This window comes from Microbacterium testaceum StLB037 (assembly GCF_008763945.1).
Classification (GTDB): domain Bacteria; phylum Actinomycetota; class Actinomycetes; order Actinomycetales; family Microbacteriaceae; genus Microbacterium; species Microbacterium testaceum_G.
Genome location: NZ_VTQH01000001.1, coordinates 1,798,640 through 1,856,310 on the forward strand (window position 1 = coordinate 1,798,640; position 57,671 = coordinate 1,856,310).

At 69.5% G+C, this 57,671-nt stretch carries 46 protein-coding genes and 2 tRNA genes (2 of these 48 running past the window's edge); 27 read left to right on the forward strand and 21 right to left on the reverse strand.

What is annotated here, in order from left to right:
• The 4 genes from F9B98_RS08360 to F9B98_RS08375 all read right to left on the reverse strand — a co-directional run.
• On the reverse strand, nucleotides 1-1,211 hold the 5' portion of the coding sequence (locus F9B98_RS08360) for an ABC transporter substrate-binding protein (RefSeq protein ID WP_150955523.1). Its footprint begins 124 nt before the window's first position; only the first 1,211 of its 1,335 coding nucleotides appear in the window; it begins with the start codon at nucleotides 1,209-1,211; its stop codon lies beyond the left edge, outside the window.
• A gap of 72 nt (nucleotides 1,212-1,283) precedes the next feature.
• A complete protein-coding gene (locus tag F9B98_RS08365) occupies nucleotides 1,284-2,204 on the reverse strand; it encodes a carbohydrate ABC transporter permease (RefSeq protein ID WP_150955526.1) in 921 nt (306 codons plus the stop codon).
• On the reverse strand, nucleotides 2,201-3,139 hold the full coding sequence (locus F9B98_RS08370; protein WP_150955530.1) for a carbohydrate ABC transporter permease: 939 nt from the start codon (nucleotides 3,137-3,139) through the stop codon (nucleotides 2,201-2,203). Before F9B98_RS08370 ends, F9B98_RS08365 begins: the two co-directional genes overlap by 4 nt.
• Nucleotides 3,136-5,199, reverse strand: coding sequence for a beta-galactosidase (locus tag F9B98_RS08375; RefSeq protein ID WP_150955534.1), 2,064 nt, complete (start codon nucleotides 5,197-5,199; stop codon nucleotides 3,136-3,138). Before F9B98_RS08375 ends, F9B98_RS08370 begins: the two co-directional genes overlap by 4 nt.
• A 140-nt stretch (nucleotides 5,200-5,339) precedes the next feature.
• Between F9B98_RS08375 and F9B98_RS08380 the strand changes: the two genes are divergently transcribed.
• Nucleotides 5,340-6,356 (forward strand): LacI family DNA-binding transcriptional regulator, encoded by a 1,017-nt coding sequence (locus F9B98_RS08380; RefSeq protein WP_150955536.1) that lies wholly within the window; start codon nucleotides 5,340-5,342, stop codon nucleotides 6,354-6,356.
• Between the two features lie 115 nt (nucleotides 6,357-6,471).
• On the opposite strand, the gene F9B98_RS15930 is transcribed toward F9B98_RS08380, so the two are convergent.
• The 6 genes from F9B98_RS15930 to F9B98_RS08405 all read right to left on the reverse strand — a co-directional run bounded on the left by F9B98_RS15930 (nucleotide 6,472) and on the right by F9B98_RS08405 (nucleotide 13,524).
• Nucleotides 6,472-6,609 carry a hypothetical protein gene (locus F9B98_RS15930; protein ID WP_191966715.1) on the reverse strand — a complete coding sequence of 46 codons (138 nt, stop codon included), beginning with the start codon at nucleotides 6,607-6,609 and terminating at the stop codon, nucleotides 6,472-6,474.
• A 245-nt stretch (nucleotides 6,610-6,854) separates the two neighbouring features.
• Nucleotides 6,855-8,576, reverse strand: a complete 1,722-nt coding sequence (locus tag F9B98_RS08385) for a glycoside hydrolase family 35 protein (RefSeq protein ID WP_150955539.1) — start codon at nucleotides 8,574-8,576, stop codon at nucleotides 6,855-6,857.
• A 13-nt stretch (nucleotides 8,577-8,589) separates the two neighbouring features.
• Entirely contained in the window at nucleotides 8,590-10,110 is a 1,521-nt protein-coding gene (locus tag F9B98_RS08390) for an alpha-N-arabinofuranosidase (RefSeq protein WP_150955542.1), read from the reverse strand.
• Between the two features lie 76 nt (nucleotides 10,111-10,186).
• Nucleotides 10,187-11,527 (reverse strand): ABC transporter substrate-binding protein, encoded by a 1,341-nt coding sequence (locus tag F9B98_RS08395; RefSeq protein WP_150955545.1) that lies wholly within the window; start codon nucleotides 11,525-11,527, stop codon nucleotides 10,187-10,189.
• Between the two features lie 141 nt (nucleotides 11,528-11,668).
• A complete protein-coding gene (locus tag F9B98_RS08400) occupies nucleotides 11,669-12,604 on the reverse strand; it encodes a carbohydrate ABC transporter permease (protein ID WP_412177028.1) in 936 nt (311 codons plus the stop codon).
• Entirely contained in the window at nucleotides 12,601-13,524 is a 924-nt protein-coding gene (locus F9B98_RS08405; protein WP_150955548.1) for a carbohydrate ABC transporter permease, read from the reverse strand. The genes F9B98_RS08400 and F9B98_RS08405 overlap by 4 nt, the downstream gene beginning before the upstream one ends.
• A 110-nt stretch (nucleotides 13,525-13,634) precedes the next feature.
• On the opposite strand from F9B98_RS08405, the gene F9B98_RS08410 reads away from it, so the two are divergent.
• The 3 genes from F9B98_RS08410 to F9B98_RS08420 all read left to right on the forward strand — a co-directional run bounded on the left by F9B98_RS08410 (nucleotide 13,635) and on the right by F9B98_RS08420 (nucleotide 19,961).
• A complete protein-coding gene (locus F9B98_RS08410) occupies nucleotides 13,635-14,681 on the forward strand; it encodes a LacI family DNA-binding transcriptional regulator (protein WP_191966716.1) in 1,047 nt (348 codons plus the stop codon).
• 173 nt (nucleotides 14,682-14,854) lie between these two features.
• Nucleotides 14,855-18,733, forward strand: a complete 3,879-nt coding sequence (locus F9B98_RS08415; RefSeq protein ID WP_225310266.1) for an RICIN domain-containing protein — start codon at nucleotides 14,855-14,857, stop codon at nucleotides 18,731-18,733.
• A gap of 181 nt (nucleotides 18,734-18,914) precedes the next feature.
• Nucleotides 18,915-19,961 (forward strand): NAD(P)-dependent alcohol dehydrogenase, encoded by a 1,047-nt coding sequence (locus tag F9B98_RS08420; protein ID WP_150955551.1) that lies wholly within the window; start codon nucleotides 18,915-18,917, stop codon nucleotides 19,959-19,961.
• Between the two features lie 375 nt (nucleotides 19,962-20,336).
• On the opposite strand, the gene pgm is transcribed toward F9B98_RS08420, so the two are convergent.
• Entirely contained in the window at nucleotides 20,337-21,980 is a 1,644-nt protein-coding gene (gene pgm, locus F9B98_RS08425) for a phosphoglucomutase (alpha-D-glucose-1,6-bisphosphate-dependent) (protein WP_150955554.1), read from the reverse strand.
• Between the two features lie 164 nt (nucleotides 21,981-22,144).
• On the opposite strand from pgm, the gene pheA reads away from it, so the two are divergent.
• On the forward strand, nucleotides 22,145-23,107 hold the full coding sequence (pheA, locus tag F9B98_RS08430) for a prephenate dehydratase (RefSeq protein ID WP_150955557.1): 963 nt from the start codon (nucleotides 22,145-22,147) through the stop codon (nucleotides 23,105-23,107).
• A gap of 170 nt (nucleotides 23,108-23,277) precedes the next feature.
• On the opposite strand, the gene F9B98_RS08435 is transcribed toward pheA, so the two are convergent.
• Nucleotides 23,278-24,327, reverse strand: coding sequence for an LLM class flavin-dependent oxidoreductase (locus F9B98_RS08435; protein WP_150955560.1), 1,050 nt, complete (start codon nucleotides 24,325-24,327; stop codon nucleotides 23,278-23,280).
• Between the two features lie 96 nt (nucleotides 24,328-24,423).
• On the opposite strand from F9B98_RS08435, the gene F9B98_RS08440 reads away from it, so the two are divergent.
• Nucleotides 24,424-24,702, forward strand: coding sequence for a hypothetical protein (locus F9B98_RS08440; protein WP_150955563.1), 279 nt, complete (start codon nucleotides 24,424-24,426; stop codon nucleotides 24,700-24,702).
• Between the two features lie 108 nt (nucleotides 24,703-24,810).
• Nucleotides 24,811-25,233 (forward strand): Asp23/Gls24 family envelope stress response protein, encoded by a 423-nt coding sequence (locus F9B98_RS08445; protein ID WP_150955566.1) that lies wholly within the window; start codon nucleotides 24,811-24,813, stop codon nucleotides 25,231-25,233.
• Between the two features lie 81 nt (nucleotides 25,234-25,314).
• Here F9B98_RS08445 and F9B98_RS08450 read toward each other — a convergent pair whose 3' ends face one another.
• On the reverse strand, nucleotides 25,315-26,685 hold the full coding sequence (locus F9B98_RS08450) for a cryptochrome/photolyase family protein (protein ID WP_150955569.1): 1,371 nt from the start codon (nucleotides 26,683-26,685) through the stop codon (nucleotides 25,315-25,317).
• Nucleotides 26,686-26,918: 233 nt separating this feature from the next.
• Complete coding sequence (locus F9B98_RS08455) at nucleotides 26,919-28,208, reverse strand: diacylglycerol kinase family protein (protein ID WP_225310267.1); 1,290 nt, start codon at nucleotides 28,206-28,208, stop codon at nucleotides 26,919-26,921.
• A 177-nt stretch (nucleotides 28,209-28,385) separates the two neighbouring features.
• Between F9B98_RS08455 and serS the strand changes: the two genes are divergently transcribed.
• Together serS and F9B98_RS08465 are read left to right on the forward strand one after the other, a co-directional pair.
• The gene (gene serS / locus F9B98_RS08460; RefSeq protein WP_150955572.1) at nucleotides 28,386-29,651 is read left to right on the forward strand and encodes a serine--tRNA ligase; all 1,266 of its coding nucleotides are present in this window, start codon (nucleotides 28,386-28,388) and stop codon (nucleotides 29,649-29,651) included.
• Nucleotides 29,648-30,547, forward strand: coding sequence for an HAD family hydrolase (locus tag F9B98_RS08465; RefSeq protein ID WP_191966718.1), 900 nt, complete (start codon nucleotides 29,648-29,650; stop codon nucleotides 30,545-30,547). The genes serS and F9B98_RS08465 overlap by 4 nt, the downstream gene beginning before the upstream one ends.
• Before the next feature lie 43 nt (nucleotides 30,548-30,590).
• Here the strand turns inward: F9B98_RS08465 and F9B98_RS08470 are convergent, their stop codons facing one another.
• Together F9B98_RS08470 and F9B98_RS08475 are read right to left on the reverse strand one after the other, a co-directional pair.
• On the reverse strand, nucleotides 30,591-30,881 hold the full coding sequence (locus tag F9B98_RS08470) for a PLDc N-terminal domain-containing protein (RefSeq protein ID WP_150955576.1): 291 nt from the start codon (nucleotides 30,879-30,881) through the stop codon (nucleotides 30,591-30,593).
• A gap of 129 nt (nucleotides 30,882-31,010) precedes the next feature.
• Nucleotides 31,011-32,270, reverse strand: coding sequence for a DUF2254 domain-containing protein (locus tag F9B98_RS08475; protein WP_150955579.1), 1,260 nt, complete (start codon nucleotides 32,268-32,270; stop codon nucleotides 31,011-31,013).
• 230 nt (nucleotides 32,271-32,500) lie between these two features.
• On the opposite strand from F9B98_RS08475, the gene F9B98_RS08480 reads away from it, so the two are divergent.
• From F9B98_RS08480 to F9B98_RS08515, 8 genes are all read left to right on the forward strand, one after another.
• Complete coding sequence (locus F9B98_RS08480; protein WP_150955582.1) at nucleotides 32,501-33,247, forward strand: cohesin domain-containing protein; 747 nt, start codon at nucleotides 32,501-32,503, stop codon at nucleotides 33,245-33,247.
• Nucleotides 33,248-33,288: 41 nt separating this feature from the next.
• Nucleotides 33,289-35,112: an amidase family protein gene (locus tag F9B98_RS08485; protein ID WP_150955585.1), complete on the forward strand. Its 1,824-nt coding sequence runs from the start codon at nucleotides 33,289-33,291 to the stop codon at nucleotides 35,110-35,112.
• A 103-nt stretch (nucleotides 35,113-35,215) separates the two neighbouring features.
• Nucleotides 35,216-35,300, forward strand: a tRNA-Ser gene (locus F9B98_RS08490).
• Between the two features lie 176 nt (nucleotides 35,301-35,476).
• Nucleotides 35,477-35,956 carry a hypothetical protein gene (locus F9B98_RS08495; protein WP_150955588.1) on the forward strand — a complete coding sequence of 160 codons (480 nt, stop codon included), beginning with the start codon at nucleotides 35,477-35,479 and terminating at the stop codon, nucleotides 35,954-35,956.
• Nucleotides 35,957-36,008: 52 nt separating this feature from the next.
• Entirely contained in the window at nucleotides 36,009-36,293 is a 285-nt protein-coding gene (locus tag F9B98_RS08500) for a type II toxin-antitoxin system Phd/YefM family antitoxin (RefSeq protein WP_191966719.1), read from the forward strand.
• Nucleotides 36,290-36,562 carry a type II toxin-antitoxin system RelE family toxin gene (locus F9B98_RS08505; protein ID WP_150955595.1) on the forward strand — a complete coding sequence of 91 codons (273 nt, stop codon included), beginning with the start codon at nucleotides 36,290-36,292 and terminating at the stop codon, nucleotides 36,560-36,562. The genes F9B98_RS08500 and F9B98_RS08505 overlap by 4 nt, the downstream gene beginning before the upstream one ends.
• Nucleotides 36,563-36,688: 126 nt before the next feature.
• The gene (locus F9B98_RS08510) at nucleotides 36,689-37,996 is read left to right on the forward strand and encodes an LCP family protein (protein WP_150955599.1); all 1,308 of its coding nucleotides are present in this window, start codon (nucleotides 36,689-36,691) and stop codon (nucleotides 37,994-37,996) included.
• A 94-nt stretch (nucleotides 37,997-38,090) separates the two neighbouring features.
• Nucleotides 38,091-38,179: transfer RNA gene (locus F9B98_RS08515), tRNA-Ser, on the forward strand.
• 43 nt (nucleotides 38,180-38,222) lie between these two features.
• Here F9B98_RS08515 and F9B98_RS08520 read toward each other — a convergent pair.
• Genes F9B98_RS08520 through F9B98_RS08530 form a run of 3 tightly spaced genes read right to left on the reverse strand, consistent with a single transcriptional unit; the run spans nucleotide 38,223 to nucleotide 39,804 of the window.
• Nucleotides 38,223-38,486: a DUF6510 family protein gene (locus F9B98_RS08520; protein WP_150955602.1), complete on the reverse strand. Its 264-nt coding sequence runs from the start codon at nucleotides 38,484-38,486 to the stop codon at nucleotides 38,223-38,225.
• Nucleotides 38,486-39,217, reverse strand: a complete 732-nt coding sequence (locus tag F9B98_RS08525) for an FAD-binding oxidoreductase (RefSeq protein ID WP_150955604.1) — start codon at nucleotides 39,215-39,217, stop codon at nucleotides 38,486-38,488. Before F9B98_RS08525 ends, F9B98_RS08520 begins: the two co-directional genes overlap by 1 nt.
• Nucleotides 39,214-39,804 carry a molybdopterin-dependent oxidoreductase gene (locus F9B98_RS08530; RefSeq protein ID WP_150955607.1) on the reverse strand — a complete coding sequence of 197 codons (591 nt, stop codon included), beginning with the start codon at nucleotides 39,802-39,804 and terminating at the stop codon, nucleotides 39,214-39,216. Before F9B98_RS08530 ends, F9B98_RS08525 begins: the two co-directional genes overlap by 4 nt.
• Before the next feature lie 239 nt (nucleotides 39,805-40,043).
• Between F9B98_RS08530 and F9B98_RS08535 the strand changes: the two genes are divergently transcribed.
• On the forward strand, nucleotides 40,044-40,931 hold the full coding sequence (locus F9B98_RS08535) for a DUF808 domain-containing protein (protein WP_150955611.1): 888 nt from the start codon (nucleotides 40,044-40,046) through the stop codon (nucleotides 40,929-40,931).
• A 75-nt stretch (nucleotides 40,932-41,006) separates the two neighbouring features.
• Here F9B98_RS08535 and F9B98_RS08540 read toward each other — a convergent pair whose 3' ends face one another.
• A complete protein-coding gene (locus F9B98_RS08540) occupies nucleotides 41,007-41,567 on the reverse strand; it encodes a flavin reductase family protein (RefSeq protein WP_150955614.1) in 561 nt (186 codons plus the stop codon).
• Between the two features lie 247 nt (nucleotides 41,568-41,814).
• On the opposite strand from F9B98_RS08540, the gene F9B98_RS08545 reads away from it, so the two are divergent.
• The 8 genes from F9B98_RS08545 (at nucleotide 41,815) to F9B98_RS08580 (ending at nucleotide 54,294) form a co-directional block, all read left to right on the forward strand.
• The gene (locus F9B98_RS08545) at nucleotides 41,815-42,798 is read left to right on the forward strand and encodes an ABC transporter substrate-binding protein (RefSeq protein ID WP_150955617.1); all 984 of its coding nucleotides are present in this window, start codon (nucleotides 41,815-41,817) and stop codon (nucleotides 42,796-42,798) included.
• 123 nt (nucleotides 42,799-42,921) lie between these two features.
• Complete coding sequence (locus tag F9B98_RS08550; RefSeq protein WP_150955620.1) at nucleotides 42,922-44,508, forward strand: sugar ABC transporter ATP-binding protein; 1,587 nt, start codon at nucleotides 42,922-42,924, stop codon at nucleotides 44,506-44,508.
• Nucleotides 44,505-45,548, forward strand: a complete 1,044-nt coding sequence (locus F9B98_RS08555; RefSeq protein WP_150955622.1) for an ABC transporter permease — start codon at nucleotides 44,505-44,507, stop codon at nucleotides 45,546-45,548. Before F9B98_RS08550 ends, F9B98_RS08555 begins: the two co-directional genes overlap by 4 nt.
• A complete protein-coding gene (locus tag F9B98_RS08560; RefSeq protein WP_150955625.1) occupies nucleotides 45,548-46,567 on the forward strand; it encodes an ABC transporter permease subunit in 1,020 nt (339 codons plus the stop codon). Before F9B98_RS08555 ends, F9B98_RS08560 begins: the two co-directional genes overlap by 1 nt.
• A gap of 66 nt (nucleotides 46,568-46,633) precedes the next feature.
• A complete protein-coding gene (locus F9B98_RS08565) occupies nucleotides 46,634-48,181 on the forward strand; it encodes a sugar ABC transporter ATP-binding protein (protein WP_191966720.1) in 1,548 nt (515 codons plus the stop codon).
• On the forward strand, nucleotides 48,174-49,211 hold the full coding sequence (locus F9B98_RS08570) for a LacI family DNA-binding transcriptional regulator (RefSeq protein ID WP_150955628.1): 1,038 nt from the start codon (nucleotides 48,174-48,176) through the stop codon (nucleotides 49,209-49,211). The genes F9B98_RS08565 and F9B98_RS08570 overlap by 8 nt, the downstream gene beginning before the upstream one ends.
• A 210-nt stretch (nucleotides 49,212-49,421) precedes the next feature.
• A complete protein-coding gene (locus F9B98_RS08575) occupies nucleotides 49,422-53,786 on the forward strand; it encodes a family 43 glycosylhydrolase (RefSeq protein ID WP_150955631.1) in 4,365 nt (1,454 codons plus the stop codon).
• A 163-nt stretch (nucleotides 53,787-53,949) separates the two neighbouring features.
• Nucleotides 53,950-54,294, forward strand: coding sequence for a TIM-barrel domain-containing protein (locus F9B98_RS08580; RefSeq protein WP_150955634.1), 345 nt, complete (start codon nucleotides 53,950-53,952; stop codon nucleotides 54,292-54,294).
• Between the two features lie 117 nt (nucleotides 54,295-54,411).
• On the opposite strand, the gene F9B98_RS08585 is transcribed toward F9B98_RS08580, so the two are convergent.
• Complete coding sequence (locus F9B98_RS08585; RefSeq protein ID WP_150955637.1) at nucleotides 54,412-55,938, reverse strand: CitMHS family transporter; 1,527 nt, start codon at nucleotides 55,936-55,938, stop codon at nucleotides 54,412-54,414.
• 165 nt (nucleotides 55,939-56,103) lie between these two features.
• Here F9B98_RS08585 and F9B98_RS08590 point away from each other — a divergent pair, with 165 nt between their 5' ends.
• A protein-coding gene (locus F9B98_RS08590) for a sensor histidine kinase (RefSeq protein ID WP_191966721.1) crosses the window boundary here: on the forward strand, nucleotides 56,104-57,671 show its 5' portion. Its footprint extends 64 nt past the window's final position; 1,568 of the gene's 1,632 nt are visible here — the first part of the coding sequence; its start codon is at nucleotides 56,104-56,106; the stop codon falls past the right edge of the window.

The window sequence follows — 57,671 nt, forward strand, 5'->3', positions numbered from 1 at the left end:
GCGTAGGTCTTGGTCATGGTCGGGCCCCATGTGAAGTCGGGGGTGACCTCGGTAGCCGCCTTCGCGAAGACGTCGTAGATCTTCTGGCCGCCGTAGAAGTCGACGCCCTTCGCGAGCGAGGGGAGCTTGAGGCCCTCGGTCGTGGCCGGGTAGATGTTGGCCTCTTCGTTCAGGGCGGTCAGGGCCTCCTGCGAGGTGTTCAGCCACAGGGCGAACTTCGTGGCTTCGTACGGGTGCTCGCTGCCCTTGAGGACGGCGATCGACGAGCCGCCCCAGTTACCCGAGACGGCGTCTCCGGCCTTCCACTGGGGCAGGTCGGCGACGGCCCACCCGCCGGTGGTGTCGGGAGCGCCGCTCGAGATCGAGTTGGCGCCCCAGACGGCGGAGTTCCACGTCCAGACCTTGCTGGAGTTGTAGGCGTTGTTCCACTCATCGGTCCAGGCCGGGTAGGTCGAGACGAGGTCCTGGTCGATGAGCGACTGCCAGTAGTCGGCGACCTTCTTCGAGGCGTCGTCGGTCAGCGAGACCGTCCAGCCCTCGGAGTCGTTGCCGAACCACTGTCCGCCGGCCTGCCAGACGAAGCCCGCGAACTGGTTGATGTCGGACTGCGAGAAGTTCGTGATGTACCCGCCGAGCGCGCGGATCTTCTTGGCCGCCTCGGTGTACTCGTCCCACGTCGTGGGGATCGCGATGCCGTTCTTCTCGAACAGGTCCTTGCGGTAGAACAGCGCCATCGGGCCGATGTCCTGGGGGATGCCGTAGAGGGCGTTCTCCTGGCCGAGGGTGGCCTGGTTCCAGGCCCAGCCGACGAACTGGTCCTTGGCGGCCATCACGTCGGCGCAGCCCGCGATGTTCTCGACGCCGTCCTGCACGAGGAAGTTGGGTAGGGCGTCGTACTCGATCTGACCGAGGTCGGGGGCGTTGCCGGCCGCGATCTGGTTGAAGAAGTTCTGGTAGGTGCCGTTGTTGCCGTTGGGGCCGGTCTGGACCTTGACCTGGATGTCGGGGTTCTCCGCGTTCCACATCTCGACGACCTTCTCGATGCCCGGGATCCACGAGGTGAACTCGAGCGTGACGGGGCCGTCGGAAGGGGCGCAGTCGGCGGCGGCCGCGGCTCCGGCGCTGTCGCCGGTTCCTCCGCCCGCGCAGCCGGCCAGCAGGAGAGCCGACAGGGCGACGCCCGCGGTCGCCGTGAGGATTCTGTTCTTCATGGAATGCCTTTCTCTGGGTGCCCGGGTGGGCCATTCCGCCCGGGGTGAGGGCGACCGGGGTCGCCGGAGGGTTTACTTCAGGGCGCCGGTGCCGAGACCGTTGCGCCAGAAGCGCTGGAGGAGCAGGAAGATGACGATGAGGGGGATGACCGACAGCAGCGCGCCGATCAGCACGAGCCCGCGGAGCTCCGGGATCTGGTTGAGCTGGTTGTTCCAGCCGTAGAGGCCGAACACGACGGGGAACAGCTCTTCGCTGCGCAGCATGATCAGCGGCAGGAAGAAGTTGTTCCAGATCGCGACGAACTGGAAGAGGAACATCGTCACCAGGGCGGGGCTCATCAAGCGCAGGCTCACGGTGAAGAAGGTGCGGATCTCGCCCGCGCCGTCCAGGCGGCTGGCCTCGAGCAGTTCGTCGGGCACCGACGACGCCGCGAAGATGCGCGCGAGATAGACGCCGAACGGGCTGACCAACGAGGGTAGGAACACCGCCCAGAAGGTGTTAGTGAGCTGCACCTGGCTGAAGATGAGGAAGAGCGGCAGGGCCAGGGCCGTGGCGGGCACCAGTACGCCGCCGAGGACCACGTCGAAGATGAGCTCCCGGCCGGGGAAGCGGTACTTGGCCAGCGCGTATCCCGCCATCGCGGCCAGGAGCGTCGCGACGGCGCCGCCGAGGCCGGCGTACAGCAGCGAGTTGCCGAGCCAGCGCAGGAAGATCCCGTCGCGATAGGCGAACAGGTCGCCGATGTTCGAGAAGAGGCGCATGTCGGCGAACCACAGCGGGTTCGTCGTGAGGATGTCGCCGGTGCTCTTGCTCGAGGCCACCAGCAGCCACCACAGCGGCAGCAGGAAGTACACCGTGAACACGGCCATCACGAGCATGGCCGAGGTGCGCGAGACCAGCGGTTCGCGGATGGCGCGCGAGCGGGTCGCGGCCGGGAGCGTCGAGCCCGAACGGGGGCTGCGAGCGGGGCGGGAGGTGGTGACGGCGCTCATGCGTTGCCCTTCTTCTGCATCCACTTCATGAAGCCGAAGGACAGCACGAAGGTGGTCACGGCGAGCACCACGGAGAAGGCCGCGGCGAGATTCGAGTTGGGGATGGATGCCGTGGCGTACACGGTCATGTTCGGGGTGAACGTGCTGGTGACCGCCGAGCTGAACGAGCGGAACACCTGGGGCTCGGCGAGCAGCTGGAGCGTGCCGATGATCGAGAAGATCGCGGTCATCACGATCGCGGGCCGCACGAGGGGGATCTTGATCGACCAGGCGATGCGGAACTGCCCGGCGCCGTCGAGGCGGGCCGCCTCGTAGATCTCGCTGGGGATCGACAGCAGCGACGAGTAGATGATCAGCATGTTGTAGCCGACGTAGACCCAGGTGACCACGTTGGCGATGGCCCACAGCACGAGGTCGGCGCCGAGGAAGTCGACGTTCTGGGTCAGAGCGGTGAACGGCGAGAGGTTCGGCGAGAAGAGCGAGCCCCACATGATCGCGGCGATGACGCCCGGAACGGCGTAGGGGACGAAGAAGGCGAGCCGGAAGAAGCGCTTGCCCTTGAGCAGCGGCGAGTCCAGCAGCAGAGCGAACAGCAGCGCGAGGCCCAGCATGATCGGCACCTGCACCACGCCGAAGGCGAGCATGCGCAGCATCGAGGTCCAGAACGCCTCGTTCTGGAACACGAGCGCGTACTGCGAGAGGCCGCCGAAGACGAGCTCGGCCTTGCCGAACGTCCCCTCGCGGCGCACGACGAGCAACGACTGCCCGATCGCGAAGACAATCGGCAGCACGTAGAAGAGCGCGAACAGGATGCCGAAGGGCGCGAGCAGGATCGCGATGGAGCCCTTGTGCAGCACACGCGAACGCCGAAGACGCGGAGCGTGCGGAGCCGTGGCGTGCGTGGTGCCCGACGGGGCGGGGGCGGTGGTGGTCACGAGGCCTCCTCGATGATGCGGACGGCACCGCCGGCGACGGCGACGGAGCCGTCGACGGGCTCGCCGCTGATCGCGTCGCGCCCATGCGCCGCGATCTCGACCGTGTCGGTGGTGTGGTTGATGACGAACAGGTACGAGCGCTCGTCGCCCGCGCGGCGGACGACCTCGACGCCGGGGAGGGCGTCGACGGTGCGGATGCCGGCACCCCGGGCGACCCGCGCGAGCAGGTCGCGGTAGGCCTCGGCGGCGGGGAGGGTGGCGAGGTACCAGGCGGATCCCGCGCCCACCGCGCGGCGGGTGCGGGCGGGAAGGCCCGCGGCGGGACCGTCGACGAAGCGGGCGTCGGTCTCGGCGTCGACCGTGCGCAGACGCTCCGACCACACGGTGCCCGTCGAGCCGTCGTCGAGGGTGACCGACTGACCCGGGCCGAGGGGCGCGAACTCCTCCGACACGATGCCGAGCAGGTCGCGGAAGGCCCCCGGGTACCCGCCGAGGCGCACGCGGTCGTCCTGATCGACGATGCCGCTGGCGAAGGTGATGACGGCCGTTCCGCCGTTCTCGACGAAGCGCTCCAGGGCCGCAGCGTCCTCGTCGCGCACCAGGTGCAGTGCCGGCACGACGACCAGGCGGTAGGCCGAGAGGTCGTCGCGGGCCGAGACCACGTCGGTCGAGACGCCGGCGGCGGCCAGGGCGGCGTGGGCGGCGTGCACCTGGTCGAGGTAGCGGAGGTCTTCGCTGGGACGACCCTCGTTCTCGAGCGACCACCAGCTCTCCCAGTCGAAGAGCACGGCGGCGTCCGAGGCCACCCGTGACCCCGCGATCGGCTGGAGCCGGCGCAGCGTACGGCCCACCTCGAGCACGCTGCGCCACTGCGCGGTGTCGGTTCCCGCGTGGGGGAGGAGCGCCGAGTGGAACTTCTCGGCGCCCTGGGTCGAGGCGCGCCACTGGAAGAAGCAGATGCCGTCGGCGCCGCGAGACACGTGGGAGACGACGTTGCGCAGCAGTTCGCCCTCGCCCTTGGCGAGGTTGTGCGGCTGCCAGTTGACCGCGCCGGTGGAGGTCTCCATGAGCAGCCAGGGTTTGCCGCCCGCGAGGCCGCGGGTGAGGTCCGCCGCGAACGAGAGCTCGGCGAGCGGCTCGGGGAGGCGCCGGTCGAGGTAGTGGTCGTTCGCGACGACGTCCATCTCGCTCGCCCACGAGAAGTAGTCGAGGGCGCGGATGTGGGCGGTGACCATGAAGTTCGTCGTCACCGGCGCCGTGCTCCGCTCGCGGATGACGCGAGCCTCGGCCCGATACAGCTCGAGCTGCTGGTCGGAGCTGAAGCGCTGGAAGTCGAGCAGCTGCGCGGGGTTGCGCAGCGACAGCGCGGCCATCGGCGGGAGGATCTGATCCCACGCGCTGTAGCGCTGGCTCCAGAACGAGGTGCCCCACGCGGTGTTCAGGGCGGCGACCGTGCCGTAGCGGGCCTCGAGCCACTCGCGGAACGCCGCGGCGCTGGCGTCGCAGTAGCAGAGGGCGTTGTGGCATCCGAGCTCGTTCGAGACGTGCCACATCGCCAGGGCCGGGTGGTCGGCGTAGCGCTCGACGACGCGACGGCTGACCTCGGCGGCGTACGCGCGGAACACCGGGGAGCTGGGGCAGTACGCCTGGCGCCCGCCCGGGAACCGGCGCGTTCCGTCCTCGGCGACGGGGAGGATCTCCGGATGCCGCGTGGTCACCCACGGCGCGGGCGAGGCCGTCGCGGTACCGAGGTTGACGCGGATGCCGTGCGCGTGGGCGAGGTCCATGACCTCGTCGAGCTCGTCGAAGGCCCAGACGCCGTGCGCGGGGTTGATCCACGACCAGCCGAAGATGTTGATCGCGACGAGGCCGACCCCGGCTTCGACCATGAGGCGCATGTCCTCGTCCCACACGGCGCGGTCCCACTGCTCGGGGTTGTAGTCGCAGCCGAAGACGAGACCCTCGCGAGTCAGGGCCGCCAGGGCGTCGCCCGTGGGGGTCGGATCGGCCGGTCGATCGCTCGAGCGATTCAGCGGGGCCAGATGGTCGACGGCAAGCATCCGGTGGGCGCTCCTTTGCGGGGTTCTGTGAACGTGCACACATTCAGCCGCCGAAATCGGGGTGCAGAATGTGTGAACGTGCACATACTGACACGGCCATGTGAGATCGTCAACTTCCGCGGGCCGATAGGGTGAGGGGCATGACGCCTCCTCCGCCCGGGCGCCGGCGCAGTACCGTGCACGATGTCGCCAAGGCCGCGGGGGTGTCTCGGGGGACCGTCAGCCGCGTTCTGAACGGCGGATACGTGTCCGAGCACGCGCGCGAGGCCATCCAGTCCGCGATCCGCGAGGTCGGCTACGTGCCCAACAACGCGGCCCGCACGCTCGTCCGCCAGCGCACGCAGGCCGTCGGCTTCATCGTGCACGAGCCGCACTCGCTCTTCCTCGAAGACCCCAACATCGGCGGCATCATGCTCGGGGCCAACACCGCCCTGTCGAACGCCGACTATCAGATGGTGTGCGTCGTGGTCGACACCGATCGCGACACCGACCGGGTCGCGCGCTACCTCAGCGGCGGCTTCGTCGACGGCGCGGTCATCGTCTCCGCGCGTCACCACGACCCGATCACCGACGTGGTCGAGCGCCTCGGACTCCCCGTCGCCTACGTTGGTCACCCTCCCGGCATCCGTCGCCCCTGGGTCGGCATCGACAACCTCGGCGCTGCGCGGGCGATCACCGCGCGCGTGCGCGAATCCGGGCGCCGTCGCATCGGCATGATCGCCGCGGCCCTCGATCGCGATTCGGGCAGCGACCGGCTCGCGGGCTTCCGCGAGGCGCTCGGCGAAGACTTCGACGAGTCCCTCGTCGAGCCCGTGCCGCTTTACGCCTTCGCCGACGGAGAGGCTGGCATGCGCCGCCTGCTCGAGCGCGCCCCCGACATCGACGCCGTCTTCGGAGCGTCGGATGCCGTTGCCGCCGGCGCCGTGCAGGCTCTGCGGGCCGCCGGTCGACGCGTGCCCGACGACGTCGGCGTGGTCGGCTTCGACGACAGCGCGTGGGCGGTGCGCACCGACCCCCCGCTCACCACGATCGACCAACCCGCCGAGGGGCTGGGCGCCGCCGCGGCCGAGGCCGTGCTGCTGCAGCTCTCGGGCGGGGTGGCCGATGCCGGCGGCATCCTGCTCGACGCCCCCATCGTCTGGCGCGCCTCGGTCTAGTCGCGGTCGCCGGCGGTCGCCGTCGTCAGGTTCGGGGCGCGATTGTCCGTTCGGGGCGCGGAATTCTCTGCCCCAAATGGAAGATCCCGCCCCAAACCGCCCTCCGGGCCCGGCGTCAGCCCGGGGCGCGACCGCCGGCATCGGCACGATGGTCGGCCCTGCCCTCGGCGGCACCCTCGCCGCGATCGGCATCCGGGATCGGGGGAGTCCCCGTGAGGGAGGGAATCGACCGGAGCCACGCAGCCATGGTCATGTCCCCGTCCTGCTCCTCCGACGGCCCTCCGCGTCCCGCGTGAGGCGCCAGGAATTGTCGCCTACGGGTGCCGCCAAGCGACACAATTTGGCGCCTCACGCGCGGGGAGGGCGGGGCGCGGGCGGGGTGAGGCCGGCGGGATGAGGCGGGCGCGCGGGGTCACCAGAACAGGGGATGCCACGAGAACAGGCCGATCCGCGCGGGACCGGCCTGTTCTCGGCGCACGCGCCTGTTCTCGTGACGCGTTACTCCTCGAGCTGCCCCAGCGACGGCTCGGCGACGAAGCGGGCCACGGGCTCGACCGCGTGCTCCAGCTCGAGCACCACGATCTCGTTCGCCCCCACGCGCGTCGCGGGGCCCGGGACGTACAGCGTGGTCTGCGGCACGTTGTTCCAGTACCGGCCGAGGAAGAACCCGTTGACGAAGGCGAAGCCCTTGCCCCACGACGCGGTGTCGAGGAACAGGTCGGCGGGTGCGTCGAGGTCGAACGACCCGCGCAGCAGCGAACGCCCGATCGAGCCGGTCCCCGTTCCCTCCGCGGCCTCGAGGGCGACGGGGGTCGCGGTCCAGCCGGTCAGGGGCTCGCCGTTCAGCGTCACCGCGCCCACCAGGCCCTTCGCCTCGCCGAGGCGATCGGCGTAATTCACCCGGCCCTGATCCTCCACGAGGACGGTCAAGCGCGAGCCGGCGGGAACCGTCAGGGCCCGCTCGTGCAGCGAGCGCGACAGCCGCCCCACCGGGGTGCCGTCCACGTGCACCCACGCCAGGTCCCGCACCTCGCCGAAGACCAGTGCGGCCGGGCCCGAGAAGGCGGGCAGCTCCACGTCGTACCGCACGAGGGGGCCGAGGTGGGCAATCTGCTCGAAGCTCGGCGGGTCATCGGCGATCGCGGCGGGCCGGGGTGCCGGCATCCAATCGCCCTCTCCCGACAGGGCCACCTCGAAAACGGGCGCGTCCGGGCGAGGGCCGGGGACGACGTCGGGCACGGGCGCGTACTTCGCGATGACCTCGCGGAACGCGTGGAACTTCGCCGTCGGATGCCCCGACTCGTCGATGGGTGCGTCGTAGTCGTACGAGGTCACGATGGGGTCGAAGCGGCCCTTGTCGTTCGCCCCGTTCGTCGTGCCGAAGTTCGTCCCGCCGTGCACCATGTAGATGTTCACCGAGGCGCCGGCGGCGAGCAGCACGTCGAGATCGTGGGCGGATGCCGCGGGGTCGGTCGTGTGGTGGATGCTGCCCCACCAGTCGAACCACCCGTCCCAGAACTCGCTGCACATGAGCGGTCCCGTGCTCTGGTGCTCGCGGAGGGTGGCGAGGCGCTCCTCGGACCGCGAGCCGAACGAGCCGGTGAGGTGGAGTTCGGGCAGGCTTCCGGCCTCGAGCATCCACGGCATCGGTTGATCGACGGTGGTCAGCGGCACGGTGATGCCGGCGTCCTTCGTCACCCGCACGAGCTCGCGCAAGTACTCCTTGTCGGAGCCGTAGGCGCCGTACTCGTTCTCGATCTGCACGAGCACCACGTTGCCGCCGCGGTCGATCTGCCGGGGCGCCACGATCTCGTAGACCCGGCGCAGGTACTCCGACACCGCGTCCACGAACTGCGGTTCCGATCGACGGATGCCGATGCCCGGCGTCGAGGTCAGCCACACGGGCAGTCCGCCGTTGTGCCATTCCGCGCAGATGTAGGGGCCGGGTCGAACGATCGCGTGCAGACCCTCGTCGGCGATGAGGTCGAGGAAGCGGCCGAGGTCGTTCCACCCCGTGGCATCCCACTCTCCGCGCACCGGCTCGTGGGCGTTCCACGCGACGTAGGTCTCGATGGTGTTCAGGCCCATGGCCTTGGCCGTGCGGATGCGGTCGGCCCAGTGCTCGGGGTGGATGCGGAAGTAGTGCAGGGTTCCGGAGATGACCTGGTGGGGTTTCCCGTCGAGCAGGAAGTCGGTCTCGCCGATGGAGAAGGTCGTCACGATGTCTTTCGGGTCAGTCGGTGAGGCGCGCGGTCAGGCGCACCCAGGCGAGGGCGGGAAGGGTGAAGCGCAGGATGCCGTCGGCCCCCACCTCGACGGGCAGGTCGACGGGGGCGACGGGCTCGCCGTCGGCGGAGTTGGTGGTGTGGCGGTCGCCACCCTCGGGAATCGTGATCACCACGGCCTCCACCTCGCTCACGCGGCCGAGGTCGAGCTCGACCGGGGTCGAGGTCTCGAGGTCGCGGTGCGCGAGGAACACCGACACGCTGTCGCCGTCGAGGGTGGCGACCGCGTCGACGGCGTCCACCGTTCCGAGGCGCGGGGTGTCGATGGTGGCACCGTCGACGCTCGGGAGCACCACGCGACCGGATGCCGCTTTCGCGGTGAGGGCGAAGGGATGGAAGGTGGTCTGCCGCCAGGCCGCCCCGCCGCCGGGCTCGGTGCGGATCGGGGCGATGACGTTCACGAGCTGCGCGAGGTTCGCCATCGACACGCGGTCGGAGCGGCGGATGAGCGTGATCAGCAGGGAGCCGACGACGACCGCGTCGGTGACGGTGTAATCGTCTTCGATGAGGCGCGGCGCGATCGGCCAGTCGCCCGTGAAGACGCGCGGCTTGTCGACCTCGTTCCAGCGAGTCTGATTCCACACGTTCCACTCGTCGACGCTGATGCCGATCGGCCGGCCGTCGGGGGTGGTCGCTCCGACCTCGTCGATGATGTCGGCGACCTCGCCGATGTAGCGGTCGAGGGCGACGCCGCTGGCGAGGAAGCTCGCAGGATCCGAGGGGTCCTCCTCGTAGTAGGCGTGCACGGAGATGTGGTCGATCAGGCCCGCGGTGTGGCGCAGCACGGTGCGCTCCCACTCGCCGAAGGTCGGCATCTCGTGGTTCGAGCTGCCCGCGGCCACCAGCTCGACCGTCGGGTCGATGAAGCGCATCATGCGCGCGGTCTCGGCCGACAGGCGGCCGTACTCGTCGGCGGTCTTGTGCCCGATCTGCCAGGGACCGTCCATCTCGTTGCCCAGGCACCACAGGCGGATGCCGAAGGGGTCTACCCGACCGTTCTCGCGGCGGCGGTCGCTCAGCGCGGTGCCGGACGGGTGGTTGGCGTACTCCAGCAGGTCGGCGGCTTCGGCCACGCCCCGGGTGCCGAGGTTCACCGCCTCCATGACCTCCAGGCCCGCGGCATCGGCCCACTCGGCGAACTCGTGCAGGCCCACCTGATTGGTCTCGGTGCTGTGCCACGCGGCATCCAGTCGAACCGGACGCTCCGCCCGGGGACCCACGCCGTCCTCCCAGCGGTAGCCCGAGACGAAGTTGCCCCCGGGGTAGCGCACGACCGTGGCGCCCAGCTCGCGCACGAGCTCGAGCACGTCGGCCCGGAAACCCTGGGCATCGGCGGTGTCGTGGCCGGGGGAGTGGATGCCGTCGTACACGCAACGGCCCATGTGCTCGACGAACGAGCCGAAGAGGCGGCGCGGCACGTCGGCTCCGAGAGCGGTGCGGTCGACGACGATGCGGGTGAGGGAGGTCATTCGGGTCTCTCCTGGCGGGGGAATGGGGAGGGGCGGGCCGCATGCGTGCACGCGGACCCGCCCCCCGGGGAACTGCTTACTTGTTGACCGAGAAGCCCTGGTCGTTGCCGTACTGGACCAGCTGGTCCTGCCACGTGGTGAGGCCGGCGTTCAGGTCGCTCTTGTTCGCGTAGGCCTGGCCCACGGTGTCGCTGTAGATGCTGTTCGCGTACACCTGGAAGGGCAGGTAGCTCCAACCCTCGCGCACCTCGCTCGAGGCCTGCGTGAGGATCTGGTTGATCTGCTGGCCGCCGAAGTAGTCCGACTTCTTGTCGACGAAGGCGGGGTCGCTCAGCTGAGCGGTGGTGGAGGGGAAGCCGCCCGACTCGGCGAAGATCTTCAGGCTCTCGTCGTCGTTGTTGAGCCACTTGAGGAACCCCGCCGCCAGAGCGGGGTTCTTGCTCTGCTTGGTCACGGCCTGGCCACCGCCGCCGTTCTCGGCCGTCACGGCCTTGCCGTCGTAGGTGGGGATGGGGGCCACGGCCCACTTGCCCGAGCCGTCCTTGACCGAGGACTCCAGCACGCCGGGCATCCACGCGCCGATGACGAGCGAGGCGATCGAGCCGTCACCGAGGCCCTTGAACCACTCGTCGCTCCAGCTCGGGGTGTCCGAGAGCAGGCCGCCCTCGATGAGGCGGTTCCAGTTGTCGGCGAACTTCTTCGAACCGCTGTCCTGGAGGTCGATGGTGACGTCGGTGCCCGAGGTCTTGAACGGGGTGCCGCCGGCCTGCCAGATCATGCTGGTGGTGAAGCCGGAGTCGCCGGTGTCGGCGGTGATGTACTTGGTCGGGTCTGCGGCGTGCAGCTTCTCGGCCGCGGCGACGTACTCGTCCCACGTGGTGGGGACGGCGATGCCGAACTGGTCGAAGACCGACTTGTTGTAGAACAGGGCCATGGGGCCCGAGTCCTGCGGCAGGCCGTAGAGCTTGCCGTCGAAGTTGACCGAGCCCCACGGGCCGGTGGCGTAGTCGTCCTTGAGGTCGGCGAAGCCGTACGACGACAGGTCGAGCAGCGAGTCCGAGAGCGCGAACTGCGGGAAGGCGTAGTACTCGATCTGAACGACGTCGGGGGCGCCCGAGCCCGCCTTGATGGCGTTCTGGAGCTTGGTGTACTCCTCGGTGTTGGTGCCCGCGTTGACGTAGTTGACCTTGACCTTGGGGTACTTCGCCTCGAACGCCTTGACCTGCGCCTCGGCCGAGGGGGTCCAGGACCAGTACGTGATCTCGCCGCCGGCCTCGAGGGCCTTCTCGATGTCGTCGGCCGACCCGCCGGCGGCACCGCCGGCGTTACCGCCCGAGCACGCGGTCAGCGCGCCGACCGTCAGGGCGGTGGCGGCGACGGCGAAGACGGCCCGCCGAGCGGCGGTGCTCTTGCGCATGAATGTCATCGGTTCCTTCACTTCGTTGTTGTGGAGTCGGGGCGGACCCCGGGTTGTTGTGGCTTCCGGGGCAGGACGCTCCGGCGGTGTGGTGTTGCGGGTTTCCGGGGCGATGCCCCGGTCAGGGGGAGCTCGGGCGGATCACTCCTTGACGCTGCCGGCGGTCAGACCCGACTGCCAGAAGCGCTGGAGCAGCAGGAAGGCGGCGACGATCGGGATGATCGAGAGCAGCGATCCGGTGATCACGAGGTTGTAGATGGGCTGCGCGGCGACGCCGGTCGCCTGAGCGTTCCACTGGTTGAGGCCGACCGTGAGCGGGTACCAGGTGGGGTCGCTCAGCATGATCAGCGGGAGGAAGTAGTTGTTCCAGGTCGCCACGACCGCGAACAGCAGCACGGTGACGATGCCCGGGGTCAGCAGACGGATCGAGATGGTGAAGAAGGTGCGGAACTCCCCCGCCCCGTCCATGCGGGCGGCCTCGAGCAGCTCGGTGGGGATGGCATCCGTCGCGTAGACCCAGATCAGGTACAGGCCGAAGGGGCTGATGAGCGAGGGGATGATGATCGCCCAGGGGGTGTTGGTGATGCCGAGCTGGCTGAACAGCAGGAACGTCGGAACCGCGAGGGCGGTACCCGGAACGGCGATCGCGCCGAGCACGACGGCGAAGACCGCCTTGCGACCGCGGAAGTTGTACTTCGCCAGGCCGTAACCGGCGAGGGTGGCGAGCAGGGTGGCCCCGCCGGCGCCGACGACGACGTACAGCAGGGTGTTGCCGAGCCAGCGCAGGAAGATCCCGTCGCGGTAGGTCAGGGTCTCGACGATGTTGTCGAACAGGGCGAAGCTAGTGCCCGGCCCCAGGCCGAAGGTGGTGAACAGGTCGGGCTGCGTCTTGGTGGCGTTGATGACCAGCCACGCCAGCGGTACGAGCGTGTACAGCAGGTACAGCGCCATGACGATGGTGAGGACCACCGACTTCTTGCTGTGCGTGGGGGAGGTGCGCGCGAGACGGCGGCGTGCGCCCGGTCGCTCGGTGGTCACGGCGACGGTGTCGGTACGGGGTGCGGTCGCGGTGGTCATCGCGCCTCCTGACGGGAGCCGCGCAGCTGCACGACGTATGCGATGACGGCGGTGATGACGCCCATGATGATGGCGATCGTGGCCGCGTAGTTGTACTGCTGGCCGGCGAACGAGAGGTTGTAGGCGTACATGTTCGGCGTGAAGAACGTCGAGATCACGTTGGGTGCCAGGGGCTTGAGGATGTTCGGCTCGTTGAAGAGCTGGAAGCTGCCGATGATCGAGAAGATCGTGGCGATCACGACGGCGCCGCGAACGGCGGGGATCTTGATCGAGAAGATGGTGCGCCAGGCTCCCGCTCCGTCGATGGATGCCGCTTCGTAGAGCTCGTTCGGGATCGTCTTCAACGAGGAGTAGAAGATGAGCATGTTGTAGCCGACGAACTGCCACGTGACGATGTTGCCGATCGACACCAGCATCCACTCCGGCAGGAACGGCTGCACGACCTGGCCGCCCAGCAGATCGTTCAGATTGCGGGTCAGGCCGAACTGGTCGCCGTAGATGTAGCCCCACATGAGCACGGCCACGACCGCGGGAACGGCGTAGGGGAGAAAGATCACCATGCGGTAGAAGCCGGCGGCGTGCAGCCGCGCACTGTCGATGGCGAGCGCCGCGCCGAGCGCCAGCAGCAGCATGATCGGCACCTGCACGACGAGGAAGAGCAGGACGCGTCCGAAGCCGTCCCAGAACTTCGAGTCGCCGAACGCCGCGACGTAGTTGTCGAGACCGACGAAAGCGTTGCCGCCGATGAGCTGGTCACGGAACAGGCTGAGGTACACCGAGTACGCCAGCGGCGCGAGGAAGACGAGCGCGAAGACGAGAGCGAACGGGAGGACGAACAGCCAACCGCGGTCGTCGATTCGGGCGCGCCGTTTGCGCCGGGGGGTGCGCAGGGCGGGCGGGGGTGCCGCGGTGGTCGTCATCGTCCAGAGCCTCTTCGTTGGTGCGCATTTCGGTCGGGTGGCCGAGATGTTGACGTAAACATAACTCGACCCCGCTAGTGTGTCAACGTCAACATCCCGAGGGGGCATGCATGAGCGAGACGACGACGACGTCGGCCGCGATCCCGACGCGCGAGCGGCGGCGCGAGGTGTCGATGGCCGACGTGGCCGCGGCCGCGGGGGTGTCGGGACAGACCGTCTCCCGCGTCGCCAATGGTCGCACGAACGTCGACCCCGACACGCGTCAACGGGTGCTCGACGCGATGTCGACGCTCGGGTATAGGCCGAACAGTGCCGCTCGTGCCCTTCGTTCGGGACGCTTCCGCAGCATCGGCGTGATCATGTTCTCGCTGAGCTCCTACGGCAACACGCGCACCCTCGATGCCCTCGCGTCGATGGCTGCGGCATCCGGATACTCCATCACCCTCATCACCGTGCAGTCGGCCTCGCAGTCCGACGTGTCGGGGGCGTTCCTTCGTCTGCGCGAGCACGCGGTCGACGGCATCGTCATCCTCATCGAGACCCACCGGCTCGGCGAGAACGAGCTCTCCCTGCCGACGGGCCTGCCGGTCGTGGTCGTCGATTCGAGTGCCGACTACCCCTACGCCGTCGTCGACAACGACCAGGCGCAGGGCGCGCGGCTGGCGACCGAGCACCTGCTCGACCTCGGGCACGAGACCGTGTGGCATGTGTCGGGTCCGCCGGAGTCCTTCGCCGCGGAGCGCCGACGCAACGCGTGGCGGTCGGCCCTCGAGGACCGCGGATGCCGAGTGCCCGAGGTGCAGATCGGTGACTGGACGGCCGACTCGGGGCACCGGATCGGGCAGGCGCTCGCCGAGGACCCGGGCGTCACCGCCGTCTTCGCCGCGAACGACCAGATGGCGCTGGGTGTGATTCGCGCCCTCCATGAGGCGGGGCGCGCGGTGCCGGGCGAGGTCAGCGTGGTCGGCTTCGACGACATGCCCGAGTCGGCGAACTTCTGGCCGCCCCTGACGACGGTGCGTCAGCGTTTCGAGCGCGTCGGCGAAGAGGCGATGAGCGCCCTGATCGCCGACATCGAGGGCGACGGGGGAGAGCACGCACGCACCCTCGTGCCCACCTCGCTGGTGGTGCGCGCCAGCTCGGGCCCGCGTCCCTGACGCCCCCGCGCCGGCCCGTCGAAGCCGACATTCCGGGCAACCGTTGCGGTGATCCATAGCGCTCCCTTAGGCTCGGTGTTGACGTCAACATGTTGACGTCAACATCCCCCATCCTCAGGTCGCACCGTTGCGGCCAGATCGGAATGACGATGAAGTCAGCTCGACTGTTGTCGATGACCTGTGCCGTGGCGCTGGCCGCCGGCGCGATCACCGCCACGGCCGCCGTGGCACCCCCGCCCGCCGAGGCGGCGGGCACCGCCGCGCCCGTGCGCATCACCCCCAACCCCGCCACCGCCTCTGAGAAGCCGTTCGAGGGCTGGGGCACGAGCTTGGTGTGGTTCGCCAACGCGACCGGCAACTACCCGGCCGACGTGCGCCAGAAGCTGTTCGACGCCGTCTTCGGTGACGACGGGCTGAACCTCAACATCGCGCGCTACAACATCGGCGGCGGCAACGCCTCCGACGTGCCGCCGTACCTGCGTCCCGGTGGCGCGGTGCCGGGATTCTGGAACCCCGACCTGAAGGCGACCGACGCGAACGGCGCCATCACCTCGAACTACGCTGACCGTGCCCGTTACAAGGCAGCCTGGAACCCCGACGACCCGAACGCGTACGACTTCTCACAGGACTCCGCTCAGCAGTGGTGGCTCGACGCCCTGAAGGGCAAGGTCACCCACTGGGAGGCCTTCAGCAACTCCCCGCCCTACTTCCTCACCCAGAGCGGATACGCCTCGGGCGGCATCAACAACGCCACGAGCGAGCAGCTCGCCCCCGCCGACATGGACAAGTTCGCCGGCTACCTCGTGAACGTCGTCGACGAGCTCGAGAAGAAGCACGGCATCACCTTCGACACCATCGACCCGTTCAACGAGCCGAACACCAACTACTGGCAGACCCAGATCCCCGGCGGGGCGACCTGGCCGACCGGCGGGCGCCAGGAGGGCGCCCACATCGGACCTCAGGCGCAGGATGCCATGGTCAAGGCGCTCGCGTCCCGCCTCGGGCAGTCGAGCACCACCACCGACGCCGTCATCTCGGCGATGGACGAGACCAACCCCGGCATCTTCGCGACCAACTGGAACACCTGGTCGGCCGAGTCCAAGAGCATGGTCGACCAGCTCAACGTGCACACCTACGGCACCGGCGGACGACAGGTCGTGCGCGACATCGCGAAGGCCGCCGACAAGCCGCTGTGGATGAGCGAGGTCGAGGGCAACTGGACCGATCAGAGCAAGGGCTTCGTGACCGACGACATCGAGAACGGTCTCGGCATGGCCCAGCACATCGTGGGCGATCTGCGCGAGCTCGAACCCGACGCCTGGGTGTTCTGGCAGCCGGTCGAGGACCTGTACAACATGGAGAAGGTCGAAAAGCTCAACTGGGGCAGCGTCTTCATCGACTTCGACTGCAACGCGCAGGGACAGTCCGAACGGCGCCTCAAGGACGGCGACGCCGACCCCTCATGCCAGGTGCTGACGAACGAGAAGTTCAACACCGTCCGCAACTTCACTCACTTCATCGCGCCCGGTGATCACCTCATGGCCACCGACAACGCGCAGTCGACCGCGGCGATCGACGCCGACGGACAGGGCGCGACCATCGTCCACGTCAACGCCGAGGCGGCAGAGCGCACCGTGCAGATCGACCTGCGCGATTTCGGTACCGTCGCGCCGGGTGCGACCGTGACCCCCATCGTCACGACCCAGTCGACGGCCGAGGCGCCGACGCTCAACGCGCTGAAGAAGGGGCAGCCGGTCGCGGTCGATGCGGCCTCCCGCACCGCGACGCTCACCATCCCGGCCAAGTCGGTCGTCACGTTCGAGATCGACGGGGTCTCGGGGGTCTCTCCCGACGCCGCCGCGTTCCGCGACGGACAGACGGTGCAGCTGACCGGTCTGCAGAGCGGGCTCGACCTCGACGGCGGCTCGACACTCGCCGTGCGCACCCCCGCGACCACCACCGACGCCGCTCGGGCGCAGTCGTGGACCGTGCGCACGATCGACGGAGCGGGCACCAACCGTCACCGTTTCACCCTCCAGAACGGGTCGGGCACCTTCCTCGCATCGAGCGGCACCAACACCGCCCTGGTGGATGCCGACCCGGCCGCGGCCGCGTCGAACCCGGCGCTGCAGTGGATGGCGTCGACGACCGACGGCACCTACTACTCCGTGCTGAACGTCGCCACCGAGCGCGTGCTCGACGTCAACAGCGGCAGCACGACCCCCGGTGCCGCCGTGGGGCTCTGGACCTCGAACGGGGGCGGTAACCAGCAGTGGCGCATCTCCGGCACCGCGGTCGTCGGTGCCGAGCCGGTGACGGTCGCGACGGCGGTGGGCGTGACCCCGACGATGCCGGGGACCGTCGCCCTCCGCTACGCCGGGCGCACGCTGCGCAGCGCCGCGGTGAATTGGCAGCTCGACGGGGTCGACTTCTCGCGCCTGGGCACCGTCCAGGTCCGCGGGACCGGTACCGATTTGTTCGGTGCGTCCTTCGAGGTCACCGCGACGGTCGAGGTCGGCCCGTACACCGCCACCCGTCCGGCATCCGTCACCGTTCCCGCCGGCAGTGCGCTCGACGTGGTCAAGGGCCAGGCCGACGGCAGCGTGCAGGCCGAGCTGAGCCCCTCGGGCTCGGGCTTCTGGGTGCCGGTCCAGTGGAGCTGGGACGGTCTGACCGACGCGGCGTTCGCCAAGACGGGAACCGTCACGGTGACGGGTATCGCCACCGGACCCAGCGGCGAGAAGCTCGACGCACGTCTGACGGTCATCGTCACCGCGGCGTCGGAGCGCAACGTCGCCCCGCAGAGCCGGCCGTCGGCGACCTTCACCGAGAGTTCGCAGTACGGCGTGGCCAACACCATCAATGGCAGCACGACCGACAAAGGCTGGTCGAACTGGAAGTCCGGCACGAAGAACGATCAGGACACGCTGAGCTACGTCCTGAGCCAGCGCGAGACGCTCACGCGCGTCGGCGTGCAGTTCTACCGCGACGGCAACACCCAGAGCTGGCCCGTGACCCTGCGCGTGGACCGTCGCGTCAGCGGTGGGGAGTGGATCCAGGGCGACCTGGTGACCGTGCCCACGCCCGCGACCGGCGCTCCGCGGGTCGACGTCCCCGTCACCGGGGCCGCCGACGAGGTCCGTGTCGTGATGAACGCCCGTTCGCAGACGCACATGATCGTCTCCGAGGTCGAGATCTTCGCGGCGGCACCGGCACCCGCGGGCGTCGCCGACCTCGCCCGGCTGACCGTCGGCGACCAGCCCGTCGAGGGATTCGCTCCCGACACGCTCGCCTACACGGTCTCGTCGACGGGCTCGACCTGGCCGACGCTGCACGCCTTGGCCGTCGATGAGGACGCGAGCGTCGTCATCACCCAGCCCGGTGCGTCCGAGTCGAACGACTCGGCACGGGTGGCCGCGCTCGCCGCCGCAGGCAACGTCGGAACCGTGCAGGTCACCGCCCCCGACGGCACCTCGCGCACCTACACGGTGACCGTGAACCGGGCCGTCGGCGTCACCAGCGTCGCGGTGACCGGCGAGCCCCGCGTGGGATCGGTCGTACGGGCAGCGGTCGTGACCGACCCGGCCGACGCGACCGCGGCCTATGTGTGGATGCGCGACGGCGTCGCCATCGCCGGTGCCACCGCCGACGACTACACGCTGACGGCGGCCGACGAGGGACGACAGATCACCGTCGAGGTGACCGCGACGGCGGCCGGCTTCGCGGCGGGCACCGCCCGCTCGGCGGCGGTCGTGCCCACGGCTGCGGTGTCCGACCCGGGAACCGGCGGCGGCACGGGCGGCGGCACCGGCTCGGGGACCCCGGGCACCGGTTCGGGCTCCGGCTCGACCGGATCGGGTGCCGGGGTGGGCAGCAGCTCGCCCGCGGGCTCCGTCCAGACCGGTGCCGGCTCCTCCGCGGCGAACGGTCGCGACCTGGCCACCACCGGTCAGAACACCGAAGGGGTGCTCGTCCTGAGCATCGGCGCGCTCGTCCTGCTCCTGCTCGGCGCCGGCGCGATCGTGCTGCGGCGTCGCCGCTCTCGCGCGTGACTCTCTGAACCCGAAGGCCGTGCCGATCGCGTCCCCGCGACCGGCACGGCCTTCGGCGTTCCGGTGGGGAAGGGATGCCAGCATCCCTTCCCCTTCCCGCACATCCGTGCAACCCCAGGCGTGCAGCGCGCGACCCGGGGGAGGATGGATGCATCCGCATCGACCCCCACTGAGGAGAACCATGCACGTCAACGCCTACGCGGCGTCGTCCGCGACCTCACCCCTCGAGCCCACGACCATCGAGCGTCGTGACGTCGGCCCGAAGGACGTCCTGATCGACATCGCCTACGCCGGCATCTGCCACTCCGACATCCACACCATCCGCGGCGAGTGGGGCGACGTGCCCTACCCCCTGACCGTCGGCCACGAGATCGTCGGCACGGTCGCCGAGGTCGGCTCCGAGGTCACCAGCCACAAGGTCGGCGACCGCGTCGGCGTCGGCTGCATGGTCAACTCGTGCCGCGAGTGCGAGAACTGCCTCGCCGGCGAGGAGCAGTACTGCGAGAAGGGCAACATCGGCACGTACGGCGCGAAGGACGTCGACGGCACGATCACCCAGGGCGGGTACAGCGAGAAGATCGTCGTCGACGAGCACTTCGTGCTGCGCGTTCCGGAGTCGATCCCCTACGACAAGGCCGCGCCGCTGCTGTGCGCCGGCATCACGACGTACTCGCCGCTGAACCACTGGAACGCCGGCCCCGGCAAGAAGGTCGCCGTCGTCGGTCTCGGCGGACTCGGCCACATGGCCGTCAAGATCGCCCACGCGATGGGCGCCGAGGTCACCGTGCTTTCGCAGACGCTCAGCAAGAAGGACGACGGCCTGAAGATGGGCGCCGACCACTATTACGCGACGAAGGACGAGGAGACGTTCGAGAAGCTCAAGAAGAGCTTCGACCTCATCATCAACACCGTCAGCGCTCCGCTCGAACTCAAGCAGTACCTGGGCCTGCTCGCCCTGAACGGCACGATGGTCAACGTCGGCGCCCCGCCGGAGCCCCTGCCCATCCAGGTCTTCACGCTGTTCACCAACCGCCGTTCCTTCGCGGGTTCGTCGATCGGTGGCATCCGCGAGACGCAGGAGATGCTCGACTTCTGCGCCGAGAAGGGCATCGCGCCCGAGACCGAGCTCATCTCGGCCGACCAGATCAACGAGGCGTACGAGCGCGTGCTGAAGAGCGACGTGCGCTACCGCTTCGTCATCGACGCGAAGACCTTCGCCCCCGCCTGATCCCGGCTCCGGATGCCACGGCCCCGACGTTCTCTCGAGCGTCGGGGCCGCGGCGTCCCACGCCCAGCCCGCTCGTGCGCCGTGGGGGTCACCCCCGCCGGTAATTGCTGTCCCACGTGAGAAACGCCGTGCGCCGTCGTGTCCCCCGCGGCAGGGCGTTTACTCCTGCGTTCCCGCCCTCCTCCGGTGCGGGACCCCGCGGCATCCCCCGCCCCCGTGATAAACGCTCGCTGCACGGATAAACGCTCGCAGAGGACGTTTCCCGGTGCAGCGAGCGTTTATCAGCGCTCGGGCGCCCCGGGGAGCGGGGCTGCGCCCGCCCCGCCCACGCGAAAGCGGCGCCGCCCCGAAGGACGACGCCGCTTCCGGTGGGTCTTACTGGCCGAGCGCGGCCGAGACGACCGCGCGGGCCTCTTCCTGCACCTCGCGCAGGTGGTCCTCGCCGCGCAGCGACTCGGCGTACAGCTTGTAGACGTCCTCGGTGCCCGAGGGGCGCGCGGCGAACCAGGCCGACTCGGTCTGCACCTTCAGCCCGCCGATCGCCGCACCGTTGCCCGGCGCGTGCGACAGCTTCGCGGTGATGGGCTCACCCGCGAGCTCCATCGCCGATACGGCATCCGGAGACAGCTTCGACAGCGCCGATTTCTGCGCGGGCGTGGCGGGGGCATCGACGCGCTGGTAGGCCGACGAGCCGAACTGCTGCTCGAGCTCGGCGTACCGCTGCGAGGGCGTCTTGCCCGTCACGGCGAGAATCTCGGCGGCGAGCAGACAGAGCAGGATGCCGTCCTTGTCGGTCGTCCACACGGTGCCGTCCTTGCGCAGGAACGACGCTCCGGCCGACTCCTCACCGCCGAACGCGACGGAGCCGTCGAGGAGCCCCGGGACGAACCACTTGAACCCGACGGGCACCTCGAGCAGCGTCTTGCCGAGGGCGTCGGCGACGCGGTCGATGATCATCGACGACACGAGCGTCTTGCCCACGGCAGCGTCGGCCGGCCAGTTCGGGCGGTGCGAGAACAGGTAGTCGATCGCGACGGCGAGGTAGTGGTTGGGGTTCATCAACCCCGCGTCGGGCGTGACGACGCCGTGGCGGTCGGCGTCGGCGTCGTTACCGGTGAGGATGTCGTACTCGTCGCGCGCCGCGACCAGCGAGGCCATGGCCGAGGGCGAGGAGGGATCCATGCGGATCTTCTCGTCCCAGTCGAGCGTCATGAACTTCCACGTCGGGTCGACCTCGGGGTTCACCACGGTCAGGTCGAGTCCGTAGACCTCGGCGATGAGTGCCCAGTACTCCACCGACGCCCCGCCCAGCGGGTCGGCGCCGATGCGGACACCGGCGTTCTTGATGGCGTCGATGTCGATGATGGATGCCAGGTCCCGCACGTACGCGTCGCGGAAGTCGTACTGGCCGAGGCCGTCCAGGTCGATGTCGGCGTGGCGGGTGCGCTTCACGCCTTCGAGTCCGGCCGTGATGAGCTCGTTCGCGCGGTCGGCGATCCAGCCCGTGGCGTCGGTGTCGGCGGGTCCGCCGTGCGGGGGGTTGTACTTGAAGCCGCCGTCGCGCGGCGGGTTGTGCGAGGGCGTCACGACGATGCCGTCGGCGCGGCCCGGATCGTCGGCCGCCAGGTCGCGGTTGTAGGTGAGGATCGCGTGGCTGAGCGCGGGGGTCGGCACCCACGCGTCGCGGGAATCCACCCGCACGTCGACGCCGTTGGCGACCAGCACCTCGATGGCGCTGCGCTCGGCCGGAAGCGACAGCCCGTGGGTGTCGCGGCCCAGGAACAGCGGACCGGTGATCCCCTGCGCGGCGCGGTAGTCGACGATCGCCTGGGTCGTGGCGAGGATGTGGTCCTCGTTGAAGCTCGTGCTCAGCGACGAACCGCGGTGACCGCTGGTGCCGAAGGCGACGCGCTGCTCGGGCACCGCGGCATCCGGCTTGCGGTCGTAATACGCGGCGATCAGTTCGTCGATGTCGATGAGATCGGATGCCTCTGCGGGCTGCCCTGCGCGACTGCTCATGCGCCCAGTCTGCCCGCTCCCTCCGACATGCGCACACGCTGTGACGCATTCTGGGACAATCCGTCATCGCGCCGTACGTGATCGCCCGGAGTCGGGGCCCCGCCGCTCCCCGGGGCCGGGGTCCGCGGCATCCGGAATCATCCCCCCGGTCTAGGCTGGACGCCGTGCTGCCCGACACAGAGACCGTGCCCGCCCGTCGTACCTACAGCTACCTGGGGCCCGCCGGCACGTTCACCGAGGCGGCCCTCGCGCAGGTGCCCGAGGCGCGCGATCAGACCTGGCGGCCGGTCCGCAACGTCGCCGAAGCGCTCGCCGACGTCGTGGAGGGGCGATCGGATGCCGCGATGATCGCGATCGAGAACTCGGTCGACGGCGGCGTCTCGACCGCGCAGGATGCTCTGGCCACGGTGCCCGGACTTCGCATCGTGGGCGAATACCTCGTCCCGGTGAACTTCGTGCTCGTCGGGCGTCCGGGAGCGACCCTCGCCGACGTCTCGCTCATCGCCGCCCACCCGGTCGCGTACGGACAGTGCCTCAAGTGGTTGAGTCGGAACGTTCCCGCGCACGCGCACCTGCCGGCCGAGAGCAACGTCGCGAGTGCGCTGGGCGTCCTCGACGGCACGAGCTCGGCCGACGCTGCGATCGCTGCCCCCGGCATCGTCGCCCACCACGACCTGACGGTGCTGGCCGAGAGCATCGGCGACAACCCCAATGCCGTGACGCGCTTCGTGCTGGTGAGCCGCACGGTCGCGCCCGCTCCGCCGACGGGGGCCGACAAGACCTCGCTCATCGTCGAGCTGCCCGAGGATCACCCCGGTGCCCTGCTCGAGCTGCTCGAGCAGTTCGCCACGCGCGGCATCAACCTGAGCCTGTTGGCATCCCGCCCCATCGGCGACGCGCTCGGCCGCTACCGATTCGTCATCGACGCCGACGGACACGTTCACGACGAGCGCATGGCCGACGCCCTCCTCGGGCTGCGGCGGTTCAGCCCCAAGGTCATCTTCCTCGGGTCGTACGCCCGCGCCGACCGTGCGATCGTGCGATATCCGCAGCGCTACAGCGACGACGTGTTCGTCGAGGCGCGCGATTGGCTGCGCGGCCTGCTGAGCGGCGAGCCCGAGGCCTGAGTGACGGGGTGGGGTTCCCCTTCGTCACGCGAGACGGCATCTCGCTGACGTAACCGCTGCATGTCGCTACAGACTCGTCAGCGAGTTGACCTCTCGCCACCCCGGCCCGCGACCAGCGACCCCGCGCCCGGGGACCCGCGCAACCCAGCCCCGCGAACCCGGCCGAGGCGTTAGGCCGCGATCGCCGCCGGCGCCGCGATCAGCTCCAGGGTCTGGATCCGACCCTCCGCCCCCTCGCCCTCGTACGCCCCGGCCACCGGCGAGACCATGATCTCGTCGACGCCGTGCTGAGCGGCGAACGCGGCGAGCTGCCCCTGCACCTCGGCGCCCGTGCCGACGAACCACTTCTGACGGCTCGAGGCCATGATCGACTGGGCCATCGCGTCGAACGGTTCGGCCTTGGCCTGCTCGATCGTCTCGAGCGGCACCATGGGGCGGTTCGTGCGCAGCCGCGCCATCATGCGCAGCTGCGGCAGGGCGCGCTCCTCCGCCTCTTCGGCGGTCGGAGCAGCGACGACGTTCGCGGTGACGAAGGTCCGCGGGCCCTCGCCCGACTCGTTGGGAACGAACTGGTCGCGGTAGACGCCCAGCGCGTGCGTGAGTCCTTCGCCCGAGAAGTGGTTGGCGAAGACGTAGGGCAGACCGAAGCTGGCCGCGAGTTGCGCCGAGTAGTCGCTGGAGCCCAACAGCCACACCTGGGGGGGTCCGGATGCCGCGGGCGTCGCCTTCACCTGATACTCGCTGCCCGAGGTGAACCGCACCGTCGCCCCGTCGGGCGAGGTGAGCGCCATGATGTCGGTCACGTGGTCGGGGAAGCGCGAGACGTCGCTCGTCGTGCCCGAGCGGTTCAGCAGCTGGGTAATGACCGGGTCGCTGCCCGGGGCGCGGCCGATGCCGAGGTCGATGCGGCCGGGAGCCAGTGCCTCGAGGGCGGCGAACTGCTCGGCGACGATCAGCGGGGAGTGGTTCGGCAGCATGACGCCGCCCGAGCCGACGCGGATGCGCGAGGTGCGCGCCGCCGCCGCAGCGATCAGGACCGGGGGAGTGGTCGACGCCACCGACGGCATGTTGTGATGCTCGGCGAACCAGTAGCGACGATATCCGAGGCGGTCCGCCCGCTCGACGAGGTCGAGGGCCGCGCTCACCGCCTGCGCGCTGTCCTGCCCGTGGCGTACGGGAACGAGATCGAGGACGGAGAGGGAGGGGATGACGTCGTTCACCCCTTCCACAACCGGCGAGGATGCGCGACTATTCCTCGATGCTCGCGGGCGCAACCCCCAGTCGCGACGCCGCGGGATCGCCCTAGCGTGCCGCGCATGAGCGACCCGCAGACCATGGTGCGCACCGAGATTGCCATCGACGACGCCTCGTACTACCTGGCGCAAGGGCAGGACATCGGCGACCTCGAGCACCGGATCCAAGACGCCGTCCGGACGGGAGGCCGGTTCGAAGCCTTCCTCGTCGTCGGCAACCGGGAGATACGCGTGCTCTTCACCGCGCGCTCCCGCGTCGTCTTCTCGGTCGAGACGGTGCAGCACGACGAGCGCGACACCGGCGACGGCGACGAGCCCCTCGGTGGCTTCTTCGACGCGTGAGACACCCAGCGTCCTCTCAGGAAGAATCCGTGACGAATCGCGCGCGGCCTCCGTCTTACCTATGACATCGCGGGACACACGGTCCCGGAACGACGGAAGGAAGCGAACATGGCCGAGAACACCACCACCGCCACGACCACCCCCGCCACGAAGGACGGCGGCTCGACCGTCATCGTCGACGCCGTCGTCGCCAAGGTCGCCGGCATCGCCGCAGCCGAGGTCCCCGGCGTCCACGCCCTCGGTGGCGGCGCCGCGCGTGTCATCGGCAACATCCGCCAGGCGGTCGGCGCGAAGGACCACGCCCAGGGCGTGAGCGTCGAGGTCGGCGAGACCGAGGTCGCCGCCGACATCTCGATCCAGGTCGACTACCCCGAGCAGCTTCAGCGCGTGGCCTCGAACGTCCGCTCTGCCGTGCACCAGGCCATCACCGAGCTCGTGGGCATGAAGGTCGCCGAGATCAACGTGACCGTGGTCGACGTCTTCATCCCCGGAGATGACGACGACGACGCCGACGAGCAGCGCGTCAACTGACATCCGTCGAGAGGGGCGTCACCGCGAGGTGGCGCCCCTTTCGCGTACCCGGATGCCGGAGACTTCACAACCCCCGCCGGCTCAGCCCCCGTGGCGCACGTGGGAGTACGCGTCGAGCGCGCGCTTGCGCGTCTCGCCGAGGTCGACCATCGGCTCGGGCGGGTTCTCATCGAGGTACTCCGGCGCCCACTCCTTGATGTAGGCGTCGTGCGGGTCGAACTTCTTGCGCTGCGTGTCGGGGTTGAACACGCGGAAGTAGGGGGCGGCATCCGCGCCCGACCCCGCCACCCACTGCCAGTTGAAGGGGTTGCTCGCGGCATCCGCGTCGACGAGGCAATCCCAGAACCACTGCTCGCCGTGGCGCCAGTCGATCAGCAGATTCTTGATGAGGAAGGATGCCGTGACCATCCGCACCCGGTTGTGCATGACGCCGGTGCGCCAGAGCTGTCGCATGCCGGCGTCGACCACGGCCACGCCCGTCTTGCCCTGCTGCCAGGTCTCGAGGTGTGATCGATTCAGCTTCGGCCACGGGAACGCGTCGAAGTTCCGGCGCCAGTTCACCGTGGCGATGTCGGGGGAGTGATAGGTCACGTGCCACGCGAATTCGCGCCAGACGAGCTCGGAGAGGAACCCGCCGGCGCTCTTCGCATGCTCTCCCGACCCCTTGTGCTCGAGGGTGTCGTGCCACACCTGGTACGGGCTCAGCTCGCCCCAGCGCAGGCGGGGCGACAGGTTCGAGGTGGCGCCGCCGGCGAATTCGTCGCGGTACTTCGAGTAGTCGCCGAGGTCGTCGTCGAGGAATTCCTTCAGCCGCGCCTTCGCCGCGGGTTCTCCGGGCTCCCACGTCTCGCGCAGACCCCCGGCCCAGTCGGGTTTCGTGGGCAGCAGGCTCCACGCGCCCAGGTCGTCGCCGTCGACGCGACCGTCGAGCCCGGGGATCTTTCGCGCCTCCGGCATCGGCGGACGCGGGGCCGCGAGCTTCTGTACCGCGCGCGAGAACGGGCTGTACACGCCGTAGGGCTTGTCCGACTGCGTACGCACCGTCCACGGTTCGTACAGCAGGTTGGCAGCGAAAGAAGCGACGGTCACGCCGTCGTCGCGCAACTTCTCCTTGATGCCCGCGTCGATCTCGCGCTCCACGCCCCCGTAGCGGCGGTTCCAGAACACCGCGCCCGCTCCGAGCTCGTCGACCACGGCCGGAACCACCTCGGCCGCCTTCCCCCGGCGCAGCACGAGTGACGAGCCCCGTTCCTCGAGGCGCTCGCCGAGGGATGCCAACGACCCGTGCAACCACCAGCGCGCCGCCCCGCCGATCTCGCGCACGCCGTCGGATTCCTCGTCCAGCACGTACAGCGCCACGATCGGCTCTTCGCGGTCGAGCGCCGCACGGAGGGCCGGGTTGTCCGTCAGGCGCAGGTCGTCGCGGAACCACACGATAGAGGGCGTTGCCATCCCCCGACGCTATCCACCGCGGCATCGGGCGCTCCGGGCTTGACACCCGCGCGCTCCCGCCCGCCGCAGGTTCGCCGAGATCACGCTGGCGCGCCGCGCCCGACGGGCCCGCCGAGATCACGTGACGTGGCCGACCCCGCACGACATGGCGTGGGCGCTCGCCCAGATCACGTAATCTGGCGCGCCCCGACCGACGGGCCCGCCGAAACCACGTGCTCCGGCACGCCCGGGCGTCAGAGTGTGGAGACGTCGTGGCCCTTCGGCAGCGCGACCGAGAGCCCGCCCGACACGATGCGGGTGTAGATGCGTGTGGCTTCGCCGAACTCGTCGCCGTCCAGCTCGATGGGCTGCGCGGGGCTCGTGGCCAGCTCGATGCCCGTGCCCCGGAGGTAGCGCACCGAGGTGTCCTTGCGGCGTTCGAGCACGCGGCGACCGGCGCGGAACTTACGCAGCACCGAGTTATCCCACACGATGCTGCGCCACACGCCCAGCCAGCCCAGCACTCCGCTCGGCTGGAGGACGGCCACATCGAGCCGCCCGTCCGTGATGGAGGCGTCGGGGACCAGTGCCACGCCGGCCTGCAGAGCGCCGCAGTTCGCGAAGAGCACGCTGTGCACTTTCGCCGAGTGCAGGCGGTGTCCGTTCAGCTGGTACATGACGCGGAAGGGTTTGGCCGAGACGAGCGATCGCGCGGCTCCGTCGACGTAGGCGACCCAGCCGACCTGCTTCTTCAGATCGTCACGCGTGTTCTGGATCATCGCGGCGTCCAGGCCCATGCCGGCCATGACCGAGAACCCGTGCTCTTCGACGTCGCCGTCGGCGCGCCGGATGCGCGCGATCCCGGTGTCGATGGAGAGGACGTCGCCCTCGAAGGTCGCGCGGATCATCGCGTCGGTGTCGGCCAGGGGAAGGTTGAGGTTGCGCGCGAGGAGGTTGCCCGTCCCGCTCGGCACGATCGTGAGGGGGACGCCCGTCGAAGTCAGCGCCTCGGCCACCGCGCGCACGGTGCCGTCACCGCCGGCCGCGAGGACGGCATCCACCTCTTCTTCCAGTGCGGCGCGCGTGGCGTCGTCGCCGAGGTCGTCGACGGTCGTCTCGTAGAAGAGGGGCTCGGCCCACCCCGCCGCGGCGGCGAGCTCGGCAACGCGGGCGCGCAGCTGCTCGGGCTCGACCTTGATGGGGTTGTAGATGAGAGCGGCCCGCTTCTTCGCGGTGGGCTCCGCGTCGAGGGGCGCCTCCTCCCCGTCCGCCGAAACGCGCTGCGTCTCCCCGGAGTTCTGTTCCGAGGTGTCCGCGGGAACGTCCTCGGGCTGGTGGATGACGTCGTCGGGCTCGGCCGCGTCCTTCGGATGGGGGACGTCCTTGCGCGGGTGGTCGGCGACGTCGTCACCGAGACGTGCGGAGTGGAAGTGTTCGCCCGACCCCTCGGCCGCAGCGGCGTCCGCCTTCACCTCGGAGGGGGCATCGGCGGGGACGTTCTCGGGGGACTCCGCGTCGTCACGCGGCTCGTCAGGGGCGGCCATGGCATCCACCATAGATCCGGGGCATGCCCCGTAACGCGGCGGACGGACGGGGTTGACGGAGGGATGCCGATGACCCATGCGCCGCGGGGACGAGCCCGTCGTTCCGCGGCCCGACGCGCGTCCGACGACTCGGCCACCTCGCGGGATCCGCCCCGGCGACGACCATAGGATGGACGCGTGATCGACCTGACCCTGCTGCGTGAAGATCCCGAGCTTGTGAAGCGCTCCCAGATCGCCCGCGGGGAGTCACCGGATTCGGTGGACGACGCCCTCGCCGCCGACCGCGACCGGCGCGCCGCCATCACCGCCTTCGAGGAGCTGCGCGCCGCGCAGAACGCCCACGGCAAGCGCGTCGCCCAGGCGCTCAAAGACGAGAAGGCCGCGCTCGTCGCCGAGGCGAAAGAGCTGAGCGAGAAGGTCAAGGCCGCCCAGCACGCCGTCGCCGAGGCCGAGGCTGCCGCCGACGCCGCTCTCGGTGTCATCGAGAACATCGTGCTCGAGGGCGTGCCCTCCGGCGGCGAAGAGAACTTCGTCACCCTCCGCACGCACGGCGAAATCCCCGAGTACGACTTCGAGCCCCTCGACCACCTCGCGCTGGGCGAGAAGCTCGGAGCGATCGACATGGAGCGCGGCACGAAGGTGTCGGGCAGCCGCTTCTACTTCCTCACCGGCATCGGCGCGCGCCTCGAGCTCGCGCTCATGACTCTGGCGCTGGACCGGGCGCTGCAGGCCGGCTTCACCCCGATGATCCCCCCGACGCTGGTGCGCCCCGAGGTCATGCGCGGCACCGGGTTCCTCGGTCAGCACGCCGACGAGGTGTACCACCTCGACAAGGAGGACCTCTACCTCGTGGGAACGAGCGAGGTCCCGCTCGCCGGCTACCACATGGACGAGATCCTCGACCTCGAGCGCGGCGCCAAGCGCTACGCCGGATGGTCGACCTGCTACCGCAGCGAGGCGGGCTCGTACGGCAAGGACACCCGCGGCATCATCCGCGTGCACCAATTCAACAAGCTGGAGATGTTCGTCTACACCGACCCGGCCGACGCCGAGGCCGAGCACGAGCGTCTGGTCGCGATGCAGGAGGGCATGCTGAAGGACCTCGGTCTGGCCTACCGCCTGATCGACGTGGCCGCGGGCGATCTGGGCTCGAGCGCCGCCCGCAAGTTCGACATCGAAGCCTGGGTTCCCACGCAGGGCGCCTATCGCGAGCTCACGAGCACGTCGAACTGCACCACCTACCAGGCGCGGCGCCTCGACACGCGCTTCCGCCCGGACGGCGGCAAGACGCAGCCGGTGGCGACCCTGAACGGCACGCTCGCCACGACCCGCTGGATCGTCGCTCTGCTCGAGACGCACCAGCGCGCCGACGGGTCGGTGACGGTGCCCGAGGTGCTGCGGCCGTACCTCGGCGGTCTCGAGGTCATGGAGCCGATCGCGTGACCGACGAGGCCGGTCTGCCCGACACCGGTGCCGTCGAGAGCGCGCCGAAGCAAGAGGCGGCCGACCTCGTCGCCGACCTCGCCGACGACGCCCCCGCGGAGCGGATGCTCATCGCGCTCGACATCGACGGGACCGTCCTGCTCGAAGACGACTCGCTCAGCCCGGGCGTCGCCGAGGCCACCACCGATGCGCAGACCGCCGGTCACGAGGTCATGCTCGCCACCGGCCGCAGCTGGGACAGCACCCATCCGATCATGGAGCGCCTCGGCATCCGTCCCGAGTACGCGGTGTGCTCGAACGGCGCGATGGTGATGAAGCGCGTCGGCGGAGACGAGTCCGCCGTCTACGAGCGCGCGCACGTCGAGACCTTCGACCCCACCGAGGTGCTGACCCTCCTGGGTGAGCACCTTCCCGGGGCCCACTTCCTCGTCGAGTTGCCCGACGGCACGCGTCGTTTCACCGATTACCTCGACGACTGGAACCTGAAGGGCGCCAACCAGGTGTCGTTCGCGCACCTGTCGGACGAGCCGGTGTGCCGCGTCGTGGTCGTCGCTCCCGAGCAGACCGATCAGGACTTCCTCCAGCTCGTCGAGCGCATCGGCCTCTCGCAGGTGTCGTACGCGATCGGCTGGACCGCGTGGCTCGACATCGCGCCGCAGGGCGTCGACAAGTCCACCGCGCTCGAACTCGTGCGCGGCTGGCTCGACATCGCGCCCGAGAACGTGCTCGTGATGGGCGACGGGCGCAACGACATCGAGATGATGCGGTGGGCGGTGCGCAACGGCGGCCGCGCGGTCGCGATGCACCAGGGTCCGCCCGAGGTGCACGCCGCCGCGGGCGAGGTGGGCCTGTCGGTCACCGAGGGTGGCGTGGCCGCGATCCTGCGCGCCCTCTGACGCGGGACCGACCGCCGGCAGGGCCGGCCCGCGCCTCGAGGGGTCAGACCCGCGCGGAACCGCCCGCGACGTGCGCGGCGCGGTCGGCCAGGTACGCGGTGCGATCGACGACGGTCACGGACCGGTGCGCCGCGCGGTGATCGGCGACGCGCGCCGCCTCCCATGCGACGAGGCCGACCGGCGGCAGCAGGAGCAGGGCGGTCGCCCAGGCGGCCTTGAGGCCGGGAGACGCCTGCGGGTCACGGACGGCGACGATCGCGGCGAAGACGGATGCCGCGTAGACGAGCGCGAAGACGGCGAGAACGATCTGCGCGGACAGGGTGGTGACGAGCATGATGACCTCCTCAACTCGAACGGCCCGACGGGTCGTGGGGTGGTGTTCTCGGTCTACGCCGATGCCCCCCTCGGTTCAAGGTGCTCGCGCGCGTGCGCAGCAACCCCATAGCCGCGACGTAAGCGGCGCTCAGACACCGAGCCGGCTCCACGCCTCGCGCGCGGCGTCGCGGAGGGTGCGGGCGTCGGAGCGGTCCAGCGCGCGGCGACTGCGCTCGAACGCCGCGCGGGCGGCATCCCGGAACACCGATGCCTGAGCGGGGGCGGATGCCGCGAGCGAGGCGAGGCACTTCTGCAGGCGCACCTGCACCTCGATATCGGCCGCGCCGTCGCGCGCCAACGGTCGGAACGCGTCGTCGATCAGATCGGCCAGACGCGGAGAGGGCACGAAGACCCGCTCGTGATCGACGGCGGCATCGGGATCGGCGGCGGAAGCGCGGGCGAACACCCGCTGCAGCGCGGCGATCACCTCGATCGCCGTTCCGGGGTCGTTCGTCGCGGCCGACAGGGCGCGGCTGCCGATCTCGGTGAGCGCGATGACACCGAAGCGCGGGTCCTGCTCGTAGGTGCGGTGATGCTCGACGCGGAAAGATCTCCGGATCGCCGACTCGAGGTCGCGGTCGACCCGGCCCGCGACAAGGGCGAGGGGGACCCGCGCGTCGGCGATCCGCCCGGGGGTGGCGTGCACATGGACGTCGACGTCGTACTGGCGCGCAAGGCGGTCGAGTCCGGCCACGTCGACATGGGTGACGTAGCCCACCTCGACGGCGTGCACCGCGGCGGCTCCCGGCGGGGGCACGGTCGCGGCGCGCCCGCCGAGCGTCGGCCGCTCGGCGTGCCGCTCCAGAGCGGCGGTGGCCGCCTTCTCGACCCGGTCGATGACATCGGCCATCCGCCCGAACGTCGACAGGTGCGAGATCCACCGCAGCAGCGTGAAGACGACGATGCCGATGACGACCAGCGTGCTGATGAAGAGGATGGCCCGGCCCTGTGGGCCGTAGTACCCCGTGGACAGCGCGACGATCCCCACGAGGGAGAAGGTGAAGGCGCCGACGAATGTCGACACGGCGTTCTGCGACGTGGGGTCGGCGATCAACAGGGGCGTCGAGCGCGGCGTCGCCGTGGTGGTCGCCGACGAGAAGGCCGTCACCATCGCGGTCACCGAGAACGTGCTCACCGTGAGCATCGCGGTCGCGATGATCTGCAGCAGCGAGCCCACGGCATCCTGCCCCAGTTCCAGGCCGAAGCGGAAGGGCAGGAGCGGTCCGAGGAAGCCCGCCGCCAGGGCGACGATCACGCCGATGACCGTGAACAGCGCGGCGCGCACCCACACCTGCCTCCCGAGCCGGAGGAAGAAGGATGCCAGCGGGCTGCGGGTCGTGAGGGCCATGCGATCGACGTTATCCGGCGGTCATCCGCGCGCCCGGGGGCTGGACGGGGATGGGCATCCGCCTGGAAACGCCATCTCATCCCGCTGTGGATATGCGATGGAAATAGACCGCAACTTGTCGGACATGCCGCCCTGGCAAGGTCGGGTCACCCGCACGACCGCCGGATGCCGAGAGGCCCACGCGGATCCCGGTCGTTCTCGTTCCATTACCCGAGGAGCCTGACCCGCGCATGACCGCACACCACCCCGCCCCCCGTCTCAGAGGAGCGCGCCGCCTCGGCTCCGCCCTCGTCGCAGCCCTGGCGCTGCTGGGGGCGATCGCCACCGCCCCCGCGGCCCACGCCGCGCCGCCCGCCGCCACCCTGTCGCTCGAGATCACCCCGGCGAGCGTCACCGCCGGAGACTCCCTCGTCGCCACCGTCACGGGGTCGGCGGTGACCGATCTCTATTCGTACGACCTCGAGCTCATCTTCGACCCGGCCCTCGTCGAACCCGCCGCTGACGAGCCCACCGGCCCCACCGGCGGCTTCACCTCGACCGTCACCGGCCCCGGCACCCTGACCGTCTCGCACACCCGCCTCGGCACCTCGCCCGGTCTCTCGGGCGCGAGCGGTGTGATGCTGGCATCCATTCCGCTCCGCTCTCTCGCGGCGGGGTCCACCCGCGTCGAGCTGTCGTCGGTGCGGCTCGTGTCGTCGACCGGCGAGGTCGTGACGGCGAGCGCCGTCGCATCCGGGACCGTCGTCATCGCGGCGCTGCCCGTTCCCGTCCCGCAGCCGTCGGTCTCGTCGTCGCCCTCCCCGTCCGTCTCGGCCTCGGCGACGGCCACCCCGATTCCGGCCGCTCAGGCTCCGGGCGGTCTGGCCACCACGGGTGTCGACGCGACCCCGTGGCTCATCTCCGGCGCCCTCGGCGTCGCCCTCCTCGCCGGAGGCGCGCTCATCGTCCTCCGCCGCCGTCAGGCGGTGCAGAAGTGACCGCGCCCCGCTCGTCCGTCCCGTCTCGCGAAGGATCCGTCATGACCCCCCTGACCCGCCGCGTTCTGGCCGTGTCCGCCTCGATCGGCGTCGTCGTCGCCGGGGCCGTCGTCGCCCCGACCGCGGCGCTCGCCGCGCCCGCGCCCGCGACCGCGGCCGCGGTCTTCCTCGCGCCGTACTACACCGAGCTCGACGTCACCGGCGATGCGCAGGTGACCACCGCCGACCTCGAGGCGCTGGCCCCGCACCTCGGAATGACCTCGAGCGATGCCGGATGGGCGGATGCCGCGGGCTTCGACCTCGATGACGACGGTGCCGTGACGGCATCCGACCTCGCCCTCCTCTCGGAGCGCATCATCTACGACGACGGTCCGTTCGAGATCGTCGAAGCCGATGCGGTGTCGATGCAGGCCGCGATGAACGCCGGAGTGATCACCTCGGTGTCGCTGACGCAGCAGTATCTCGACCGCATCGCGGCGTACGACAAGGTCGTCCGTCCCGGGGGAAGCCGACCGCTGAACTCGATCATCTCCACGAGCGAGGTCGCGCTCACGGCCGCCGCGGCCGCTGACGCCATTCGCGCCGAGAAGGGGATGACCGGAATGCTGCTCGGCATCCCGGTGGCACTCAAGGACAACTACAACACCGCCGACATGCCCACCACCGCTGGCTGCGGCTGCTGGAACGGGAACCAGACCACCGGTGACGCCACGATGGTGAAGGGTCTGCGTGCCGATGGAGCGGTCATCGTCGCGAAGGCGTCGATGGACGAGTTCGCCATCAACCTGTCGTCGCAGTGGTCGGCGTTCCAGCCCGACGGGACGGCCCGCACCGTATCCAGCCCCTACGACACCGCCCAGACCTCGGGCGGATCGAGCGGCGGGACCGGAGCCGCGATCGCGGCGAACCTCGCGGGCATCGGCTTCGGAACCGACACCGGTGGGTCGATCCGCATCCCCTCGACGTACAACCAGCTCGTGGGTGTGCGTCCGACGGTCGGCCTCGCCAGCCGCGACGGCATCGTGCCGCTCGCGCTCTCGCAGGACACCGGCGGTCCCATCGCCCGTTCCGTTCAGGATGCCGCGATCGCCCTCGACGCGGTCGTCGGCGAGGACGCGGGTGACCCCGTCACCGCGCGGCAGGCCGGCAAGGTCCCCGAAACCTACACGTCGTACCTCGACAGCGGGTCGCTGAAGGGCAAGAAGATCGGCTACGTGGCCTCGATGCTGGGCACGAACCCGACCACGCAGCGCCTCTTCGCCGAGGCGAAGGCGGCCATGGAGGCGCAGGGGGCGACGGTCGTCGCGGTCACGGCGCCCGAGGGCTTCTCGGCCATTGTGGGCGAGGGCAGTGGTAGCGGGCCGGAGTTCAACCACGACCTGCAGAACTACATCAACGCCTACCTGAACCCGGCGGTGAGCGCGCGCAGCCTGCTCGCCATCTCGCAGTCGCCGAACATCGTGCCCGGCCGCGCGAGCAACCCCTACGGCCAGCGCGCCGCCGTGACCGAGTCGACCTATCAGGCCTGGGCCGGGCCGCAGGGGTCGCACACCCTGCAGCTCGCCAAGGGCAAGCAGATCATGACCGCCCTCATGGATGATCAGAAGTTGGATGCCGTGGTCTACCCGACCGGCAACCCCTACGGAACCATCGGCACCAACATGCGGCTGAGCCCGAACACGGGTCTGCCGGCGGTCACGGTGCCCATGGGCCAGGGGCTGTCGACCGAGGCGTCGACCGGGGGAGTGAATCTCGAGTTCCTCGGACGCGACTTCGCCGAAGGCCCGCTCCTGGGTCTCGCCTACGGCTTCGAGCAGGCGACCCACGCCCGCACGACGCCGGCCCTGTACGGCCCGCTCGGCTGAGTCGGCGCGGCGGCTCCGAACCTCTTCGGGTTCGGGGCCGCCGCTCTTCGCACCGACGACCTGGCGGCGGGGCGCCCGCGGCTCGGTAGACTCGGTGCGTTCAGGAGGGTTGTCCGAGCGGCCGATGGACCTGGTCTTGAAAACCAGTGGGCAGCAATGTCCCGTGGGTTCGAATCCCACACCCTCCGCAACGACGAAGCGGGCCCCACAGGGGTCCGCTTCGTCGTTATCACCGGCTGAGCGGGATGAGAACGTCGTTGGGCCCACGCCGCCGGAGGCTCCGCGCGTCGCGTAGCGGCGCGGGGAGGGGCGGTGGGGAGAATCCCACACCCTCCGCAAAATCCCCTCCCCGGGGGTTCACATCATGAGTGACGCGCCCCCTGCAACCACCACGCTCTATTGGAGCGTGATCGCATGCGGCGCGGTCCTGAGCGTCGTGGTGGCCACGGCGGTCAGTGGTCTTTATTACGACGCGATGGGTGACGGGTTGACGGCGGATCTCTTCGTCGCTTCCGTCCGCGGCGGCATCGGCTTCGGATTGCCCACTGTAGCCTTCGTCATCCTCGGCACCGTGTGGTTCGCTCCGAAGCTCCACCTGCGAAAGGGATGGGCGATCCTCGGGAGCTTCGCGGCACCGGTTGTCGGCTGGACGCTATTCGGCGCTGTCGACTCGGGCTTCGGTCCCGCGTCGCTGTTCGCGTTCTATCCCGTCGTCGGTGTCGTCGCGGGTACCGCATCCGGGCTCGCCGCCGCGCTCGCGTCGTTCTTGGTTCCGGTCGCCGAGCCGGGCGGCGAAGCTGCGTCCGGCCACGCCCCTGACATCGCCGGGTCTTCGCCGGGGTGAGGCGCGACCGGAAGATCCGCGGGAGTGAACGCTTCGCGCTAGAATTCTGTACATGACCACACTGTCCCTCGCCGACGCCCGCGCGAATCTGTCGAAACTCGTGGAGTCGGCTGTCAGCACTCATGAGCGCTTCGACGTGACGCGCAACGGGGACCGCGTGGCCGTGCTCTTGAGCGCCGACGACTACGACGCCCTCCTCGAGACGGTCGACGTTCTCAGCAGGCCTGACGAAGTCGCAGCCGTCCGAGAGGGGCTCGCCGATCTGGCGACCGGCGACGTCTCGTCGACAGACGAGGTGCGCGCCGCGCTGATCGCACGCGGTCGCCTCGCCTCGTGACCGGGGCATTCGAGGTCGTCTTCACGCGCGCCGCGCGCCGCGCTCTCGAGGTCGATCTGCCCGAAAAGGTGGCGGCGGCCGCGTTCGAGTTCATCGTGGGACCCCTCGCCGAGAACCCGCGCCGGGTCGGGAAGCCTCTGAGAGAGCCCCTCACCCCGCTGTACTCCGCGCGGCGGGGTGAGTACCGGGTCCTGTACCGGATCGTCGACGATCGACTCGTCATCGAGGTCGTGACGATCACGCACCGCCGAGACGCCTACCGCAGCTGAACGCGGGTGAAACGCCCGATCCTCACGGCATTCTCAGACGCGGGTCCCTAGGATTGCTGCGACCTGCGGCCGTGCCTCGGGTCGACGTGCTGCCGGGCCGGTGGCATCCGTCTGGAAAGGACCCGAGTGAGCAAGACCTCCACCCCGCGCGGTCAGCGGACCGTCGCGCGCCACGGGCGGCTGACGTCGCCGGGCCCTCTGTCGCAGCTGTTCACCGGTGTCGCGATCGCCCTCGCCGTGCTCCTGGTCTCGGGCGGTGCGGTTCTGGCTTACGCCGCGGTGGACCTTACGCAGAGCTTCACCGCCGACGCCGTCGAGCTCAAGGGCCAGCCCGCGGTCCCGCCGGACCTCGGCGAGCTCAAGGGCGGCGTGAACCTGCTTCTCGTCGGTACCGACGAGTGCGAGCCCGACTTCGCGCAGCTGTTCGGCGACCGCTGCTCGGGCGACGACTCGGAGGGCAACCTCAACGACGTCAACATGCTCGTGCACATCTCCGACGCCCCGCGCCGGGTGACGGTCATCTCCTTCCCCCGCGACCTCATGGCGCCGATCCCCGCGTGCACCGACAAGGACGGCAAAGAGACCTCGGCGATGCGCAAGCAGCAGATCAACGTCGCGCACTCGTACGGCGGCCTGTCCTGCGTCGTGCAGACGATCTCCGATCTCAGCGGTCTCGAGATCCCCTTCGCCGCGAAGGTCAGCTTCGGCGGCGTCATCAACATCACCGACGCGATCGGTGGCGTCGACGTCTGCATCGCCAACGGCATCAAGGATCGTTACACCGGCATCGACTGGCCCGCTGGTATGCGCACGGTGAAGGGTCTGGACGCCCTGCAGTTCCTCCGCACGCGCCACGGCGTCGGTGACGGAGGAGACCTGGGGCGTATCTCGAACCAGCAGCAGTACATGTCGCGCCTGGCGAACAAGCTGAAGAGTCAGGACGTGCTGTCGAACCCGGCGACGCTGTACAAGCTCGCCTCGACGGCGCTGCGAAACGTCGACCCCTCGACCTCGCTCACCAACCCGCTGACCCTTGTCCAGATCGCCTCGGCGGTCAAGGACGTCCCGTTCAACGACATCGTGTTCATCCAGTACCCGACGTACACCGATCCTGAGAACGCCAACCGGGTCGTCCCCGACCACGACGACGCCGACACGCTCTGGGCGGCTCTCGCGGCGAACCAGCCGCTCGAGCTCTCGGGCAACCTCAGCGACGGCAACGGCGTGGTCGTCGATGACAAGGCCACCCCCGCGCCCACCGAGACCCCCGCGCCCACCGAGACTTCCGACCCGGCGGAGACCGCTGACCCGACGCCGACCGAGACCGCCCAGGCCTCGCCCGCGCCCACGTCCGACGCCATCCAGCTCCCCAGCGGCATCGCCGGACAGACCGCGGCGCAGTCCACCTGCTCGAACGGAAACGTCCGAGGCTGAGATCGACCGCCCGGCATTCGGACGTGGTTCGAATGCCGGGCGGCATCCGGTTAGTATGGACCGGTGTGCTCGCGCCGTCAGGCGTAGATCACCTGGAGACGTCGCATAGTCAGGCCTAGTGCACCACCCTGCTAAGGTGGAGTCCCCGTAAGGGGACCGAGGGTTCAAATCCCTCCGTCTCCGCAGAAGAAGCCCCGGTTCGCCGGGGCTTTTCTGCTGCCTGGCCCTACCGGTCGCGGCGGACCTCGAGGGCGTCGAGACCCGGCATCCCGACCCACCCGCGTCCGTCCGGGGCGTCGACGAGGGTGAGGAGCACCGCGTCGCATCCCGCGCACCGGGCGACCGACCCCATCGGGCTCGCGTAGACGACGACCGAGGCGAGCGCCCCGCGCGCGCCGCAGTGCGTGCAGCGGATGATGGATGCCGTGGCATCCCATCCGAGGAGTTCGACCAGGGGGCCGGCCAGGGCATTGCCGTCGAGAAGGGCCATCACGCGCCTCCGAACCTTTCCGTCCTCACCCGGCCAGGATCGTGGCCGGCGTCGATGAGCCATCCCGCCACCGCTTCGACGAACGGTGTCGGACCGCAGACGTAGACGCGCGGATGCTCGTGCGCAGGGAACGCCGCCTCGTGCAGGCGTTCGGGGGTCAGCCGGCCGGGCGGCACCGGCGACGTGTTCGGCGCGCGACGGGTGTAGACCAGGTCGAGGCGGAAACGGTCGTCGGCGAGGGCAGCCACGTCGGCCGCGAAGAACACGTCCTCGGGGGAACGTACCGAGTACAGCAGGCGGAAGGGGGCGGGGTCGATGCTCTTCGCGTGCGCCGACGCCATCGCGAAAAGCGGCACGACGCCCGATCCGCCCGCGATCAGCTGCACGGGAGAGGGGTCGTCGGAGGGCTTCCAGACGAAGAACGCGCCCAAGGGTCCATGCACCTCGATCTGATCCCCGGCGCGCAGATCGTGCACGAGGAAGGGCGAGACCTCCCCGTCGGGCACTTCGTCCACGGCCAGGACGAGTCGCGTGCCCCCTCCGGAGGATGCGAGGGAGTACGAGCGAGAGGCCTGATAGCCGTCGGGGGCGGTGAGGCGGACGTCGACGTGCGCGCCCGCGTCGTTACCGGGCCAAGTGGGAACCTCGAGAGCGATGCGGCGAGCCGTCGCGGTCTCGGGGCGGGATTCGACGACGGTCGCGACGTGCCAGGCGGGGGGACGGCGCGTCACCCGTAGCGCTCCTCACGCCACGGGTCGCCGTGCAGGTGATACCCGTTCTGCTCCCAGAAGCCCGGCTTGTCACCCGGCATGGTGATCAACCCCTGCACCCACTTGGCGCTCTTCCAGAAGTACAGGTGGGGGACCAACAGTCGCGCGGGCCCGCCGTGTTCGGGGGTGAGTGGCGCGCCGTCCGCTTCGAAGGCGATCCAGCTCTTGCCGCCGCGCAGATCGTCGAGGGCGATGTTGGTCGTGTAGCCGCCGAAGGAGTGCACCATCGCATACCGGTGCGCGGTCTCGACCTCGGCGAAGATGCGATCGAGCGAGACACCGCGCCACGGCATGTCGAGCTTCGTCCAGTGCGTGACGCAGTGGATATCGACGGTCACGTCCTCCATCCCGAGCGCCTCGAGTTCGGCGCGGCTCCAGCGGTGCACGCCGTTCTCGGTGCCGATCGCGAACTCCCAGTCGTCGTCGGCGATGACAGGGGTCGGGCCCGCCGAGAGCACGGGCCAGTCGCCGACCAGCGTCTGGCCGGGTGGCAGCCGCGGATCGCGCTCGCGTCGTCGGCCCGAGAATCCGCGTGTGATGAACGACATGAGACCCCCTGGTGATCGCGTTGGCCTCACCCTAGCCATCACGGCGCGCCGGGCACAGGGTCGAAAGGCGGGGAGGCGCGAGGCGGAAGCGGGGTGTCCTACGCGCGCAGGCGTTCTCCGCCGCGCGAAGCCGCCCCACCCGTCGCCCGCGCCACCCCCGTCGGTGCGCCGCGCCGGCCCGATAGGGTCATGCCTGCGGTGCGCGTGCGCCGCGCCCCTCGCACCCCCGGGAGAAGCGCATGTCCGTCGGACTCCTCGCCGTCGTCGATGACATCCTCAGTGCCGCGATGCGCGCGAGTGCCAAGACGGCCGGAGTCGTCATCGACGACGCCGCCGTGACCCCGCAGTACGTGCAGGGGCTCACCCCCGCGCGCGAGCTGCCGGTGGTCTGGAAGATCGCGCTCGGCAGCATCATCAACAAGTACGTGATCATCATCCCGATCGCGCTGCTGCTCACCGCGTTCGCGCCGTGGGTGCTGCCCTACCTGCTCATCATCGGCGGCGGCTTCCTCTGCTTCGAAGGAGCCGAGAAGGTTCTCGAGTGGTTCGGCGTCCACCACTCCGAGGGCGACGCCGACGAGCCGCGCGACGAGAAGAAGCTCGTCTTGGGGGCCGTCCGTACCGACCTCATCCTCAGCACCGAGATCATGCTGATCGCCCTCTCGAGCCTCGACCCCGATTTCGGCATCTGGATGACCCTCGGGGCGCTTTTGATCATCGGGTTGGCCATGACCGTGGTCGTCTACGGCGCGGTCGCGCTCCTCGTCAAGATCGACGACATCGGCCTGCGCTTCATGAAGAGCGAATCACGCGGCGTCCGTCGCTTCGGCGCGCGGATCGTGGCGTCCATGCCCGCCGTCTTCCGCGTGATCAGTGTCATCGGCACGGTCGCCATGCTGTGGGTCGGTGGGCACCTCGTGCTGCAGAACCTGGCTGACACGCTGTGGTCGGGCCCCTACGACCTCGTCCACGTCGTGACCCACGCGGTCGAGGCCGCGGGCCCGGTGGTGGAGTGGATCGTCGAGACGGCAATGTCCGCGGTGTTCGGGCTCGCTCTCGGCCTGGTCGTCGTCGGTGTGGTGACGGGCGTCACGCGGCTCACCGGTCGCAAAGCCGCCGCGCACTGAGGATCACGTCTCCGCGGGGAACCGCGCCCGGCGCGTGGCCGTGACGCCCCTCCTCGCCTCGAGCGAGGGAGGAACTCAGTCGATGCGCGAGTGATCTCCGAGACGGTGCCACGCGCGGTTGTGGTACACCAGCGCCGCGCCCGAGTCGCCCGGCTCGAGGTCGCGTTCCACGTCGACCTGCAGGGCTTGAGCTGCGATGACCGTCGAGCCGCCGGCATCCATTCTGCTGACGATCCGGCACCGCAGCCAGGCGCGCACGCCGTGATAGACGGGCTCACCCGTAGACAGGCGCGACCAGGTGGAGGTGTCGGCGAAGCGGTCGAGACCGCTGGTGGCACCCGCGCGGGCGAGGGAGATGTCTTCGGCGTCGAGCAGATGGACCACGATGGTGTCGGATGCGATGATCGTCGGGGTCGCCGACGACAGCGCCGACACCGAGAAGATCAACAGGGGCGGGTCGGCGCTCACCGATGACACCGACGAGGCGGTCAGGGCGACGGGACCGTTCTCGCCGTACGCGGTGATGACGGCGATGCCGCCGGGGTGACCGCGGAAGGCGCGCTTGAAGTCGTCCGCCGAGACCGAGGTGCCGATGGCGGGAGTGCCCTCGGGGGCGCTGTGCGGAAGCGAAGTCATGTCTACGACGCTAGGCCGTCCGGGGGTGCCCTGGCCCCGTCGGCGCAACACGGCGAAACGCTCCCCGCGCTGAGGAGAGTCATAGCCGACCCAGTGTGAGGCTTCACATTTATCAATCCGTGATCTTCCACCGTCCTGGATTACTTGACAGGACCAGTTCTGTGAGCGCTAACATTCACACACGGCTCACCCGAGGAGCTGCATCACATGACCGGCATGGGAGCCGGCGAAACGAGGAGGTTTCACCATGAAGGCGCACAAGATCATCGCGGGCATCGCGCTCGTCGGCGCGATCGCGTTCACGGCCACCGGCTGCGCCGGTGCAGGCGGCGGCGGCAACGCCGGTGGCGGCAGCGGCGACAAGATCACGGTCGGCTTCGCCCAGACCGGTTCCGAGAGCGGATGGCGCAGCGCCAACACCGAGTCGATGAAGGAGGCGTTCAGCGAGGCCAACGGCTTCAACCTCGTCTTCAACGCGGCCGACAACAAGCCCGAGGCGCAGATCGCCGCGGTCCGCAGCTTCATCAACCAGGGTGTCGACGCCATCGTGCTCGCCCCCATCGTGAGCGACGGCTGGGACGACGTCCTGAAGGAGGCGAAGGATGCCAACATCCCCGTGATCCTCGAAGACCGCACGGTCTCGGCATCCAAGGACCTCTACGCCAGCTGGATCGGCCTCGACTTCAAGAAGGAAGGCGAGACAGCCGGTAAGTGGGCTGCCGAGAACTTCGGCTCCACGCCCACCAACCTGGTCGTGCTCGAGGGCACCACCGGTTCGTCGGCTGCCACCGACCGCGCCACCGGCTTCAACGACGCGATCAAGGGCACCGACATCAAGGTTCTCGACTCGCAGACCGGTAACTTCACCCGCGCCGACGGCAAGACGGTCATGGAGGGCTTCCTCCAGAAGTACGGCTCGCAGATCAACCTGCTGTTCGCTCACAACGACGACATGGGCCTCGGTGCCCTCGAGGCGATCAAGGCCGCCGGCCTCAAGCCCGGTACCGACATCAAGATCGTCACCATCGACGCGGTGAAGGACGGCATGACCGCCCTCTCCAACGGCGAGTTCAACTACATCGTCGAGTGCAACCCGCTCCTCGGTGAGAAGACCGCCGAGGTCGTCAAGAAGGTCGTGGCCGGCGAGTCCGTCGACAAGAGCTACATCGTCGAGGACCAGGCGTTCGACCAGGAGCAGGCCAAGAAGGTCCTGGACAGCCGCCCCTACTGATCCAGGCTTTCTCTCCCCGCCGACGGCGCCTCACCCGACGTCCGACGCACCCTCCCCGGTGTGCGGGGCCGGTCTCCCCAACCGGCCCCGCACACCCCATGACTCACCAGAAAGCGGTCGGACATGACTTCCGAACGTGCTGCCGTCGTCGCCATGCGCGGCATCAGCATCCAATTCCCCGGAGTGAAGGCGCTCGACGGCGTGGACTTCACCCTCTACGCCGGCGAAGTCCACTCCCTCATGGGAGAGAACGGCGCCGGAAAGTCCACCCTCATCAAGGCCCTGACCGGCGTATACGGCATCGACGAAGGCGTCATCCGCGTCGAGGGGGCCGAACGGCAGTTCCGCGCCACCGCCGATGCCCAGGCCGCCGGCATCGCCACCGTCTACCAAGAGGTCAACCTCTGCCAGAACCTCACCGTCGGTGAGAACGTCATGCTCGGCAACGAGATCCGTCGTGCCGGCATGGTCGACTGGAAGGCGACGCACGCCGCGGCGGCGACTTATCTCGCCGAGCTGGGCGTGCACATCGACACCCGGTCGATCCTCGCCAGCCACTCCATCGCCGTGCAGCAGCTCGTCGCCATCAGCCGCGCGATGGTCGTCGACACGAAGGTGCTCGTGCTCGACGAGCCCACCTCGAGCCTCGATCGCGGCGAGGTCGAGCAGCTCTTCGGCGTCATCCGCGATCTGCGCGACCGCGGTGTGGCCATCCTCTTCGTGTCGCACTTCCTCGACCAGATCTACGAGATCTCCGACCGTCTCACGGTGCTGCGCAACGGCACCCTGGTGGGGGAGTACCCCGTCGCCGAGCTCGGCCGCGAGCAGCTCGTGGCGAAGATGATCGGCCGCGAGCTGGGTGAGCTGGACGCCATCTCGGCCAGCGCCGAGCGACCGATCGACCGCAGCGGCAGCCCGGTGCTGCGCACCCTCTCGCTGGGGCGCAAGAACGCTCTCGAGCCGGTCGACCTCGATGTCTACCCGGGCGAGGTCGTGGGCCTCGCCGGACTCCTCGGTTCCGGTCGCACCGAGCTCGCCCGTCTGATCGCCGGCGCCGATCGTCCCGACGACGGCACCGTGCAGGTGTCCGGAGCGGCAGCCCGCACCGGATCACCCCGTCACGCTCTCGACCGCGGTATCGCGTTCTCCTCCGAGGACCGCCGCGCCGAGGGCATCGTCGGCGACCTCACCGTCGCTGAGAACATCGTCCTCGGCATCCAGGCGCGCCGCGGGGCTCTGCGCAAGATCAGCGCGGCTGAGAAGCAGGCCGTCGTCGAGGAGTACATCACCGCCCTCGGCGTGCGGCCGGCCGACCCGAACGCCCTCATCCGCAACCTCTCGGGCGGGAATCAGCAAAAGGTCCTCCTCGCCCGCTGGCTCGCCACGGCCCCCGAGCTGCTCATCCTCGACGAACCCACCCGCGGTATCGACGTCGGCGCCAAGGCCGACATCCAGCGCAAGGTCGCCGAACTCGCCGAGAAGGGCCTCGCGGTCATCTTCATCTCGTCCGAGCTCGAAGAGGTCCTGCGTCTCGCGCAACGCGTGGCCGTTCTGCGCGACCGTCGTAAGATCGGCGAACTGGCCACCCGCGACGTCGACCTCGACGCTCTCGTGGCCTACATCGCCGAGGGGCAACCCGAGTCGGCGACCTCCGCAACGCCGCACACCGCACCCGAGACACTGTCGTCCGATCGGGAGAAGATCGCATGAAGAAATTCCTCACCCACCGCCTCGTGTGGCCGATCGCGGCACTGCTCGCGCTCATCGCCGTCAACACGATCTCGCGGCCGTCCTTCCTCAGCATCACCATGCAGAACGGTCAGTTCTACGGGTCTCTGATCGACATCCTGCGCAACAGTGCGCCGCTCATGCTCGTCGCCCTCGGCATGACGCTGGTCATCGCGACCCGCGGCATCGACCTCTCGGTGGGCGCGATCATGGCGGTCTCGGGCGCCGTCGCCCTGACCGTCATCGAGGCATCGCCCGACCCCGGCAACCTCGGGGTCGTCTTCACCGCGATCGCCGCCGCCGTGGGCGTCGCGCTGATCCTCGGAGTCTGGAACGGCTTCCTCGTCTCGGTCCTCGGCATCCAACCGATCATCGCGACGCTGGTGCTCATGCTCGCCGGACGCGGTGTGGCGCTGCTCATCACGGGCGGTTTCATCACCACGATCAACAGCGACCCGTACAAGTTCATCGCCGGCGGGTACGTCCTGGGTCTTCCCTTCGCGTTCTTCGTCGCGATCTTCGCGGTGATCGTCGTCGGCGTGCTCGAGCGGCGCACGGCCCTCGGCATGCTGACCGAGGCCGTGGGCATCAACCCCGAGGCCAGCCGTCTGGCGGGTGTCCGCTCCCGTGGCATCATCTGGGGCGCGTACATCGCCAGCGGCGCCCTCGCGGGTATCGCGGGCATCCTCTACAGCTCGAACATCATGGCCGCCGACGCCAACGCCGCCGGCCTCTACATCGAACTGGATGCCATCCTCGCGGTCGTTCTGGGCGGTACCTCGCTCGCGGGCGGGAAGTTCAGCCTCGCGGGAACCGTCGTGGGCGTCTTCACCATCCAGACGCTGAAGAGCACGATCACCTTCCTCGGTGTCCCGCCCGCTGTCAGCCCGGTGTTCATGGCCGCGGCCGTGCTCATCGTGGTGCTGCTGCAGTCGCGTCGATTCCGCGCGTACTTCCACACGGCCGGGCGCAGCGCGCTTCGACCGCTCACCCGACGTCCTGACGCAAAGGTGCTGTCCTGATGGCCACTCTCACCGAAGAACGACGCACGTCGTCGTCGTCCGCGGTCTCGTACCGCCGCTTTCTCAGCCGCCACATCTCGTGGGTGCCGGTGTTCGCCGCGGTCATCATCCTCGTCGTGATGATCGCGGGGGCCATGTGGTACTTCCCGAACTTCCAGCTGAACCGCATCCTCTCGTCGATCCTGCTCGACAACGCCTACCTCCTGGTGCTGGCGGTCGGCATGACCTTCGTCATCCTCACCGGGGGCATCGACCTCTCGGTCGGTGCCGTGATGGCCTTCACCGGAATCCTCTGCGCGAAGATGCTCGGCGACGGGGTCCCCGTCGCGGTGGCCATCCCCACGATGGTGATCATCGGTGCGGCGATCGGCCTGCTGATCGGCGTCCTGGTGCAGTTCTTCGACGTCCAGCCGTTCATCGCCTCGCTGATCGGCATGTTCCTCGCCCGCGGCCTGGCCTTCGTCGTCAGCCTCGAGTCGATCAAGGTCGACAACGAGGGGCTGCTGTGGTTGCAGTCGACGCGCTTCTCGTTCGCGGGGTGGTACATCACCCCGACGGGCATCATCGCGCTGCTGACCGTCGCACTGGCGGCCTTCGTCCTGCGCTACACGCGCTTCGGCCGCACGGTCTACGCGCTCGGCGGCAACGAGCAGTCGGCTCGCCTGATGGGTCTTCCCGTCGTCCGCGCCAAGTTGTCGGTGTACGTCATCAGCGGCGTGTGCGCGGGCCTGGCGGGGATCGTCCTGACGGCCTACTCCGGTGCCGGATACCCGCTGAACGGTGTGGGCACCGAGCTCGACACGATCGCCGCGGTCGTTATCGGCGGCACGCTCCTGACCGGTGGGAGCGGGTTCGTCCTCGGTTCGATGATCGGCGTCTTCGTCTACGGTCTGATCCGCACGATCATCTCCTTCTCGGGTGCCGAGCAGTCGTGGACGCGCATCACCGTCGGTGCTCTTCTGCTGCTCTTCGTGGTCGTCCAGCGGGTCATCGTGTCGCGCTCCGCCCTCAGTCGCTGAGGTTCGCATCCGCGTCGATGCGGAACACGCTCAACGCGGTGTTAGCGCTCCCGCTCCGACGCGGGCATGATTGACCCCATGCTCAGCGCCGTCGCCCCGCCCCTCCTCGAGGTGCGCGGGGCGTCGGTGCGTTTCGGGGTCGAATCGGCGCTCTCCGGCGTCGACTTCCGGTTGCGAGCGGGCGAAGTGCACTCGCTCATGGGCGAAAACGGCGCCGGCAAGTCGACGCTGATCAAGGCGATCACCGGCGCCCTCCGTCTCGACAGAGGCGAGATCCTGCTGGAGGGGTCTGCGGTGCGGCTGTCGTCTCCCGCCGAGGCGCAGGCGGCCGGCATCTCCACCGTCTACCAGGAGATCGACCTCCTGCCCAACCTCACCGTGGCCGAGAACATCTCGCTCGGCCGTGAGCCCCGGAAGTGGGGCATGATCGACCGCGCCGAGATGCGTCGCCGCGCGAGCTCCGCCCTGGAATCACTGGGCGTGGACGTCGACCCGGCCTCGATCCTGTCGTCGCACCCCCTCGCGATCCAGCAGCTCGTCGCTATCGCGCGCGCCGTCTCGGTCGATGTCAAGGTGCTCGTCCTCGACGAGCCGACATCGAGCCTCGACGCCGACGAAGTCGCCGAACTCTTCCGGGTCATCCGCGAGCTGAAGGATGCCGGCATCGCGGTGGTGTTCGTCTCGCACTTCCTCGACCAGGTGTACGAGATCTGCGATCGCGTCACGGTCCTTCGCGGGGGCCACCTCGTCGGCGAATACGCCACGCGCGAGCTGTTGCGCATCGATCTCGTCGAGAAGATGCTCGGTGCGGCGGCGGGCGCCCTCGCCCCCCTCGGCCAGCGCACTATCGACGACCACGAGGCCCCCGCCGTCGTCAGCGCGCGCGGCCTCACCGCGGGTCCCCGACTGCGCGAAGCCGACATCGATCTCGCCGAGGGTGAGGTGATCGGCGTTGCGGGGCTCCTCGGTTCCGGGCGCAGCGAGCTCGCCCGGGCCCTGACCGGGGTCGACCGGCCGGGATCGGGCGAGGTCTTCATCGACGGCGCCCCGGTGCGCCTCGGCTCGCCGCGTGACGCCATGAGCCGACGGATCGCCTACTCGTCCGAGAACCGGCGGACGGAGGGCGTCATCGGCGACCTCAGCGTGCTCGACAACATCAGCCTCGCGCTGCAGGCGCAACGCGGCGTCCTCCGTCGCATGAGCACGGCTCGCCGCCGGGAACTCGCTCACAGCTGGGTCGAAGCCCTGCACATCCGCCCCGCCGACATCGATCGCCCCGTCTCGACCCTGTCGGGCGGGAATCAGCAGAAGGTGCTGCTCGCGCGACTGCTCGCCCTCTCTCCTCGGGTGATCGTCCTCGACGAACCCACGCGCGGGATCGACGTCGGCGCCAAGGCCGAGATCCAGCGCCTCGTGGGCGAGTTGTCCGACAACGGGCTCTCGATCATCTACATCTCGGCCGAACTCGACGAGGTCCTCCGCGTGGCGCACCTGGTCGCGGTGATGCGCGACGGCGTCCTCGCGCAGATCGTCCCCGCCGTCGATCTGACGGCCGACGCCCTCCTGGCTCTCGTGGCCAAGCCCGAGAGTCCCGGTGAGGCGGCCCATGCCTGACGATAAAGCAGCGCGCACGGCGAACATCTTCGATGTGGCCCGACTGGCGGGCGTCTCGCACCAGACGGTCTCGCGCGTCCTGAACAACATGCCGAACGTGCGCCCGGCCACGCGCGCCCGGGTCGAGCAGGCCATCGCGCAGCTGCGCTACAGCCCGTCGCCGGCCGCCCGGGCGCTCGTCACGCGGCGCACCAGGACCATCGGCCTCGTCACACCGGGCAGCGTCGACTACGGCCCCTCGTCCATCGCGATGAACTTCAACTTCGCGGCTCGGGCCGCCCGGTACAACGTCGACGCCATCAGCTCCCCGCAGGGCGACGCCGTGGCGGCGCGAGCGGCCATCGACGGGCTGTTGAAGCAACGAGTGGATGCCATCGTGCTCATCGTGGTCGACACCGAGGTGCTGGCATCCGTACAGGCCCTCGAACTCGACATCCCGGTCGTGGCGTCGGCGACGACGAGTCGACCGCACCCGCGGCTCGTCGCGATCGATCAGTACCGCGCCGCCCGGAGTGCCGTCCGGCACCTGCGCGAGGCCGGGTACGGCCCGATCCGGCACATCGCCGGGCCCGCCCGCAATCCCGACGCCGTCGAGCGCATCCGCGGATGGCGTGAAGAGCTCGCCTCCTCGCGCAGTGAGCTGACCGCCCTCGTCCACGGGGATTGGTCGGCCGAGAGCGGATATCGCATCGCCAGCGAAGCCGACATCGCCCCCGGCGAGGGGATCTTCGTCGCGAACGACCACATGGCGATCGGCGTGCTCTCGGCTCTCCGTGAGCGCGGGCTGCGCGTCCCCGAGGACGTCGGCGTCGTCGGGATCGACGACGTTCCCGAGGCGGCGTTCCTCTACCCGTCTCTGACGACGGTGCGACAGGACTTCGCTGCTCTCGGCGAGATCCTCATGCAGAAGGTCCTGCTCGCCGTCGAAGAGCCCGACACCGTGAGCGAGAGCACACCGCTTCCCACGCGCCTCATCGTGCGGGACTCGGCTCCGGCCGAGCGTCCGACCGGGTCACGCCGCTCGCGCTGAGCCCGCGCCGTCATCTCGCATCGTCCCGGCCGGCTGGGATGGGGGAAGGCTCGCGAGCCGTGCCCGATGTGATGGCATTCGCTCTCACGCCCGTCGGAGGGGCTGTTGACGTAACCATGCTGGTCTCCGTGGCGTGTGAGCGCTAACATGAAAAAGACCGTCGAAGTCGCCGGTTCCTGCAATGATGCACCCCGAGAGGACCTCACCCCCGTGACCCTTCACAATCGATCGGCGCCACCGCGCCGCCGTACCCCGTGGACACTCGCCGTCCCGGTCATCGCCGCCCTGGTCGCGGCACCCCTCACCGCCCCCGTCATCTCCGGCGCGGTCGCCGCCGACGCGGGACTCGTCGTGTCGTACCCCCTCGACGAGACGTCTGGAACCGTCGCGCGCGACACCTCCGGAAACGGCCGTGACGCGATCTTCGAGGGCGGACCGACGCTCAACGGCGCAGACGGCGTCCGTCTCGACGGCGCCGACGACGACATCAAGCTGCCCGACGACATCCTCAAGGGGCTCGATTCGATCACGGTCAGCACCGACGTCATCGTGCGCGCGGAGCAGGACACCCCTTACTTCATCTGGGGGCTCGGCAACACGAAGGAGTGGTACGGCAACGGCTACCTCTTCGCCACGGGCAACCCCGCGCGCACGGGAATCGCGCTGGGCAACTGGGAGACCGAGCAGAAGGCCGAGAGCACCGCGCCTCTCGAGCGCGGTGTGTGGAAGAAGCTGACCTACACCCTCGATGCCGGCTCGAAGACCTCGCGCATGTACATCGACGGCGTTCAGATCGCCGAGAACACCAACACCACCACGCTCCCCAGCATGATCGGGGGCGGCACGACGACCGCGAACTACCTCGGTCGCTCCAACTACACCCCCGACAAGCGCTTGGCCGGGAGCCTTCGCGACTTCCGCATCTACGATCGGGCCCTCCCGGCCACCGAGGTGAAGGCACTGATCAAGACGCCCGAAGACAGCGCGGCGGTGCAGTCCGCGCTGAACGGGTTGACGGTGACCAACGTCGACGACGTCCGCGGCAACCTCACCCTGCCGGACTCGTCGCAGGGTCTCCCGGTCACCTGGACGACGTCCGACCCGAAGATCGTCACGGCCGACGGCGTCGTCACGCGGCCCGCAGCAGACGCGACCGTGACGCTCACGGCATCCGTCACCAAGAACGCCGTGACTCTGACACGCGACTTCTCGGCGACCGTCCGCAAGGCGGCGCAGATCGGGCCCTTCGAGGGCTACACCTTCGCCTACTTCACCGGGAACTCGGTGGCTGGCGAGAACATCTACTTCGCCGCGAGCAACGGCAACAACGCCCTGTCGTGGACCGAACTGAACAACGGACAACCGAAGCTCACCTCGACGTTCGGCGAGAAGGGTCTTCGCGACCCGTTCCTCATCCGCTCTCCCGAGGGCGACACCTTCTACCTCATCGCCACCGACCTCTCGATCGGCCGCAACGGCAATTGGGATCGCGCCCAGCGCTCCGGCTCGAAGTACCTCGAGGTGTGGGAGTCGCACGATCTGGTCACGTGGAGCGCGCAGCGTCACGTGAAGGTCTCGCCGGACACCGCGGGGAACACCTGGGCGCCCGAGGCGTACTGGGACGAGTCGCTGGGCGAGTACGTCGTGTTCTGGGCCTCGAAGATCTACCCCGACAACGACCCGAACCACACCTCGAACGTCGCCAACAGCATGCTCTACGCCACCACGCGCGACTTCGTGACCTTCAGCGACACGAAGGTCTGGCAGGGCGGCATGTCGCGCATCGACTCCACCGTCATCAAAGCGGACGGCGTCTACCAGCGCTTCACGAAGGACGAGGGCGCGGGCACCACCGGGTGCAGCGACATCATCCAGGAGAGCTCGCCCGTGCTGACGGCTCCTCTCGACAAGTGGAAGCTCGTCACCTCGTGCATCGGCAAGAACGCGGGCACGGGTGCCGTCGAGGGTCCGAGCATCTTCAAGTCGAACCCGGGTGACGTCAACGGCGACAAGTACTACCTGTTCGTCGACGAGTACGGCGGACGCGGATACATCCCGCTCGCGACCACCGACATCGCCAACCCCGACTGGAAGGTTCCGGCCTCGTACCGCCTCCCCGGCAGCCCGCGGCACGGAACGGTCATGCCCGTGACGCAGGCCGAGCTCGCGGCGCTGCGCGCGAACCTGCCGCAGCCCCTCGCGGCCAATGAGAATGGCGAGCTCCTGCGGTACGACTTCACCGACGGCTCGGGCTCGACCCTGCACGACCGCTCCGGTGCGGGGCGCGACGCGCAGATCAAGGGCAACGCCGTCTGGGGCGATAAGGCGTTGGTCTTCGACGGCGTCGATGACTACGTCGATCTGCCCGACGACGTGCTGGCGGGCACGACCGACATCACGGTCCAGGCCAAGATGCGGGTGGACGCGGCGCAGAGGAACCCCTACTTCCTCTACGGCTTCGGCAACACCGCGCAGGACGGCACCGGGAACGGCTACCTCTTCGCGACCGGCAACGACCGGTTCCGGGGAGCTCTCACGACGGGCAACTGGTCGGCGGAGCAGAACGCGCAGTCGGCGTCCGCTCTGCCGCGCGATCAATGGGTCGACGTCACCTACACCCTGAGCGGGTCGACGGCGCGGCTGTACCTCGACGGTCAGCAGGTCGCCGAGAACACGAACGTCACGGTGCGCCCCGGTGACATCGGCGGCGGTCGCACGCTCGCGAACTACATCGGAAAGTCGGTCTACAACGCCGACAACCTGTTCCGCGGACAGGTGCGCGAGTTCACGCTCTACAACCGTGCGCTCTCCGGCAGCGAGATCGTCGCCCAGTCGGGCAACGGGACGATTCTCGGAACGGTGAGTCTGCAGGATGCGAGCGCCCTCAAGGTCGCACCCCTCGTCGACGCGACCACCCGGACGGTGACGTTCCCGGTCAAGCCGGGCACCGACCTGACGAAGCTGCGGCCGACCTACACGACCGCTGCCGGCACGACGGCCACTCCGGCCTCCGGCATGCTGCGCAACCTCAGCGACCCGGTCACGGTGACGCTGAAGACGGCCGGTCAGGACGACGTCGTCTGGACGTTGACGGCGGTCGAGATGAAGAGCCCGGTGCTGCCCGGGCTGTACGCGGATCCGAACATCGCGGTGTTCGGCGACACGTACTACCTCTACGCCACCACCGACGGCACCCCGGGCTGGGGCGGCAACACCTTCTACGTCTGGAAGTCCAAGAACCTCGTGGACTGGACGCGGTCGGACAAACCGTTCCTCACCCTCGACGGAGCTCAGGGCAACGTCCCCTGGGCCACCGGCAACGCGTGGGCTCCCACGATCATCGAGAAGGGCGGAAAGTACTACTTCTACTTCAGCGGTCACGAGCCGAACGCCGATCGGAAGATGATCGGCGTTGCGGTCGCGGACAGCCCCGAGGGGCCGTTCACCGCCGAGGCGCAGCCGATGATCACCAACGGCGAGAGCGTCAACAGCGGCCAGGCGATCGACCCCGCGGCCTTCCGCGACCCGAAGACGGGGAAGTACTACCTGTTCTGGGGCAACGGCCGGCCGCTCTACGGCGAGCTGTCCGACGACATGAAGAGCATCAAGGCGGGCACGATCAAGCCGATCGATGGACTGCCCGACTTCCGTGAGGGGCTCTTCATGAACTTCCGCGACGGCACCTACCACCTGACGTACTCGATCGACGACACCGGATCGCCCGACTACCGCGTCGGCTACGCCACGTCGACGAGCATCGACGGGCCCTGGACCTACCGCGGCATCCTGCTGCAGAAGGACCCGTCGCAGGGCATCCTCGGGACGGCGCACAACTCGATCATCAACGTGCCCGGGACCGATGAGTGGTACATCGCGTATCATCGCTTCGCCATCCCCGGCGGCGGCGGAACGAACCGCGAGACGACGATCGACCGGATCACGATCGGTGCCGACGGACTCTTCCAGACCGTGAAGCCGACGCTCTCCAGCGTCGCTCCGCGCGAGGTGCCGACCGGGACGAACCCCGAGCCGAGCCCCTCGCCGTCGCCGAGCGGTTCTCCCAGCGGGAGCCCGTCGCCGTCGCCGAGCGACTCTCCCACCGGGACCCCGTCGCCCTCGCCGAGCACTTCGCCGAGCACTTCGCCGAGCGGAGGCTCGAGCGCTCAGCCCACGTCGGCCCCCGCAGGACCGTCGGTCTCGCTGTCGACCTCGACGGTCGAGCGCGGTGGCACGGTGCGGGTGACCGTGACGGGGCTGAAGGCCGGTGAGCAGGTGACCGCCGAGCTGCGCAGCACGCCGATCCGCATCGCCGGCATCCCGGTCGCCGATGCGGCCGGCCGGGTCGTCTTCGACGTCCGCATCCCCGCGGACATCGAGGCCGGGGCCCACGCGATCGTCGTCTACGCGGCGGATGGCTCGCTCATCCAGCGCGTGCCGATCATGGTCGTACCGAAGGGTCAGCTCGCCGCCACCGGTGCGCAGGGCCCGCTCGGTGCGGCGCTGCTCGCGGCCTTCCTGCTGGTCGCAGGTGCGGCCGTCTGGACGATGCGCCGACCGCGCCGCACGCTGTCGTGATCGGCAGAAGGTGAGAAGGGAGGGCCCGGGTGCCATGGCATCCGGGCCCTTTCCGCGTTCGGGGACGGAGGGGGGGGACGCCTCCTCCGTCATGTGACTCGATCGCACCGGCTCGCCATATCTCTTCGCGCGCGAGGCCCTGAGCCCGTATGTGCGCGAGGTCATGCGCGACGCGCACGACGACGGTCAGCCGGTTCTGCGGGGGCTGTTCCACGAATTTCCCGCCGACGCGCGGTCGTGGAGCGTGAAGGACCAGTGCCTGCTCGGCCCCGACCTGCTGGTGGCCCCCGTCCTCGACGCCGGCGCTCGCGCTCGCACCGTGGTCCTGCCGGCCGGCGCGGACTGGACCGATCTGTGGAGCGGCACCGTGCACCCCGGCGGGGGAGAGGTCGAGGTCGATGCGCCGCTCGAGCGCATCCCGCTGTTCGTCCGCGACGGCGCCATGCCAGAGGTGGTCGCGGCCGTCCGAGCGGCGTTGGGGCTTCCCGCCGCCGCGCTCCCGGCGTGAGACGCCTCGCGCCCCCCCCCCAACCGATAAACGCTTGCTGCACTGGGAAACGCCCTCGGAGAGCGTTCCTCAGTGCAGCGAGCGTTTATCGGCGTCGGCGCGACGCAGTGAAGCGGGTCAGCCGAGCAGCGGCACCGCGCCCACGAGCACGCCGACCGCGAGCATCACGAGCGAAACCACCGTCGCTCGCCACAGCACCTTCTTGTGGTGGTCGCCGAGGTTGACCCCGGCGAGCGAGACGAGCAGCAGGATCGCGGGCACCAGCGGGCTCTGCAGGTGCACCGGCTGGCCGGTGATCGAGGCGCGGGCCATCTCGACCGGGGCGATGCCGTAGTTCGCGGCGCTCTCGGCGAGCACCGGGAGGATGCCGAAGTAGAACGCGTCGTTCGACATGAAGAACGTGAACGGGATCGACAGCACGCCGGTGATGACGGCCAGGAACGGGCCCATCGACGAGGGGATGACCTGGGTGATCCACGCCGCCATCGCCGTGACCATGCCGGTGCCGTTCAGCACGCCGACCAGCACACCGGCGGCGAGCACCATCGACACGACCCCGACGATGGAGGGGGCATGCGCGACGATCTCGTCGGCCTGTCCGCGCAGCTTCGGGAAGTTCACGATGAGGGCGACGGCCGCGCCGACCATGAAGACGAACGCCAGCGGGAAGACGTCCATCACCAGCAGCACCATGACCGCGGCGGTGAGCGCGAGGTTGAACCAGAGGAGCTTCGGGCGGAGCGTCGCGCGGTTCGGGTCGAGCATCGTGTCGGCCATGGCGGTGTCGGCGGTGTCGACCAACTGCGCCGCGGCGACGGCGTCGCGTCCGCCGCGGACGGTGACGACGTTGCCGGTGCGCAGCGAGGCCACCGCGCCGGGCTTGGGCTCCGCTCCGCGGAAGATCTTCGGGGCACCCAGACGGCCGAAACCTCCGGGGCCGTCGATCTTGGCGGTGTCGATCGAGCCGGCGAGGCGCTTGCGCTCCGCCAGGCCGAGGAACCAGGCGAACGCGAGCGAGACGACCAGGCCCGCGAGCAGCGAGGGGATCATCGGGACGAAGACATCGGTGGGCTGAAGGCCCAGGGCGGTCGCGGCGCGCACGGTCGGGCCACCCCACGGAACGATGTTCATCGTGCCGTTCATGAGGCCCGCGACGCAGGTGAGCACCACGGGGCTCATGCCCAGACGCAGGTAGAGCGGAAGCATGGCCGAGGTCGTGATGATGAACGTGGTCGAGCCGTCTCCGTCGAGCGAGACGGCGCCGGCGAGGATGGCCGTGCCGAGCACGATCTTGGCCGGGTCGTTCCCGAGCACCCGCGTGATGACGCGGATCAGCGGGTCGAACAGGCCGACGTCGATCATGATGCCGAAGTACATGATCGCGAACATCAGCAGCGCCGCCGTCGGCGCCATCTTGCTGATGGCATCGATCACCATGTCGCCGAGGCCCAGGCCGGCGCCGGCGATCAAGCCGAAGACGGTGGGCACAACGATCAGCGCCACCATCGGGGTCAAGCGCCGCGTCATGATCAGGGCCATGAACGACAGGACCATGAGGAAGCCGAGGGCGACGAGCACTCCGTCGGCGGGCGTGTAGGCCACCGCGTACTCTTCGGCTTCGGCCGCAAGGATCAGGGGGGTCATCGCGACTCCTTTGTCGTGACGGGCGCGGCTTTCGCGCTCGATCCGGTGACACTACGGAGGCCGGGCCCCTCGACGCGCGCTTGCTCGCATTGCGGACGGTATTGCGCGTACCGTGTGTTCTGCGCATTTCGCGCACGAGGACGTGAGTCGAGGCGGGAGGCGCAAATGCGGTTCGCCACGCGCATGCTGGTCGTGCAGGTCGCCACGCAGGTGGCCGTCGTCGCCGTGTGCACCGCCGTGTTCGCCTGGCTCGGGGTGCAGCAGCTCAAAGCCGAGGCCGACTCGTCGGCCCTGAACATCGCCCGGTCCGTCGCCGAAGCGCCCGAGGTGCGCGACCTCGTCGAGGCCTACTCCGCCGATCCCGGGACTCCGGATGCCGCGACCCTGCGCGACGGTCTCCTGCAGCGGTACGCCACCGACGTCACCACCCGCACGGAAGGCCTCTTCGTCGTGATCACCGACGATCACGGCATCCGTCTGGCCCATCCCGATCTCGATCGGCTCGGGCAGGTGGTGAGCACGAGCTTCGCCGATGCGCTCGCCGGGCGCGAAGTGGTCACGTGGGAGACCGGAACCCTCGGCGAATCCGCGCGCGCGAAGGTGCCCGTCTACCCGCCCGCCGGCGGCTCCCCGGTGGGCGAGGTGAGCGTGGGCTTCGAGCGGGCGAGCGTCTTCGACGACCTGCCCGCCCTGATCACCGGGATCGGGGTCGCCGTCGCGCTCGCCGTGGCGATCGGCGCCGTCGTCGCCCTGCTCATGCGCCGCCGCCTCGAGCGGCTGACCCTGGGCGTCCAGCCCGAGGAGCTCGTGTCTCTCGTGCAGACGCAGACCGCCGTGCTCGAAAGCGCCGACGAAGGGGTCGTCGCCCTGGACGACGCCGGTGTCGTGCGAGTGTGCACGCCCTCCGCCGAACGACTTCTCGGAATCACGGATGCCGTGGGCCGCCGCCTCGACGAGCTCGACCTCCCGCCCGCCGTCGTCGGCGCCCTGTCGAGTTCGGGGGCGTCGAGCGGGCTCCCGCTGGGCGACCGCGTCGTCTTCGTGGACGTGCGACCGGTCCGTCGTGGAACACGCACGCTGGGGCGGGTGGCGACCCTGCGCGACCGCACCGACGTCATCGCCCTGTCGGGGCGCCTCGACAGCGTGCGCGCCATGGGCGATGCCCTGCGCGTGCAGCGCCACGAGAACGCCAACCGCCTGCACGCCGCGGTGGGACTGCTCGACGCCGGACGCACCGACGAAGCGCGAGCGTTCCTCGCCGATCTCGTCGATCGCGGATCGGTCGACTGGGCCGTGCCCGGCATCGAACTCGTCGGCGACCCCATGCTGCAGTCGTTCCTCGGCGCCAAGGCGCTGTCGGCGCGTGAACGCGGGGTCGCCCTGCGCGTGGCCGACGACACGTTCTCGACCGCCTCGATCGACGACGTCGAAGACGTGGTCGCCGTGCTCGGCAACCTCATCGACAATGCCGTGACGGCGGCGGCATCCGCTCCCGAACCCCGCGGGGTCGAGGTGAGCGTGCTCGACGACGCCGACGCGGTCGTGCTGACGGTGGCCGACACGGGCCCGGGTATCGCCGACGTCGAGGCGATCTTCGCGCCGCGCGAGCGCGGAGACGACTCCGAAGCCGTGCACGGACTCGGCATCGGACTCCCGCTCTCGCGCGAGTTCGCCCGGCGCCGGGGCGGCGAGGTGTGGGTGGTCGACGCGGGCGGCGGCGACCACGGAGCGGT

Bases quoted from the DNA above. Each gene is read 5' to 3' on its own strand.
- F9B98_RS08365 (WP_150955526.1), bottom strand. From the start codon at position 2,204: ATGAGCGCCGTCACCACCTCCCGCCCCGCTCGCAGCCCCCGTTCGGGC.
- F9B98_RS08375 (WP_150955534.1), bottom strand. From the start codon at position 5,199: ATGCTTGCCGTCGACCATCTGGCCCCGCTGAATCGCTCGAGCGATCGA.
- F9B98_RS08380 (WP_150955536.1), top strand. From the start codon at position 5,340: ATGACGCCTCCTCCGCCCGGGCGCCGGCGCAGTACCGTGCACGATGTC.
- F9B98_RS15930 (WP_191966715.1), bottom strand. From the start codon at position 6,609: ATGACCATGGCTGCGTGGCTCCGGTCGATTCCCTCCCTCACGGGGACT.
- F9B98_RS08390 (WP_150955542.1), bottom strand. From the start codon at position 10,110: ATGACCTCCCTCACCCGCATCGTCGTCGACCGCACCGCTCTCGGAGCC.
- F9B98_RS08395 (WP_150955545.1), bottom strand. From the start codon at position 11,527: ATGCGCAAGAGCACCGCCGCTCGGCGGGCCGTCTTCGCCGTCGCCGCC.
- F9B98_RS08400 (WP_412177028.1), bottom strand. From the start codon at position 12,604: ATGACCACCGCGACCGCACCCCGTACCGACACCGTCGCCGTGACCACC.
- F9B98_RS08405 (WP_150955548.1), bottom strand. From the start codon at position 13,524: ATGACGACCACCGCGGCACCCCCGCCCGCCCTGCGCACCCCCCGGCGC.
- F9B98_RS08410 (WP_191966716.1), top strand. From the start codon at position 13,635: ATGAGCGAGACGACGACGACGTCGGCCGCGATCCCGACGCGCGAGCGG.
- F9B98_RS08415 (WP_225310266.1), top strand. From the start codon at position 14,855: ATGACCTGTGCCGTGGCGCTGGCCGCCGGCGCGATCACCGCCACGGCC.
- F9B98_RS08420 (WP_150955551.1), top strand. From the start codon at position 18,915: ATGCACGTCAACGCCTACGCGGCGTCGTCCGCGACCTCACCCCTCGAG.
- pgm (WP_150955554.1), bottom strand. From the start codon at position 21,980: ATGAGCAGTCGCGCAGGGCAGCCCGCAGAGGCATCCGATCTCATCGAC.
- F9B98_RS08440 (WP_150955563.1), top strand. From the start codon at position 24,424: ATGAGCGACCCGCAGACCATGGTGCGCACCGAGATTGCCATCGACGAC.
- F9B98_RS08445 (WP_150955566.1), top strand. From the start codon at position 24,811: ATGGCCGAGAACACCACCACCGCCACGACCACCCCCGCCACGAAGGAC.
- F9B98_RS08450 (WP_150955569.1), bottom strand. From the start codon at position 26,685: ATGGCAACGCCCTCTATCGTGTGGTTCCGCGACGACCTGCGCCTGACG.
- F9B98_RS08455 (WP_225310267.1), bottom strand. From the start codon at position 28,208: ATGGCCGCCCCTGACGAGCCGCGTGACGACGCGGAGTCCCCCGAGAAC.
- F9B98_RS08470 (WP_150955576.1), bottom strand. From the start codon at position 30,881: ATGCTCGTCACCACCCTGTCCGCGCAGATCGTTCTCGCCGTCTTCGCG.
- F9B98_RS08475 (WP_150955579.1), bottom strand. From the start codon at position 32,270: ATGGCCCTCACGACCCGCAGCCCGCTGGCATCCTTCTTCCTCCGGCTC.
- F9B98_RS08480 (WP_150955582.1), top strand. From the start codon at position 32,501: ATGACCGCACACCACCCCGCCCCCCGTCTCAGAGGAGCGCGCCGCCTC.
- F9B98_RS08485 (WP_150955585.1), top strand. From the start codon at position 33,289: ATGACCCCCCTGACCCGCCGCGTTCTGGCCGTGTCCGCCTCGATCGGC.
- F9B98_RS08495 (WP_150955588.1), top strand. From the start codon at position 35,477: ATGAGTGACGCGCCCCCTGCAACCACCACGCTCTATTGGAGCGTGATC.
- F9B98_RS08500 (WP_191966719.1), top strand. From the start codon at position 36,009: ATGACCACACTGTCCCTCGCCGACGCCCGCGCGAATCTGTCGAAACTC.
- F9B98_RS08520 (WP_150955602.1), bottom strand. From the start codon at position 38,486: ATGGCCCTTCTCGACGGCAATGCCCTGGCCGGCCCCCTGGTCGAACTC.
- F9B98_RS08530 (WP_150955607.1), bottom strand. From the start codon at position 39,804: ATGTCGTTCATCACACGCGGATTCTCGGGCCGACGACGCGAGCGCGAT.
- F9B98_RS08535 (WP_150955611.1), top strand. From the start codon at position 40,044: ATGTCCGTCGGACTCCTCGCCGTCGTCGATGACATCCTCAGTGCCGCG.
- F9B98_RS08540 (WP_150955614.1), bottom strand. From the start codon at position 41,567: ATGACTTCGCTTCCGCACAGCGCCCCCGAGGGCACTCCCGCCATCGGC.
- F9B98_RS08545 (WP_150955617.1), top strand. From the start codon at position 41,815: ATGAAGGCGCACAAGATCATCGCGGGCATCGCGCTCGTCGGCGCGATC.
- F9B98_RS08550 (WP_150955620.1), top strand. From the start codon at position 42,922: ATGACTTCCGAACGTGCTGCCGTCGTCGCCATGCGCGGCATCAGCATC.
- F9B98_RS08555 (WP_150955622.1), top strand. From the start codon at position 44,505: ATGAAGAAATTCCTCACCCACCGCCTCGTGTGGCCGATCGCGGCACTG.
- F9B98_RS08560 (WP_150955625.1), top strand. From the start codon at position 45,548: ATGGCCACTCTCACCGAAGAACGACGCACGTCGTCGTCGTCCGCGGTC.
- F9B98_RS08565 (WP_191966720.1), top strand. From the start codon at position 46,634: ATGATTGACCCCATGCTCAGCGCCGTCGCCCCGCCCCTCCTCGAGGTG.
- F9B98_RS08570 (WP_150955628.1), top strand. From the start codon at position 48,174: ATGCCTGACGATAAAGCAGCGCGCACGGCGAACATCTTCGATGTGGCC.
- F9B98_RS08580 (WP_150955634.1), top strand. From the start codon at position 53,950: ATGCGCGACGCGCACGACGACGGTCAGCCGGTTCTGCGGGGGCTGTTC.
- F9B98_RS08585 (WP_150955637.1), bottom strand. From the start codon at position 55,938: ATGACCCCCCTGATCCTTGCGGCCGAAGCCGAAGAGTACGCGGTGGCC.